Source organism: Chryseobacterium rhizosphaerae (assembly GCF_003385455.1).
GTDB lineage: Bacteria > Bacteroidota > Bacteroidia > Flavobacteriales > Weeksellaceae > Chryseobacterium > Chryseobacterium rhizosphaerae.
On the sequence record NZ_QNUF01000033.1, the window covers coordinates 1 to 54,322 of the forward strand.

Annotated in this window: 45 protein-coding genes and 1 tRNA gene; 31 read left to right on the plus strand and 15 right to left on the minus strand. The window is 35.7% G+C overall.

The window, feature by feature from the left end; translation table 11 throughout:
* The 3 genes from DRF57_RS20475 to fmt all read left to right on the plus strand — a co-directional run.
* On the plus strand, positions 1-745 hold a 745-nt coding region (locus tag DRF57_RS20475), incomplete at its 5' end, for an OmpA family protein (protein ID WP_133297558.1).
* Between the two features lie 77 nt (positions 746-822).
* On the plus strand, positions 823-2,730 hold the full coding sequence (locus tag DRF57_RS20480; protein WP_115920568.1) for a RecQ family ATP-dependent DNA helicase: 1,908 nt from the start codon (positions 823-825) through the stop codon (positions 2,728-2,730).
* A gap of 113 nt (positions 2,731-2,843) precedes the next feature.
* Positions 2,844-3,788 carry a methionyl-tRNA formyltransferase gene (fmt, locus tag DRF57_RS20485; protein ID WP_047490334.1) on the plus strand — a complete coding sequence of 315 codons (945 nt, stop codon included), beginning with the start codon at positions 2,844-2,846 and terminating at the stop codon, positions 3,786-3,788.
* An 80-nt stretch (positions 3,789-3,868) separates the two neighbouring features.
* Here fmt and DRF57_RS20490 read toward each other — a convergent pair whose 3' ends face one another.
* The 3 genes from DRF57_RS20490 to DRF57_RS20500 all read right to left on the minus strand — a co-directional run bounded on the left by DRF57_RS20490 (position 3,869) and on the right by DRF57_RS20500 (position 6,741).
* Positions 3,869-4,450 (minus strand): Crp/Fnr family transcriptional regulator, encoded by a 582-nt coding sequence (locus tag DRF57_RS20490; protein ID WP_052188648.1) that lies wholly within the window; start codon positions 4,448-4,450, stop codon positions 3,869-3,871.
* A gap of 97 nt (positions 4,451-4,547) precedes the next feature.
* A complete protein-coding gene (gene ribB, locus DRF57_RS20495; protein WP_047490331.1) occupies positions 4,548-5,669 on the minus strand; it encodes a 3,4-dihydroxy-2-butanone-4-phosphate synthase in 1,122 nt (373 codons plus the stop codon).
* A gap of 64 nt (positions 5,670-5,733) precedes the next feature.
* A complete protein-coding gene (locus tag DRF57_RS20500) occupies positions 5,734-6,741 on the minus strand; it encodes an LLM class flavin-dependent oxidoreductase (RefSeq protein ID WP_115920570.1) in 1,008 nt (335 codons plus the stop codon).
* A gap of 182 nt (positions 6,742-6,923) precedes the next feature.
* On the opposite strand from DRF57_RS20500, the gene DRF57_RS20505 reads away from it, so the two are divergent.
* Entirely contained in the window at positions 6,924-7,373 is a 450-nt protein-coding gene (locus DRF57_RS20505) for a hypothetical protein (RefSeq protein ID WP_206607210.1), read from the plus strand.
* Between the two features lie 239 nt (positions 7,374-7,612).
* Positions 7,613-8,461: a M12 family metallopeptidase gene (locus tag DRF57_RS20510; protein ID WP_084085431.1), complete on the plus strand. Its 849-nt coding sequence runs from the start codon at positions 7,613-7,615 to the stop codon at positions 8,459-8,461.
* Positions 8,462-8,502: 41 nt separating this feature from the next.
* Here the strand turns inward: DRF57_RS20510 and DRF57_RS20515 are convergent, their stop codons facing one another.
* Positions 8,503-10,629: a helix-turn-helix domain-containing protein gene (locus DRF57_RS20515; RefSeq protein WP_047490325.1), complete on the minus strand. Its 2,127-nt coding sequence runs from the start codon at positions 10,627-10,629 to the stop codon at positions 8,503-8,505.
* An 82-nt stretch (positions 10,630-10,711) separates the two neighbouring features.
* On the opposite strand from DRF57_RS20515, the gene DRF57_RS20520 reads away from it, so the two are divergent.
* Entirely contained in the window at positions 10,712-11,164 is a 453-nt protein-coding gene (locus DRF57_RS20520) for a peptidylprolyl isomerase PrsA family protein (RefSeq protein WP_047490323.1), read from the plus strand.
* Positions 11,165-11,349: 185 nt separating this feature from the next.
* Here DRF57_RS20520 and DRF57_RS20525 read toward each other — a convergent pair whose 3' ends face one another.
* A complete protein-coding gene (locus DRF57_RS20525; protein ID WP_047490320.1) occupies positions 11,350-11,886 on the minus strand; it encodes a gamma carbonic anhydrase family protein in 537 nt (178 codons plus the stop codon).
* Between the two features lie 166 nt (positions 11,887-12,052).
* On the opposite strand from DRF57_RS20525, the gene DRF57_RS20530 reads away from it, so the two are divergent.
* Genes DRF57_RS20530 through hemH form a run of 3 tightly spaced genes read left to right on the plus strand, consistent with a single transcriptional unit; the run spans position 12,053 to position 14,520 of the window.
* Positions 12,053-12,931: a NifU family protein gene (locus DRF57_RS20530; RefSeq protein WP_047490317.1), complete on the plus strand. Its 879-nt coding sequence runs from the start codon at positions 12,053-12,055 to the stop codon at positions 12,929-12,931.
* An 11-nt stretch (positions 12,932-12,942) separates the two neighbouring features.
* Positions 12,943-13,470: an NADPH-dependent FMN reductase gene (locus DRF57_RS20535; protein ID WP_115920572.1), complete on the plus strand. Its 528-nt coding sequence runs from the start codon at positions 12,943-12,945 to the stop codon at positions 13,468-13,470.
* Between the two features lie 15 nt (positions 13,471-13,485).
* The gene (gene hemH, locus DRF57_RS20540) at positions 13,486-14,520 is read left to right on the plus strand and encodes a ferrochelatase (protein WP_047490311.1); all 1,035 of its coding nucleotides are present in this window, start codon (positions 13,486-13,488) and stop codon (positions 14,518-14,520) included.
* An 81-nt stretch (positions 14,521-14,601) separates the two neighbouring features.
* On the opposite strand, the gene DRF57_RS20545 is transcribed toward hemH, so the two are convergent.
* Complete coding sequence (locus DRF57_RS20545) at positions 14,602-16,557, minus strand: M4 family metallopeptidase (protein ID WP_052188647.1); 1,956 nt, start codon at positions 16,555-16,557, stop codon at positions 14,602-14,604.
* 376 nt (positions 16,558-16,933) lie between these two features.
* A complete protein-coding gene (locus DRF57_RS20550; protein ID WP_115920574.1) occupies positions 16,934-18,160 on the minus strand; it encodes a type IX secretion system plug protein in 1,227 nt (408 codons plus the stop codon).
* 70 nt (positions 18,161-18,230) lie between these two features.
* Between DRF57_RS20550 and DRF57_RS20555 the strand changes: the two genes are divergently transcribed.
* Positions 18,231-18,869, plus strand: a complete 639-nt coding sequence (locus DRF57_RS20555; protein ID WP_115920576.1) for an MBL fold metallo-hydrolase — start codon at positions 18,231-18,233, stop codon at positions 18,867-18,869.
* 113 nt (positions 18,870-18,982) lie between these two features.
* Here DRF57_RS20555 and DRF57_RS20560 read toward each other — a convergent pair whose 3' ends face one another.
* From DRF57_RS20560 to DRF57_RS20570, 3 genes are read right to left on the minus strand one after another with little or no spacing between them, the layout of a single operon-like run.
* Positions 18,983-21,439 (minus strand): TonB-dependent receptor, encoded by a 2,457-nt coding sequence (locus DRF57_RS20560; RefSeq protein ID WP_115920578.1) that lies wholly within the window; start codon positions 21,437-21,439, stop codon positions 18,983-18,985.
* 24 nt (positions 21,440-21,463) lie between these two features.
* Positions 21,464-22,945 (minus strand): trehalase family glycosidase, encoded by a 1,482-nt coding sequence (locus DRF57_RS20565; RefSeq protein WP_115920580.1) that lies wholly within the window; start codon positions 22,943-22,945, stop codon positions 21,464-21,466.
* A 2-nt stretch (positions 22,946-22,947) separates the two neighbouring features.
* On the minus strand, positions 22,948-24,177 hold the full coding sequence (locus DRF57_RS20570) for an MFS transporter (RefSeq protein WP_047490465.1): 1,230 nt from the start codon (positions 24,175-24,177) through the stop codon (positions 22,948-22,950).
* Positions 24,178-24,300: 123 nt separating this feature from the next.
* On the opposite strand from DRF57_RS20570, the gene DRF57_RS20575 reads away from it, so the two are divergent.
* Entirely contained in the window at positions 24,301-25,206 is a 906-nt protein-coding gene (locus DRF57_RS20575; RefSeq protein ID WP_115920582.1) for an AraC family transcriptional regulator, read from the plus strand.
* 321 nt (positions 25,207-25,527) lie between these two features.
* Here DRF57_RS20575 and DRF57_RS20580 read toward each other — a convergent pair whose 3' ends face one another.
* Positions 25,528-26,082 carry a thioredoxin family protein gene (locus tag DRF57_RS20580; RefSeq protein ID WP_047490298.1) on the minus strand — a complete coding sequence of 185 codons (555 nt, stop codon included), beginning with the start codon at positions 26,080-26,082 and terminating at the stop codon, positions 25,528-25,530.
* 319 nt (positions 26,083-26,401) lie between these two features.
* Between DRF57_RS20580 and DRF57_RS20585 the strand changes: the two genes are divergently transcribed.
* The 4 genes from DRF57_RS20585 to DRF57_RS20600 all read left to right on the plus strand — a co-directional run bounded on the left by DRF57_RS20585 (position 26,402) and on the right by DRF57_RS20600 (position 33,356).
* A complete protein-coding gene (locus DRF57_RS20585; protein ID WP_047490295.1) occupies positions 26,402-26,998 on the plus strand; it encodes a TetR/AcrR family transcriptional regulator in 597 nt (198 codons plus the stop codon).
* A 365-nt stretch (positions 26,999-27,363) separates the two neighbouring features.
* Entirely contained in the window at positions 27,364-28,524 is a 1,161-nt protein-coding gene (locus DRF57_RS20590) for an efflux RND transporter periplasmic adaptor subunit (protein WP_047490292.1), read from the plus strand.
* Positions 28,525-28,563: 39 nt separating this feature from the next.
* A complete protein-coding gene (locus DRF57_RS20595) occupies positions 28,564-31,746 on the plus strand; it encodes an efflux RND transporter permease subunit (RefSeq protein WP_084085442.1) in 3,183 nt (1,060 codons plus the stop codon).
* Positions 31,747-31,943: 197 nt separating this feature from the next.
* On the plus strand, positions 31,944-33,356 hold the full coding sequence (locus DRF57_RS20600) for an efflux transporter outer membrane subunit (protein ID WP_115920584.1): 1,413 nt from the start codon (positions 31,944-31,946) through the stop codon (positions 33,354-33,356).
* A gap of 208 nt (positions 33,357-33,564) precedes the next feature.
* Here DRF57_RS20600 and miaA read toward each other — a convergent pair whose 3' ends face one another.
* Positions 33,565-34,482 (minus strand): tRNA (adenosine(37)-N6)-dimethylallyltransferase MiaA, encoded by a 918-nt coding sequence (miaA, locus tag DRF57_RS20605; RefSeq protein WP_047490282.1) that lies wholly within the window; start codon positions 34,480-34,482, stop codon positions 33,565-33,567.
* Between the two features lie 94 nt (positions 34,483-34,576).
* Between miaA and DRF57_RS20610 the strand changes: the two genes are divergently transcribed.
* The 3 genes from DRF57_RS20610 to nadA all read left to right on the plus strand — a co-directional run bounded on the left by DRF57_RS20610 (position 34,577) and on the right by nadA (position 37,205).
* Positions 34,577-35,434: a YicC family protein gene (locus DRF57_RS20610; RefSeq protein WP_047490278.1), complete on the plus strand. Its 858-nt coding sequence runs from the start codon at positions 34,577-34,579 to the stop codon at positions 35,432-35,434.
* Positions 35,435-35,507: 73 nt separating this feature from the next.
* A complete protein-coding gene (gmk, locus tag DRF57_RS20615) occupies positions 35,508-36,074 on the plus strand; it encodes a guanylate kinase (RefSeq protein ID WP_047490274.1) in 567 nt (188 codons plus the stop codon).
* A 111-nt stretch (positions 36,075-36,185) separates the two neighbouring features.
* Positions 36,186-37,205 carry a quinolinate synthase NadA gene (gene nadA, locus DRF57_RS20620; protein WP_047490272.1) on the plus strand — a complete coding sequence of 340 codons (1,020 nt, stop codon included), beginning with the start codon at positions 36,186-36,188 and terminating at the stop codon, positions 37,203-37,205.
* Positions 37,206-37,522: 317 nt separating this feature from the next.
* On the opposite strand, the gene DRF57_RS23740 is transcribed toward nadA, so the two are convergent.
* The 3 genes from DRF57_RS23740 to DRF57_RS20625 all read right to left on the minus strand — a co-directional run bounded on the left by DRF57_RS23740 (position 37,523) and on the right by DRF57_RS20625 (position 38,277).
* Positions 37,523-37,693, minus strand: coding sequence for a hypothetical protein (locus DRF57_RS23740; protein ID WP_157969924.1), 171 nt, complete (start codon positions 37,691-37,693; stop codon positions 37,523-37,525).
* Between the two features lie 63 nt (positions 37,694-37,756).
* Complete coding sequence (locus DRF57_RS23540) at positions 37,757-37,951, minus strand: bacteriocin-like protein (protein WP_123863365.1); 195 nt, start codon at positions 37,949-37,951, stop codon at positions 37,757-37,759.
* Between the two features lie 53 nt (positions 37,952-38,004).
* On the minus strand, positions 38,005-38,277 hold the full coding sequence (locus tag DRF57_RS20625) for a hypothetical protein (protein ID WP_123863366.1): 273 nt from the start codon (positions 38,275-38,277) through the stop codon (positions 38,005-38,007).
* Positions 38,278-38,294: 17 nt separating this feature from the next.
* Here DRF57_RS20625 and thrA point away from each other — a divergent pair, with 17 nt between their 5' ends.
* The 13 genes from thrA to DRF57_RS20690 all read left to right on the plus strand — a co-directional run bounded on the left by thrA (position 38,295) and on the right by DRF57_RS20690 (position 53,924).
* Entirely contained in the window at positions 38,295-40,745 is a 2,451-nt protein-coding gene (gene thrA, locus DRF57_RS20630; RefSeq protein ID WP_115920588.1) for a bifunctional aspartate kinase/homoserine dehydrogenase I, read from the plus strand.
* A 12-nt stretch (positions 40,746-40,757) separates the two neighbouring features.
* The gene (locus tag DRF57_RS20635; RefSeq protein WP_084085452.1) at positions 40,758-41,684 is read left to right on the plus strand and encodes a homoserine kinase; all 927 of its coding nucleotides are present in this window, start codon (positions 40,758-40,760) and stop codon (positions 41,682-41,684) included.
* 21 nt (positions 41,685-41,705) lie between these two features.
* The gene (gene thrC / locus DRF57_RS20640; protein ID WP_115920590.1) at positions 41,706-43,010 is read left to right on the plus strand and encodes a threonine synthase; all 1,305 of its coding nucleotides are present in this window, start codon (positions 41,706-41,708) and stop codon (positions 43,008-43,010) included.
* Between the two features lie 4 nt (positions 43,011-43,014).
* Positions 43,015-43,383 (plus strand): dihydroneopterin aldolase, encoded by a 369-nt coding sequence (folB, locus tag DRF57_RS20645; protein ID WP_115920592.1) that lies wholly within the window; start codon positions 43,015-43,017, stop codon positions 43,381-43,383.
* 35 nt (positions 43,384-43,418) lie between these two features.
* Positions 43,419-44,783 carry a DUF4403 family protein gene (locus DRF57_RS20650; protein ID WP_115920594.1) on the plus strand — a complete coding sequence of 455 codons (1,365 nt, stop codon included), beginning with the start codon at positions 43,419-43,421 and terminating at the stop codon, positions 44,781-44,783.
* Between the two features lie 25 nt (positions 44,784-44,808).
* Positions 44,809-45,318 (plus strand): RDD family protein, encoded by a 510-nt coding sequence (locus DRF57_RS20655; protein ID WP_084085456.1) that lies wholly within the window; start codon positions 44,809-44,811, stop codon positions 45,316-45,318.
* A 58-nt stretch (positions 45,319-45,376) separates the two neighbouring features.
* Positions 45,377-45,447: transfer RNA gene (locus tag DRF57_RS20660), tRNA-Cys, on the plus strand.
* A gap of 901 nt (positions 45,448-46,348) precedes the next feature.
* Positions 46,349-48,505 (plus strand): outer membrane beta-barrel family protein, encoded by a 2,157-nt coding sequence (locus DRF57_RS20665; RefSeq protein WP_115920596.1) that lies wholly within the window; start codon positions 46,349-46,351, stop codon positions 48,503-48,505.
* A gap of 128 nt (positions 48,506-48,633) precedes the next feature.
* Positions 48,634-48,852, plus strand: a complete 219-nt coding sequence (locus DRF57_RS20670; RefSeq protein WP_084085460.1) for a hypothetical protein — start codon at positions 48,634-48,636, stop codon at positions 48,850-48,852.
* A gap of 67 nt (positions 48,853-48,919) precedes the next feature.
* The gene (locus tag DRF57_RS20675) at positions 48,920-50,272 is read left to right on the plus strand and encodes a radical SAM/SPASM domain-containing protein (RefSeq protein WP_052188644.1); all 1,353 of its coding nucleotides are present in this window, start codon (positions 48,920-48,922) and stop codon (positions 50,270-50,272) included.
* A gap of 11 nt (positions 50,273-50,283) precedes the next feature.
* The gene (locus tag DRF57_RS20680; protein ID WP_115920598.1) at positions 50,284-51,015 is read left to right on the plus strand and encodes a hypothetical protein; all 732 of its coding nucleotides are present in this window, start codon (positions 50,284-50,286) and stop codon (positions 51,013-51,015) included.
* 62 nt (positions 51,016-51,077) lie between these two features.
* Positions 51,078-51,563 carry a GIN domain-containing protein gene (locus tag DRF57_RS20685; RefSeq protein WP_123863367.1) on the plus strand — a complete coding sequence of 162 codons (486 nt, stop codon included), beginning with the start codon at positions 51,078-51,080 and terminating at the stop codon, positions 51,561-51,563.
* Positions 51,564-51,752: 189 nt separating this feature from the next.
* A complete protein-coding gene (locus DRF57_RS20690) occupies positions 51,753-53,924 on the plus strand; it encodes a peptidase domain-containing ABC transporter (protein ID WP_241508041.1) in 2,172 nt (723 codons plus the stop codon).
* The last annotated feature ends 398 nt before the right edge of the window (positions 53,925-54,322 follow it).

Below are 54,322 nucleotides of genomic sequence, written 5' to 3' on the forward strand. Positions count from 1 at the left end.
TGGCGGAGATGCATACAGCGCTATCAACAAGCGTTCTGAGCAGGTTTCAGATAATTTCTTCAACGCTACTTTAGGACTTTCCATCAAGTTAGGAAAACACGAATCTCACTTAATGTGGCATGACCCACTTCAGGAAATCTATTACAAACTTGACGTTCTGGCTAACAAAAACCAGGATATTGAAGTATGTAAAAAAGGAGATGCTGATAATGACGGTGTATGCGACGACTGGGACAGACAACTTGACACTCCTGCAGGAGCAAGAGTAGATGGTGCAGGTGTTGCTCTTGACACGGATTTAGATGGCGTTATTGACCTTTACGATAAGTGTGTAACTGTTCCGGGACCTGTGGAAAACAACGGTTGCCCTACAAACACAGGACCAGTAATAGAAACAGAAACTAAATTAGAAGGTATTGAGTTTGACTTAAATTCTGACAGAATTTTACCATCAAATACTCCAATATTAAATAATGCTGTTAATTATATCAATTCTTCAAATGGTTCTTATAGTGTAATTGGTGCTACTGATACAAGAGGTACTGACGCTTATAACCAAAAATTATCTCAAAGAAGAGCTAATAATGTGAAGAACTATCTGATTAAAAACGGAGTTCAAAATGGTAAACTTAATGCAGTAGGGAAAGGTGAAAAAGACCTTAAATACCCTGAGTGTGAACCAGCTACAAAATGCCCTGAATGGAAAAACAGAGCAAACAGAAGAGTATACTTCGAAGCTAAATAATAAACTTATTAAGTATTATATAAAAGTCACGCATTGCGTGGCTTTTTTTGTTATAATACTTTCCTTATTTTTACCCTATGATTTCTCCGCAAGATTTTCAAAAGCTAAAATATGATACTCTTAAGTATTTCTGGGGTTACAATGACTTCAGAGATTCTCAGGAAGAAATCATCAATTCTGTTATTAACGAAAAAGATACACTGGTCTTACTGCCTACCGGTGCCGGAAAATCTTTATGCTATCAGCTACCGGCTTTGCTAAAGGAAGGAACCTGCCTGGTTATTTCCCCACTGTTGGCATTAATGAAAGACCAGGTAAATCAACTTAAATTCCGAAATATTGAAGCAGAGTACCTGTCTTCAGAATTGGATGAATATGATGCAGAAGCTATTTATGGCCGCTGTAAGGAAGGGCTTACAAAATTGTTGTACGTATCTCCGGAAAGACTTACCAATACCCAGTTTTTACAAAACATCCAGGATATTCAGCTCTCATTCATTGCTGTGGATGAAGCCCACTGTATTTCAGAATGGGGACAAGATTTTCGTCCCAGCTATCAAAATATAAAGGACTTCAGAAAAAACAATCCTGAAATCCCTTGCCTTGCATTAACAGCTACAGCAACTCCAAAGGTGCTGGAAGAAATTAAAAACAAACTTGAACTTAGGAAGCCTTCTGTATTTCAAAAAAGCTTCAAAAGAGACAATATTAAAATTTTCACTGAAGAAGTTGGAGATAAATTTCAGCGTGTTTTTGACATCCTTAAATACAATACAGATTCCGGAATCATCTATGTAAGGACCAGAAAGGAAGCAGAATTATTAGCAGAATTTCTGAAGAAAAACCAGTTGAAAAATGTAGATTATTTCCACGCAGGTTTAACAACAAAAGAGAAAAATACAAAACAAAATACCTGGAACAAAAGTGACAATCACGTTCTTATTTCTACCAATGCCTTTGGAATGGGTATTGACAAAGACAACGTACGTTTTGTCCTCCACTACTCTCCTGCTGCTTCTCTGGAGAACTATTACCAGGAAATAGGTAGATCCGGAAGAGACGGAAAAGACAGTTTCGCTTTTATGCTTTGGAATAAGCAGGAGCTGCTGAACTTCGATCAGATCTTAAAAAATCAGATTCCCAATAAAGCTGAGTTTTTAAAAATTATCAGTTACCTCTACTCTATTTTCCAGGTTGCTGAATTTGAGCAGCCGGAAAAAACCTTTCAGTTGAATATTGTCGGAATTCAGAATTTCACCAGACTCTCAAAGGCAAAAATTAATAATGTTCTTAATTTCCTTCACAATCAGGAAATCATTTACTATAATGACAACAAAAGTCTTTCTTCACTGGAGCTTTTTATGAAAGCAGATGAAATAGATCAGCTGCCACAGAAAGACGCCTATTTTATTGAACTTCTTTTCCGGACCATATCAGGTCTCACCACTCATAAAGTAATGTTCAGTGAACAGCAGGTAAGCAATAAGATTGAAGTAAGCATTCCTTTGATCAAAGAACGCCTGAAAGAGCTTCAGCAGAAAAACTATCTGGAATATATAGATGGTGCGCTTGCCAGCATCAAGTTTTTAAAACCCCGTGACGAAAGAATCATTACTCATAGCTATTGGAAACTTTTTGAGCATATTCAGAGAAACAAAATCCAGAAATGGGAAGAAATGAAGTTTTACGTGGAAAATAAAGACTACTGTAAAATGAAACTGATCCTCTCCTATTTTGGTGAAAAAAACTCAAAAAACTGTGGTCAGTGTTCTGTATGTGAAAAGAATAAGCAATCTATTTTCGGAAAAAATATTTCTCAGCAAATTATCAATTTACTGGCTAAAAGATCAGCTACTATTGAAGAACTTTCGGTGCAGCTAAGTTATCATTCTAAAGAAAACATTTTAGAAAACCTGATTTATCTGATGGATTCCGGAAAAGTAAAAATGCTTAATTTCAGAACATATGCACTGAATCATGAATAGGCAGATATAAGACTGGAGACTTAGATATGGGGATAAAGATATATTTTTGATAGACTGATACCTTCTATCCCATTCAAACCTGCAACTTTCCGCGAAAAACTTATCTTTGTATTATGAAATCATTGAAAGTTGTTTTTTTAGGAACTCCGGAATTCGCAAAGACTTCTCTGGAGGCTATTCATCAATCTCATCATCAGGTTGTAGGTGTTGTAACCGTTGCAGATAAAGCAAGCGGACGTGGGCAGAAAATTCACCAGTCACCTGTAAAAATATATGCTTCGGAAAATAATATTCCTGTTTTCCAACCTGAGAAACTGAGAAACCCTGAATTTTTAGAAGAGCTTAGAAATCTTGAAGCTGATGTTTTTGTGGTAGTTGCTTTTAGAATGATGCCTAAAGTTCTTTTTGAAATGCCGGCCATGGGAACATTTAATCTTCATGCCTCTTTATTACCTGATTACAGAGGAGCAGCTCCTATCAATTATGCCGTAATTAACGGAGAAGAAAAAACAGGAGCCACTACTTTCTTTATCAACGAAAAAATAGATGAAGGGAATATTCTCCTACAGGAAGAACTTAACGTTTTACCTGACGAGAATGCAGGAGCTCTTCATGACAGGCTGATGGAAATGGGTTCAAAACTGGTGGTTAAAACACTGGATGGATTGGCTGAAAACACCATCAAAGAAAGACCTCAGCCACAAGTAGAACATCCAAAAAACGCATATAAAATCTTTAAAGAAGATACCAAAATCAATTGGGATGCTCCTTCTAAAACCGTTCATCAGTTTATCCTTGGAATGTCTCCTTATCCTGCAGCTTTCACCACTCTAAAAATTGGAGAAGATGAAAAAGGGTTGAAAATATTCAGTGGGAAATTTGAAATTTCAGACCATGGAAAATCTTCCGGAACTCTAGATATCTCAAAAAATGAATTTAAGATTTATACCCAGGATGGGGTTTATTTTCCACAGGAACTTCAGTTGGAAGGAAAGAAAAGAATGACCGTAAAAGACTTTCTGAACGGCTTCAGAAATTTTGACGAAATAACATTATAAGCCTGGCTATATATTAAAACTTCAATCACAAAAGGCTTCATCTTATTTCAAACAAAAGATAAAGCCTTTTGTGGTTAATACTAAGTCTTACTTACAATTTTCCTGCGTATTCTGCTTATAAACTCCGGAGTTACCCCCAAATAGGCTCCAATTTGTATATTGGTAAGACGGTGCGCTATTTCAGGATATTCCTTCAGAAAATCAAGATAGCGTTCATCTGACGATTTGCTTAGATTATCAATAATTCTACGTTGTAATGCAATAATTGACCGTTGAAACTTCAGTCTCATCAATCTTTCAATCTCAGGAATTTCCAGATAAAACCTTTCTTTATCTTGCTTTGAAATAAGAAGAATTTCACTGTCTTCAATAGCCTGAATATTAAGCTTTGATGGAATACCGGTAATGAAGCTGTCTATATCTGAAAGCCACCAGTTCTCAATCCCAAAGTACAGTATCTGCTCTGCACCATTGTGGTCGGTATGGGAAACTTTAAAACACCCATTCACAACAAATCCTTCAAATCCACAAACATCTCCTTCTCTTAAAAGAAAATCTTTTTTCTTTATTTTCTGAAGATGAAAAGCATTGCAATATTGCTCCAGTTTTTCATCTGGAATATCTACGTAACCTTTGATGTGTGTCTTTAAAGCCTTAGTCATGGTTTAAAAATAAAAAAAGGTTTAGAAAAATCCTAAACCTTTTTTCATTCATCAATATATTCGCAGCAAAGCCGGTCCTCTATTGATCATTTATTTGTTATAACTGAACCAGCTCAGTAACTTCTACATCATATCCTCCAACCTGAGGTTTGATATTAGGGTTTTGAGTGATTACTTTAAACTTATTAATTCCTAAATTCTTTAAGATCTGTGTTCCAATACCATAATCTCTGTAGTTGTATGCTAAAGTAGGATGCTGCTCCTGCCCGTCCTGATAATTCAGGAACTGCTGAAGTTTTCTCAATGTATTTTCAGAGTTTGAAACGTTATTGATGAAAATAATTGCTCCCTTTCCTGCTTCGTTTACCATACCGGTTACTTTTTCCAATAAAGGTTTTTCTCCGTTATTTAATCTTGTCAGCACATCAAAATAGGAATCTGAAGACTGTACTCTTACTAAAACAGGCTCATCCACAGTCCATGCTCCTTTTGTCAAAGCAAAGTGGATCTGGTCATTTGAAGTCTCTCTGAATGCGTAGAAATCGAAATCACCATAATGCGTTTTTACTTTTTTCTCTTCAAGTCTTTCAACCAGATTTCCTTTTTTAAGCTGATAATGAATTAAATCTTCAATAGAAACAATTTTCATATCGTGCTTCTGGGCGAATGCGTGAAGTTCCGGTAAACGAGACATCGTACCATCTTCATTCATAATCTCACAGATTACTCCACCTTCTTTCAAACCTGAAAGATGGGTAAGGTCAATAGCAGCTTCAGTATGTCCTGCTCTTTTTAAAACCCCTCCTTTTCTTGCACGAAGCGGGAAAATATGTCCGGGTCTCATAAAATCTGTAGGCTTAGATTTCTCATCCATTAAAGCCAGAATTGTTTTAGCTCTGTCACCAGCAGAAATACCGGTAGAAGTCCCATTACCCAAAAGGTCAACAGATACTGTAAAAGCAGTTTCTTTAGGATCGCTGCTTCTGCTTACCATAACCTCTAATCCAAGCTCATCACATCTTTTTTCAGGAAGAGGCATACAGATCAATCCTCTACCGTGAAGGGCCATAAAGTTGATAATTTCCGGAGTTGTCAGTTCAGCAGCACAAAGAAAGTCACCTTCATTTTCTCTATCTTCATCATCTACTACTATGATTATTTTACCATTTTTAAGGTCTTCAATAGCCTCTGGAATAGTATTTAATTTAATATCGGACATTTTTACTTTTTATTTTTGCAAAGATACTTATAAAAATAAGCATCTGCCAATTAATATCAATGGTTTATTGTGCTTGAGATAAAGAGTTGACCGCTTCTCTTATGATTTCGTAAGATCTCAGTCTTTTCTGATGATCATAAATATGAGAATTGATGATCAGCTCATCTACGTTGAATTTGTTTTGGAAATCTTTAATTTTTTCCTGAATTTCAGTTTGATCTCCTATAAAAGTATATCTCAGCTTCTGTAAAACCATCGATTTCTCCATAGGTGACCAGACGTCATCCATATCATCTACCGGCGGTGCAAAAGGCTTTCTGTCATTCCTTACAATATTGATAAATGCCTGGAATAATGTGGTAGAAAGCTTATGAGCTTCTTCAGTAGTTTCTGCTGCTACTCCATTCACACAAGCCATTACATAAGGCTGATCTAAGTATTGAGAAGGTTGAAAATGTTCTCTGTATATTTTAAAGGCCATTTCCATTTGCTCAGGAGCAAAATGTCCGGCAAATGCATAAGGCAGTCCAAGCTCTGCTGCTAGCCATGCACTGTCTGTGCTTGATCCTAGTATATAAATAGGAACATCAAGACCTTCTCCCGGAATAGCCCGTACCATTGCATCAGCATTTTCTTTGGAAAAATACCGCTGAAGCTCTAAAATCTGTCTTGGAAACTGTTCATTAATAATCGCTGGATTTCTTCCCAATGCCTGAGCCGTTAATCCATCTGTCCCTGGAGCTCTTCCCACCCCGAGATCAATCCTTCCGGGAAAAAGAGATTCCAAAGTTCCGAATTGCTCTGCAATAATCAGAGAACTGTGATTAGGAAGCATAATACCCCCTGAACCTACTCTTATTTTTTTTGTTCCATTGGCAATAAAACCAATTAAAACTGAGGTAGCAGAACTCGCAATACTTTCCATATTGTGATGCTCGGCAAGCCAGAATCTTGTATAGTTTAAGTTTTCAGTATGACGAGCTAAAGATAAGCTATCCTGAAACGTATCATGAATGCTTTTTCCCTGCTTTACCGGAGCAAGGTCTAAAACAGAAATTTCAAAATTTTTCATAATTATAAATTGGGGCTTAAAAAACCAAACAAATTTAAAACATAAAAATTGCATTAGTTACTTTTTGTAATTGATAAGTCTGATCGCCTAGTTCAGGCAAAAACTATTGAAATTGAAACGCTGTTTGATTCCTTTTGCTTACAGCTATAAATTAAGTAAATTGCTCAAGAAAACTTACAATCATGAAAACAAAAATAATGTATATCGAAAACAAGTCCTTTGGCCACTATGGACCGGCTTGGATTGGTTTTGTAGAATTTTCAAAATCCGGACAAACCCTTTATTTTAATGATAAGGCATTAAAGAAACTCAAAAGACCTGAATATGTTGCTAATTATTTTGACATAGAAACCGGAGAAGAATACTGGGTTTCTGGTGTTAAAAAAAATGGACAAAATAGGCATCAGTTCGGTGGAGGAAAAATCATGCTGGATAAAAATTCGGTTGATGAATATCTGAAATTAGTAGATTTTAATAGTATTGATGTTAATCACTTTGAGATCGTTGAGTTCATCACCATGGATAAAAGAAGATTCAACACAATAGAAAACTCAAAAACCGAATACCGGGATAACAGTTATCATGCTACTTTTTATGATAACAACCGTAGAAAATTAATTTTAGATATCTGAATTTTAAAGAAGCTGTTTCAAGTAATAAATATAAAGAAAGGTTTTGGCTGCAGTCAAAGCCTTTTTCTTTGATATAACGTTTAGATTTTCTCTTTTTTAATGTCTATAATTAAAAATAACTAATTATCACAATAATCAATATTTTAATAAAAATAATTCATTTATAAGAGAAATAAATTATTATATTAGTACTTTAAAAAGAAAATAAATACATTTTAACACCACTTAAAAATATTCTTATGAACAAAAAATTGAATGACTTACTGTATCGGAAGCTGTTGACAAAAAGAACGGTCTTTATGAGCTTCATTATCGCTGCTACTTTAGCATCCTGTAGTAAAAATAACGATGAAATGGCTACAGAGACCCAGACCAATGCTTTACAGCTCGAAAATGTTAAAAACGGACGACTGGGAGGGCAAGATATTACGTATGAAAGAAAGAATGGAATGAATTTTTTCCAGGGAGACATTGTACTTTCCGACCAACAGTTGGCAGGAGATAATGCTCTTCATAAAGGAGGTGCCAGTTTCTCAAGATGGCCGGGAGCTAAAATTTATTATACTGTTGCGGGTAATATGGGTTCTATCAATGCCAATAAAATAACTACAGCGGTTAATGAATATAATTCCAAAACCAATACCCAATGGATTCCGCGTACCAACCAGACCAATTATGTAGAATTTATTTTCGGAAGTTCATCCGGATCAGATGGGTGGGCTCATATCGGATATCAGGGAGGAAAACAAACTATATCTTTGGATCAATATATTTCTGTGGGATCTGTGATCCATGAAATGGGGCATACTGTAGGGCTTTATCATGAACATGCCCGTAAAGACAGGGATCAGTATGTGAGTATCCAGTGGAACAATATTCAGGATGGGCAGGCTTATAATTTCAATATGTACAATTCCGGAACAGACATAGGCCCTTTCAATATTAATTCAGTGATGATGTATTGGCCTAATTCCTATTCTAAAAATGGACAGCCTACGATTAAGAGGGCTAACAATACTACGTTTACCTACAACAGAACAGGTTTTACAACCGGCGATATTAATACAATCAATGCGATGTATCCTTAGTTTTTGTAACCAAGATATCAATTAAAAAAGGAAAAGAATTCTTATGAATTCTTTTCCTTTTTATAATTATAGTGATTGATCAGAATCCTGATCTCATTAAATTCAAAATTACTTGGCAGTACATTCTTCCATTCTGTCAAAGTTTCCTGAGGGTTTTTATAAAACTCTGTTTCAAAAGCTTTGATTTTATCGGAAGTAATGACTCTTGAAATATCCAGCAATCCCTGTTCTGCAAATTTAGCAAGGTGACCGATTACGGTTTCTTTTACCAAGCCTCTTTCCAAAGCAATTTCTCCAATGGTTTTTCCTTGTTCGAATAACTGGAAAGTTAAAACCTGTGAAGGCACTTTAGCGATTTTCAGATTGATTTCTTTATCATTCTTTTCATCTAAAAGCTTCGTTTCAAGAAGGTGAATATCTTTCAGGCTGTTCAAATATTCCTCAATATCTTCCAACCAGTTTCTGAATTCATCATTATACTGTTTTAGGCCTTTGGCTCCTTTGATCTCAGCATAAAATTCTTTTAAAGGATTAAAAATTTTATCTCTGGTTTCCACAAAGAAAAAATTAACCGCCCCTTTTGTTTTGCTTTCAATTTCAGCCCATTCTTCTTTTTTCTCAATAAAATTATTAACCTTCTGGAAAATAACTCTTTCTAATTTCTCAAAGATCTTTCCAAGATTTACGCTTTCATGTTTCAGCTGAAGGTACAGCTGATTGGTTTTAACATGGTCTAAATTTTTGGTAACTACAGACAGCTTATTCCAGTCTTCCACCTCTTTTAAAAACCATAAACAATCTACTGTACGAAGTACTTTTCTGATACTGTAATCATATTTTTCCTGATTCAGGATAGATTCAATATGATCATTAGCCACTGTATCTGTATGGAAATGAAGAATCCTGTTGTCTTTAAAAATAACTTCAGGAGTAATTTTTGATTTTAAAACAATTCCTTCCAATGTTCTGCAACGGGACAACGCTACATATACCTGACCGGCAGTAAAACTTTTTCCTGCATCAATGATTATCTTATCAAAGGTTAGTCCCTGGCTTTTGTGGATGGTAACTGCCCAGGCCAATTTTATCGGAAACTGCTCAAAACTCCCTAATACCTCTTCCTGAATGGTTTTATCGGTATCCAGGAAATATTTTTTCTGTTCCCAGGTCTCTCTTTTCACCGTGATTTCAAGCTCACTTTCATCCAGAACAACCCGGATTTCATTTTTGTCCAACCCGATAATTTCCCCCAATTTCCCGTTGAAATACCTCTTTTCCCCGGAAATATCATTCCTGATGAACATAATCTGTGCTCCAATTTTCAATTCTAAAAATTGTTCATTAGGGAACTGATTTTCTTTAAAATCTCCTACAAGTTTAGCCTCATAGGTTTGAGCATCTACTTTTATTTCTGCTAATTTCTCCTGATTGATCTCATCAGCCATTTTGTTGTGAGAACAAAGGTAAACGTATGATTCTTTCCCAATATTGAAATCAGGATCATATCTTTTATTCAGGTAATCAAAATCTATATTCGCCACATCACCATCACGGATAGCATTCAGGATTTCCAAAAATTCTTCATCAGACTGTCTGTACACTTTCGTCAGCTCAATGGTAACCAAAGGAATATCTTTAATAGCATGGCTATCAAAAAAGAATGGTGAATTGTAATACATTTTTAGGATATGTTCATCCCTCACTACCGGCGGAAGCTGATAAAGATCTCCGATAAACAGCATTTGTACTCCTCCAAACCTTTGATTATTCCTTCTGATAAACCGTAAAGAGAAATCCATCATATCCAAAACATCTGCTCTCAACATAGAAACCTCGTCTATAATAATGATTTCAACTTCTCTTAAAAGCTTAAGTTTATCCTTCCGGTATTTAAAATGGGGCATCAGGTCAGCTATATTATTAGCCAAACTGGTATCTATCCTTTCCGTAGTGGGCAGAAAAGTTCTCAATGGTAATCCAAACATCGAATGGATGGTAACACCACCTGCATTGATTGCGGCAATACCCGTAGGTGCTACCACAACATGTTTTTTCTTTGTCCGCTTTACAAAGTCATTAAGAAATGTAGTCTTTCCTGTCCCGGCTTTTCCAGTCAGAAAGACACTTCGGTTCGTGTGCTCTAATAAGTCAAAAAAATGATTGTTCATCGTTGTCAAAAATACGGAAATGAATTTGATTTTCTTACCTTGGCACAAGTTTTGAAAATTCTTACTAAGAACAATGTTTATAATGAAAAAAAAATTTATCCTTATTCCTGCGTTAGTATTATGTACTACATTCAGTCTTATTTCATGTAATACCTCAAAGAATGCAAATACCAATCTTCCGAAAGATATTTCTGAAAGACCTGCTGATCAGGACAGTCAAAAATACGACCAGGCATTATTGGATAAATTAAAAGCCTCTATTGAATCTGAAGTTTCCGGTGAAAAATGTACTGACGCCAATGAATGGGCATTTGCTCCAATGGGATTAAAATCATGCGGCGGACCTCAGCAGTATATTGCTTATCCAAAAAAAATAGAAGCCTCTATCATATCAAGAATTAAAGACTATACGGATAAGGTCAGAATTTTTAATGAAAAATATAATATTGTGTCTGATTGTGTGGTGATCACTCCTCCTACCTCTCTTAAATGTGTTAACGGAAAGATAAGACTCATCACCCCGGATATCAATTAAAAATAAAGCAAAGGTTCTATAATCAAATCATTACAAATTCTTTTAAGGAATTTTTATACTAGGATGATATACAAAGCTCCATCAAAAGATGGAGCTTTGTTGTATATTGATGTAACGATAAATGAAGTTTTGGTTTCAGAAGAGAAAATTCTTTCCATCCCGAAACCCGCAACAGATATCCCCGATTATAATTCGTAGTCTTTTACATTTTCCTTATACCACGAAGAGTATTTCACATAATTATCAGCAATTCTGTTCACTTCTCCTTCCAGCAATTGGGCATTAATATCCTTAATTTTCTTGGCAGGAACTCCTCCCCAAACTTCTCCGGATTTAATGTGAGTTCCCTGAGTCACTACAGATCCCGCCCCTACGATAGAATTTTCTTCCACCAGGCAGTCATCCATTACAATAGCTCCCATTCCGATCAGTACATTATCTTTGATTGTACATCCATGCACAATAGCATTGTGGCCAATGGAAACATTGTTCCCAATATTCAAAGGATGTTTCTGATAAGTACAGTGCAGCATTGCATTATCCTGAACATTTACTTTATCTCCCATTTTAATATAATGTACATCACCTCTGATCACTGCATTATACCAAACACTGCAGTCTCTTCCCATGGTAACATCTCCAATAATGGTTGCTGTTTCTGCTAAAAAAGTATTCTCTCCGATCTGTGGTATTTTCCCTAAAAGTTCTTTTATAAGTGCCATAGTTTTAATTTGAAATTTAAAAAATAAGCTTACTTGAAAATTATAATTTACCTACTTCTATTCAGTGTATCTAACTTCTAAATTAAAGCGATAGCAAAAATCTAACTCTCAACTTTCAGCTTCTAACTTCTAATGCGTATTTTTGTATCTCAAATTTAACGAAAAAATGCGTACCGTACTTATAGAACCAACTGAAAATCCAAAAGTGATGAAGTTTGTAGCAGATTACAATCTTATCCCGGGATCTTTAGAATTGGACAGAAACTCAGATATTTCAGAAATTCCTTTAGCACAAGAGCTTTTCAATTATCCTTTTGTAGAAAGAATTTTTATTACAGCTAATTTTGTAGCTATTGCAAAACAGGATACCATAGAATGGGAACATGTAGCTGAAAGTCTGAAAAATGTGATTGAGGATGAGCTATTGGCAAACCCAAGAATTTATCTTCAGAAGAAAAAGGAGATGTATCAGATTTATTCTGAGATGACTCCTAACCCCAACGTGATGAAATTTGTGTCAAGCAAATTACTGATGGATGGTTTCGTGGAAGTAAAATCAAGAGATGCAGCCGCTGAAGTTCCTTTAGCTGAAGCGATCTTCAAAGAATTTGATTTTGCTACTGAAGTTTTTATTTCTGACAATTTCGTGGCTGTTACTAAAGATCATTCTGTAGAATGGCATCAGGTAATGATGACTGTTCGTGCCCAGATTGCAGAATATCTTCAAAACGGAGGGGAAATATCAAAAGCTGAACCTCAGAAACATGAAAATCCTGTTGAAAAAATCATCAACAGAGAGTATACGGATGATGAGCAGAAGATTTCTGATATTCTGAATGAATATGTTGCTCCCGCAGTAGAAAATGATGGTGGAAAAATTTCTTTAATGGAATATGATGAAGCGAGTAAAACAGCAAAAATGCTTCTACAGGGTGCTTGTTCAGGATGTCCAAGCTCTACCGCTACTTTGAAAAACGGAATTGAGAACATTTTAAAACAATTTGTTCCTGATTTGGTAGAAAGAGTGGAGGCTGTGAACGGATAACAGAAATAAAAATGCCTCCCGGAAATAAAATCATAGTAGTTATTGGAAGTGCTTCAAAAAACTCCAGTAATCAGAAACTGATAGAACAGGTGCTGGAACAACATCCATATGTTGATTTCAAAATGATTGAAGATCTTTCTGTTCTTCCTCATTTTGATACTGCATTAACAGATCATCATACGCCGGAAGAAATACTCGGCGTAAGAGAAGACATCAAAAACTCAAAGGGCGTTTTATTTTGCACACCGGAATATATTTTCAGTATTCCGGGCAGACTAAAAAATCTATTGGAATGGTGTGTTTCTACGACTGTTTTTTCTGACAAACCTGCAGCAGTCATTACTGCTTCGGCAAATGGAGAAAAAGGTCACGAAGAACTATTAATGATTTTAAAAACTCTCGGAGCAACAATAGCAGCAGATCATCAGCTGCTGATAAAAGGAATAAAGGGGAAATTAAATAGCGATGGCTTAGTTGAAAATAATACATTTGCCAAAGTCTCAGAATTAGTAACAGATTTCAACAAGTCTGTTTCATAATTAAAATAAAAAATATTGGATAAAAAAGGAATTTTACTGGTAAATCTTGGATCGCCAAAGTCTACAGCGGTAAACGACGTAAAGGAATATCTTGATGAATTTTTGATGGATGAAAGGGTAATTGATTACCGTTGGATCTTTAGAGCACTTCTTGTCCGTGGAATTATTTTAAACACAAGACCTGCAAAATCTGCCGAAGCTTATAAAACAGTTTGGACAGACGAAGGATCTCCACTTATCGTTATTACTGAAAAAATTAAGAAGAAACTTCAGAAAGTTGTAGATGTTCCGGTAGAAATCGGAATGCGGTATGCCCAGCCAAGTATTGAAACCGGTATTCAGAAATTGGTGGATCAGGGCATTTCAGAGATCGTACTTTTCCCACTGTACCCCCAATATGCGATGAGTACAACGGAAACAGTGATTGAAATGGCAGAAGAGGTAAGAAAGAAGAAATTCCCGAAAGTAAAGATCAATTATATCCAACCTTTCTATAACAGGGATATTTATATTAACTGTCTTGCGGAGAGTATTAAAGAAAAACTTCCGGAAAACTTTGATGCACTGCAGTTTTCTTATCACGGTGTTCCAGAAAGGCATATTTATAAAACAGATCCGTCCAAAACCTGTAAAATTGATGATGCAAACTGTATCAACAGTCAGGTGGACACCCACAACGCGTATTGCTATAGACATCAATGTTATAAAACCACTGAAGCAGTCATTGCTAAAATGGGTCTTCCAAAAGAAAAAACAATTGTTTCTTTCCAGTCAAGACTGGGAAAAGACAAATGGATTGAGCCTTATACAGATGAAACCTTGGAGACTATTCCTAAAAAAGGAGTAAAAAACCTTGCTGTAGTTTGTCCTGCTTTCGTTTCGGATTGTCTTGAAACCTTAGAAGAAATTTCTGTGGAAGGAAAAGAACAATTCCTGCATGGCGGAGGCGAAAACTTCCATTATATTCCATGTCTGAATGATGAAGACCGATGGATTGAAGTAGTAAAAACGCTTTGCGAAGAAAAGCTGAATGATTTCTATTTGGTGTAATCTCACTTCACTAAAAACATACAAAAGGCCACAAGTACTTTACTTGTGGCCTTTTTAATTGACTATATTATAACTAAAGGATTATTTTTTAATCAAGTTTCCTGCCTTCTGACCATTCACGGTTACAACGTATACACCAGGAAGGATATTAGAAGGAAGCTGTATATTGATTCTGTTTCCTCCGTCAGTAAGGTTCACTTTTTCAGAAAGTTCTCTCTTACCTGTTAAACTTACCAATTCTACGATTCCATTTCCGGCTTTCGCTTCAAATTCTACCGTAAACCTGTCTGTAGCAGGATTCGGGCTGATGGTATATGGAGAAACTTTTGATGCAGAAGCAATAAGTCCCGCAGCAGAAGTACCTCCTCCAACACCTACAGCATTCCAGGCATTTGTAACCTGTGTTACTTCATTGCTTCCTGCTCCATACAAATCTGTGGCTGCCTGAAGAGAATAGGTTCTCGCATTGGCATAAGTAGAAGCAGAAGTAAGATAAGTAGTCAAAGTTCTGTAAGCAATTGCTCCTGCCTTATCCAATCCTACTCCTGAAACATTATAAGCAAATCCATTATCATTAGCTCCCGTGCCCCCTGTTACTAATAAATAATACCAGAAATTAAGGACTCCTGAATTGGTATGAACTCCACAGTAGTCATTCAGATCCCGATTTGGTACTGCACATCCTGTAGTGCTTACATCCTTCCAATAAGTGCCTTTATACGTATCCGGTTGCTTAAAAGCATTGGGATTTGCCATATCTCTGATGACATAGTTGAAATCTTCACCTATTGTCCAGCTCGCCTGGCTAGGCCTTGCCCAACGTTCTATGGTATTTCCAAAAATATCAGAGAAACCTTCATTGAGCGCTCCCGGTTCTCTTTCGTATACAAGATTGGCAGTTTTAGAGGTCATTCCATGGGTAATCTCATGCCCACAGACATCAATAGCTGTTAATGGTTTATTTCCGTTATTGGCATTTCCATCCCCATAAGTCATTCTGGAACCATCCCAGGAAGCATTGAAATAATTGGTTGAATAATGAACGTAGGATTTGATCGCAAAATTATTATTATCAATACTTTTTCTTCCAAATTTCGTAAAATAATAATCTAATGTCATTTCTGCTCCCCAATGGGCATCTGTAGCATACTGATCTTTATTGATATTCACATTATTCCATACGTTATCGGTATCTGTAAAATCTACAGCAGAAGAATAATTGGTCCCTTTTTTCAAATTATAGGTTTCTACAGCTGTTCCCCCATTTCTTCCGGTTTCTCTTAACCTATAGCTTCCATTGTAAGAGTCAGCTACGATATTCCGGTTTCCGCTATAAGCGGTAGTAGCCGTTCCCGGAGTATTTACCTCATGGATGATTGCATTTGTACCCAAAACCTTACCGTTTTTGGCATCTACAAAAACATATTGTCTGCTTAACGGTTTTTCTGCATAGATATCAAATTTATAAGCCAATACTAAGTCGGTCAGCTTATCATCAGAAGGATCTGAGTAATACACCAATTCGCCTTTCGGAACAAAACTTGCATCCGCATTGCCAGATTCTCTTTTAATAAAATCTTCCTCTTCCTTATTTTCCCATTTATATGAGTCTGCACCTACAAATGACAGTGCATTTTGCAATGCTATACTTTCAGAGATGTTAGCCTTTTTTTCAGCCTTTTCCGGAACTTTAAGAATCCAATTTCCGGACTGCCCTACAATTTTGCCTCCTTTCGTCTGTACAGCCATCATTCCGTATTCTACAGGAATATTATTTACGGTCTGTTGAAATCGATGGGTTTCAAAACCCAGTGCATCTTTTTCAAGTCCCAATTTACGGGCCTGTCCTGGTGCAAGTCTTTGAGAAGTTTCATCAAATAAAACCGGGCTTCCTTGAAAAGTGGGTGCATTTTTATCGAATCTCATGAATTCTGCATGCAATCCGTCTTTACCCGGAATTAATTTTGATGGAGTGTTTTGTCCAAAAACAAAAGAGCAGGCAGCAACGCTTGCCACTAAAATAAACTTTGTCTTCATAATAATTTTTGTTAGTGTGAAAAACGAATTTATAAATTTTTCACAATAAAATGATTAATTCAGTGAATAAAATTTAATAGATATTATAAATAAATAAACAAAACACAATTATGATTTTATAAAAAAAATGATTAATTAAAGATAATTTTATTATTAAAAAATATATTAATTGATAATATTAATACAAATCAAAATTTTGTGAATTAAAATTTTAACTATGCTTGACATTGTATTTTACACTTGAAATAAATCGCTCATTTTATTAAAAACCAGTATTCATAAGGCTTCACAAAAACAAAGGCTGTCTCAGATAAGACAGCCTTTGTTTTACATATACTAAATAATATTTGTTAACCTTTAAAAAGTAAAGAATTCGTTAGCGTTTATTGCCAATTGGTGTTCTAAATTCTCCGTATCCCATCAGGCCATCGTAATTTCTTCCGAAGGGAGCATAATATAAAAATGCCTGATATAAGTTTTCTGTCTGCCAAAAATTCCCGTTGACTTCACCAAAATTTAATGATCCATCACTTTCTTTAGTTGCCAAAACATAATTATAAAACCCTTGCTTAAGGAAAATTTTAGCCACATATTGTTTAGTGGCGGCATCATAGAGCATCTGATTTTCTTTGCTGGGTTTGAACCCATTAAACCCTCCCAGAATATATATATCTTTATCTACAGGATCCGAATCCAGATAAAAATATACCCATGAATAATCTGCTTCTCTTTCGGCATCTCTCTCTCTTCCTAAATCATTTCTTCTGTAGTACCATGCTCCGTTTACATCGGGTTGATACTGATAATTTAAAGGAAAAGCCCAAACCGGGTGCAAATACGTTTGGTTCACTCCATCTTTCACTTCTACGGTACGAACCATATCCGCTGGGGTATTCATATTTTTATTATCAAAATAATAAAATTCATTATCTCCCGGAAAACTAAGGTTCATCTGCTGAAAAAGTAGCTGGTTTCCTAAAACACTACTTGCCTTCAAATCCGAAATGGTCATATTCGGATTGTTATTCTGCATCACATTCAGGGTCATAGAATTAACATTGGAAGAAAGATCACCCCCATTCGGCACTGCTTTTACCTCTACCCTTTGATTGATATTAGGTTTCTTGGCATCCGCTATTCTTGTAATGTTAAGAGCTAATGAAGCAGCATCTTCTACCAGGTAAAATCTTCTTTTGAAAAGTGGTTTATCCGCAGAATCTTTATACACAATCAGCTCAAAATTTCCTGAAATTTTCGCTTGAATTTTATCATTGGGAAAAGTCAGTTTATAATGAGTATAAGCCTGTAATGTATTAAAAGAATATTGAAACTGATCAAGAAGTGCATTCATACTTCCCGTGGCAAACTCTGTAAAAAACAGATTGTCATCATTCCAGTTTCTGTCGTAATGTTTAATCGTATATCGATAAATTTCACTGGCATTAGTGAGATCATCAAAGGTGAGCACCAGTTTTTCATCTGAATTAAACCTAATGACAGGAGTTTCATCATTCGTTTGTGGGTTGAATAATTGGATACTCTGGATATTTTGTCCATACACCAATCCGCCCAAAGAGAGTAAAAGTATTCGCAAAGTTTTCATTATGACGAAGATAACGAAAAATAGCCATTTTCTTAATAATATCGTATTTTTGAAATAAAAATATTCAGATATGCTTCAGATTCAAGGTTTCGTTTTCAATTTTGCGAGCGAAAATACATATATCATCTACAACGAAAATAAAAATGCATGGCTTATTGATCCGGGTAATATGAGTGCACAGGAAACTCAGGCTATTGACAATTTCATCACGGAAAATGGATTACATATTCAGAAAATACTTCTGACACATGCTCATATTGATCATGTTTTAGGACTGCAGTGGGCTTTTGACAAATTTAAAGTACCTGTCCATATGCATCATGAAGACCAGGAGATACTGGATATGCTTCAGGCCAGCGGACTAAGATTCGGAATGACTATAGATCCTGTAAAAGTAGAGGTAAATTATATAAAAGAAGGTGACGAGCTGGATCTTGATGGAGAAAAGTTTAAGATCTATCATGTTCCAGGGCATTCTCCTGGAAGTGTAGTGTATCACAATGAAAATCAGAAGTTCATGATTTCAGGTGATGTACTTTTTGAAGGTAGCATTGGGAGAACAGATTTATATAAAGGAAATTATGAACAGCTGATTGAAGGTATCACCAAGAAACTTTTCGTACTGGACGGTGACACTCAGGTATTTTCAGGCCATGGAAATCCTACCTCAATCGGTTTTGAAAAACAGTATAATCCATTTTTTAAATAAACGGGATATAAGACCAAGTCAGCGAGTACAAACATCCGCCCATCTGTGAAAGCTTATAAAAATAGAAACCGCCAGGAAAATCCTGACGGTTTCTTGTTATAAAGAAATAGAGTTTAAAAATCTAAAGTAACGGATGCTCTGGCTGCTGCACCCATAATAGGTCGGGCCATTCTTATATTTGTACCTGTAACTGTTTGAGATCTTGGATCTCCTTCGGTAATTCCAATAGTGTTAAAAATATTGGTCCCATCTACAGCAAAACGAATTTTCCCTAGCTGGTAAGACATTCCTGCACCAAATTCTGTAAATGACGGTAAAATATTATCATCCGTATTTCCTTCATTCTGATAACGTTTACCATAATAATTCATACTAACATACGCTCTCCATTCTTTCGTAATATTGACTGCCGGAGAAATATTGAAATAGAACTTAGGAATTCTTCTTACCAAATTACCATCATAGTCAAAGGTAGATCCATCTTTATTTCTTCCAGTAAAATCTTTATATTTTGGATTTTGAATCGTTCCATTAAAGGCTACCTCAAGGATATTATTGAACAGTCTTGTATATCCTTCAATTTCTACCCCAAAATTGGTTGTATTAGCAAATTTATTTTCAGAAGTTCCGTCGGAGAATACATCTGTAAATGAAAGGTTTTTAAGAGTCGAATAAAAAGGAATCACAGCAATATCAAAGGTACGCGAATAGTATTTGTATCCCACTTCCAACTGATTGGTCTGTACGGGCTTAATTTGGCTTAAATCTGACATATTATTGTAATATGCTTCTTCATTTGGAGATCTGAAACCGTTAGAAAAACGGGCATACACAGCATTTTCTCTGTTGATCTTATAATTGGAAGCCAAAGTATAAGAAACCTTATTGACATCGTAGTACCAGTAGGTATATTTATTACCCAGCACTGCCATATTATCATCTGCCGTTGTAGTACTAAAACCATTTGTCCCATCTACCGTCAAACCGGAATTATTTAGATTCGCAGTGGTTGTATTTACCCCATATCCTTTATAAAAGTCGCGGCTATAACGCATGCCTCCATTGAAACTCCAAGCATCCGTAATATTATAATCCAGGTTCAGATAGAGATCATTCAAGCTTCCCTGAATTTGAGAATCTCTAATTAAGAAAGACATATCCATTACACCGTTATATGTTTTTGAATATCCTACATCTGAAGGATTAAGTGAAGGGTTTACCAAGTTCAACAATTGAGGTCTATCTGTAGCTGTAGTCAAAATATTACTCCAGTTCCAATACTGATGGGACTTCCAGCTCGACTTATAAAACCCTGCTGTTACATTTCCTTTATCAAATTTATAATTAAGCTGTAAGTCATTTACAAAATTATTCATCTGCTTGTCAATGGCCCAGAATCCTAATTTTTGAACATATTGGGGATTTACAGCAGTCCCATTACTTACAAGAGAATACTGATAATTACTCATTCCTAATCCACCATCTTTTGGATCGTCCTTAGCAAAATTAGAAGCCAATTTCGGAGCCCCAGCAGGGAAAATCCCTGTATAATTCATATTGATATTGGTATATCTGGTCTTATTTAAAACACTGAAATTATTTCCCAGATCATATTTGAATTCAGCCCCTACTACATCCACTTTCGGGTGAATTCCATCTTCCAGATTTCTATTAAAAAATCCTCCTCCGGCCTGAGGGATATTCAACTGACTGATCGCTCTATAGCTATACGTGCCGTAGTTAGGATCAAAGCCAGGGAATTCTTTTAAGTTATTTCCGTCCTGAATCAGAGGAATTGGAAGATAAAATGTATTTCTGTCGTCCAGTTTTTTATAATATACTTTCACATATCCTTTATCAAAGACATATTTCAGATTCATTCTGATCTGACCTCCATTATTGGCTTTGAAACCTGTTTTTCTGATTCCGTCATCCGTTCTGTAGAAACCTCCTATATTGAAGAACAACTGATCTTTTACCAATGCTCCTCCTACATTGAGGTCGGTACGCATTAATCCATAAGTACTGGTTTCAATTTTTGCCGTTCCCTTAAAGTCGTTAGTTCCTTCTTTAGTAATAAAATTGATTAATCCACCGGGAGAATTATTGGCATAAATAGAACCCGATCCTCCTCTTAAAGCCTCCAGGCGGCCTACTGTATTATCTACACGAAAAAAATTATCTGCATTGGCAAACTGGAGCGCTCCATCTTCAAAAACCGGAAGACCATCCTCCTGTACCTGTACAAATTCGTAAGCTCCTGCAGAAGGAATTCCTCTTGCAAAAAGGTTGTTACCTACCTCCCCTCCGGAAGTTTCTACCGCAAACCCGGGAACTCTTTGCAGCAAAGCAGCAGCACTGATAGGATTTTGTTTTTGAATTTCCTTAGCACTGAAAGTAGAAATCGCAGTACTGGATTCTATTTTTTTCTTTGGATTAGAATTTCCCGTAATAACGATCTGATCGATAGAAGAAACTTTCGCAGAATCTTGCGGTGTTTCCTGAGCATACACATTATTGAAATACAATGTAGCTGTGGCGGCAATTAAAAAGATTGATTTATTTTTCATAGCCCTATTTTTTTGTTGTTAGTTTCAGTTTTGTTGTAATTTTAAATACACTCCATTGGTCCAACCGAATCCATCCTGATTGGGGTATTCCCCTCCGCCTGCAATTGTTTCTGTATCTAATGCATTGTATTTTTCCATAAGTTTTCCGGTATTGTTGTAGACTCTTTCTACATTCAAACACCAGTTATTTTTTATTTTTTCTGCCAGCTCATTAAACCCATAATTTTTCATAGATTTAAAACCCAGCCACTGATAAGGAGCCCATGCATTGGGTAAATCCCATTGCTGCCCTGATTTTTTTGTTGTGGTAACCAATCCTCCCTGGTACAGGAACTTTTCAGCAATAATTCCGGCTACTCCTTCAGCCTGTTCCTGATCTGCCAATCCCAGAAATAAAGGGTAAAGAGCAGCAATATGCTCAGACGGTGTTTTTGTGTTTTTTTTAGTATGATAATCCTTATACGTCTTCGCTTTTTCATCCCAGAAGTATTTATTGATCATCTGTCTTCGCTTTGCTGCTCTTTCAGTAAAATAATTTTCCTTTTCCTTTAGATTCTGAAGTGCTGAAGATGTTGCCAGTGTGGTCTCCAAATGCCATAACAGGCAATTCAGATCTACTTGCGCAAGGTTCAGCGTTTCTATGGTCTGTATATGTTCTCCGTCGGCAAACCATCTGCTGGAAAAATCCCAGCCGGATTCACAGGCGCTTCTTATATTTCTGTAAAATTCATCCTCAGGAGCATTTTCATGATCCTCAATATCTATCAGGTAACTTTCAGGACGTGGTATATTTTCGGCATCATAATAACGGTTTAAAATATCACCATCTTTGGTTTTCACCACTCTTTTTATGCATGAACCATTCTCAAGCCCTTCTTCACCATTCATCCAGAAAGCATATTCCCTTTCTAAAGTCGTATGATATTGTATATAGATTTCATTATTCCCGGTAGTTTCAAAAAGGAGATCCAGCATCAGCGAAAAATACGGAGGCTGTGAACGGCTTAAAAAATGAGTTCTGCTGGCATTCGGAACAAAACCGACATGCTGGATCAGATAAGCACAGTTTTCCACAATATTCTCCATCATTTCCAGTCTTCCGGAAACCTGTAATCCAAGCATGATAAAATAGCTGTCCCAATAGAAAAACTCATTAAAACGTCCTCCGGGAACAATATAAGGTTTCGGTAATTTCAAAAGGGTTCCTTTTTCTTCATAAGCCGTACGGGTCAGTTCGTCCCATAATTTTTCGATATGCTCCTCAATAGGAAGGTGATGGTCTCTCTGAACCAAGATTTTTGCCCCTAAAAAATCAAAATGGGTCATCACAAAATCTTTCAGCACAAAACCTTCTGTTTTTTTGGCTTCTTCATACTTTTTATTGATTTCAGTGATCGGGGATAATGGAACCGCATCGGTCATCATTTTTTGATCTTCAAAAATCTCAGATTTCTGTACATCATCAAAAAGAGTCTGAATTTCGTTGATATAAAGTTGATTACTCATTTTTATTTTTTAGGATTTATTTTTAATTTATTCATGAAAATAGCGGAAGTGATCAGGAGTGAAAGTGGAATTAATGAAAGATAAAATGCCTGCTGTCCACTAAATTCCTGAAATACAAAACCGGTAATAATTGAGCCTATAGTTCCTCCAATTGCTGAAAACACAACAATAAGTCCGGACATGGCACTGTGTAAGTATTTGGGTATTGAAGCCAAAATCACAGAATTAATACTGGGATAAATAGGAGCCAGCAATCCACCCATTAAAGGGAACAGGTAGACAACAAGTGGTGCATTCAACCAATTGGTATCCGTACCAATATGAATATGATGAGTTAATGGTAATACCAAAAGTAAACTTACCGCAAAACCTATCACGCAAAATGAAACAACATAAATCCAGCTGAACTTTTTTGAGAAGAAACCTGATAAAAACCTTCCCAAAGCAAAAGCCCCGGCCAAAACAGCTCCCGCCTGAATGCTCATTGAAGTAGGCACCTTTAAGATCTCTTTATAAAAAGTAGGTGTCCATGTTTGAAAACTCTGCTCCACCAGTACAAAAAGGAAAGCACACAGTAAAAAGAACAGTACTTTTTTATAACTGAATAAACTTGCACTGTTTTTTAGATCACCTAGCAGATCTGTTTTCTCACTTTTCACCTCCTTTTCGTTCAGTTTTGAAAAGAATAAAAACAAAAAGGAAAGCGTAGAAAGTGCTCCCAATACCCAATACACATTGAGCCAATGGGTAGATTGGGGATTATGATCATCGATATATAAACTGAACAGAAGATTCCCTGCCAGTACTCCAATCATAAAAAAACCTTCCAGGAATCCCATAAAACTGGAATGCTCCTTATCTGTTTCTGTAACCAGCCCAATAGATGTAAAAACTGATATTTTGATGAGGGCAAAAGAAACCCCTACAATAGCAAACAATAATTTAAAAATCCAAAAACCACTGGCAAAAGGCATGACAAAACACATACAGCTCACCATAAATAAAGCAGCCAGCATTGAATTTTTGATCCCGATCTTCGGAAGAAACGAAGCCAGAATGAACGAACAAATGGCAATCGGAAGATCTTTAAATCCTTCCAAAATACTGGCAGACGATTTTGAAATCCCAAAATTCTGCTGAACCTGCAGAATAACTGTTCCCACAGAATTCAAAAGAATTGCGAAAACAAAATAATTTAAAAATAATACCGCCTTTATATTGAAATTTTTCATCCAGATCATTTCTTGTCGGCTAAGATAGAAGCATTTGTGTTAACAATAATTTAACACAGTAAACCAATATTTGAACAATATTAATATAATTAGTATTTTTAATGATTAAATATGATTAATTAAATGAAAGTTACTTTTGAAAGAGTTATTCCCAATGAGAAAAGCTCATTCCGGACCATTCACAATAACTCCCCTATTTCGGAATTCAAATGGGAATACCATTATCATCCCGAAATTGAACTGGTCTGTGTCATTTCCGGGAATGGAACCCGCCATGTAGGCTATCATAAAAGTAATTATACCCATGGAGATCTCGTCCTTATAGGATCCAATATTCCTCATTCCGGATTTGGCTTAAATTCCATTGATCCTCATGAAGAAATTGTACTTCAGTTCAAAGAGGAAATTCTCCAATTTCCCCAACAGGAAGTAGAAGCCAGATCTATTAAAAACTTACTGGAGCTTTCAAAATATGGCATTCATTTTCATCATAAAGTAAAAAAAGCAATGCTTCCAAAACTTAAACTCATGCTTGAATCCGAAGGTTACAAAAGATATTTAATCCTGCTTGATATTCTTTTTGAACTTTCTAAATGTAAAGACTATGAGCTTTTAAATAAGGAAATTATGCCCTACACCATCATTTCTAAGAATAAAACCCGACTGGAAAATATTTTCACCTATGTAGAGCATCATTATGATAAAGAAATTAATATTGAAGAAGTAGCCAAACTCGCGAATCTTACCTTACCGGCTTTCTGTAATTTCTTTAAAAAAGCAACTCAGATTACTTTTACAGAGTTTGTAAACCGGTACAGGATCAATAAAGCCTGTCTTTTGATGGCTCAGGACAAAACCATTTCGGAATGCAGCTATAGCTGTGGATTTAATAATGTGACGTATTTCAACAGGATGTTTAAAAAATATACAGGAAAAACTCCTTCAGAGTTTATTAAAAACTATTCTCATAATAATGTGAATGTGGACCTGAAGGTTGAGAATCAGGTTAAAAGTAAAGTCAGTTTTTAAAAATATTGCTATTAAAGTAATTTTCAGTTTATGGAAAATCATAAGGATAAATATTGCGCTTAGTTTACACACATACTTTATCATTCCGTAGGAATCCAAAGATAAAAACTCTCGCAAATTGAGCTGATTTAGCAGATGCCTGTGTTATAGAGTGATACAATTTACGATACTATCATTGTGCTCCTACTACATCTGTGAGTAAAATAATAGCAGCACAATACCCCTGAGAAATCTGAGAGAAAATAAAAAAGCTGTCCTTAAAAAGAACAGCCTTTATATCATGATACATAAGAACCGGCATTTAAAAAACCAGTAACTTATTTATTTCCATTTAATATTACATCCCATGCTTGGTCTCTGAATTTCTTCCTGTGCTTCACCAGCCAAAAGATTTTCAAAAGCAATAATTAAATCTTCTCCGGTTACATCTTTATTGTTTCCAGGTCTTGAATCATCCATCTGACCTCTGTAGATAAGATCCAATTTATCATCAAAGAAATAAAAATCCGGTGTACAAGCCGCTTCATAAGCTTTCGCTACTGCCTGGCTTTCATCAAACAAATAAGGAAAGTCAAAATTTCTTTCAATTTGGAATTCAATCATTTTTTCAGGAGAATCAGCCGGATATTTTTCGATATCATTCGCATTAATGGCAATGAATTCAATTCCTTTATCATTATAATCTTCATATAACTCATTGATCTTATCGATCACATGAAGAACAAATGGACAGTGGTTACACATGAAGATCACCAATGTACCTTTTTCGCCTTTCAGATCTTCTAAAGACTGTATTTCATTCGTTTTTGATGGGTTTGGAAGCTCAAAAAAAGGAGCTTTGGTTCCTAATGCCAACATATTTGAGGGAGTATTCATACCTTATTTCTTTGTTCACAAAGATAAAAATTTCTTTTATTAATAAACTGAGTTCCGAATAAGACATTTTTATTTTTATTTAATAGAGGACGGAAGTCATATACCTCTTAAAAACTCTTGATCATCAATTGTATTGATTTTCACTTCATCCATTTTTTATAAGATTTTTAAATTACATTCAAAAAGTGGTCTCTAGCTCTCATTCTTACAGCTTTGAGCTGCTTCTATCAACATCCCTTAAATGTTAAAATCAAAATAAGATTTGGAAGTTATGTCTAAAAGTTTGTAGTTTTGCTAACACTGTTAGTAAATAAATATCATGGGCCTACATGAACGCCGCCAAAGAGAAAAAGAATCCATCCGTGCAAATATTTTGCAGGCTGCTTTCACATTGGCGAAAACCGAAGGCTGGGCTTCACTATCCATGCGTAAAATAGCAGACGCTATTGAATATAGTGCACCGGTAGTATATGATTATTTTGAAAATAAAGAGGCTATCTTATTTGAAATTTCTTTAGATGGCTTCCACAATTTACATATAGAATTATTAAAAGCTCAGAAGAAACACGATAGTCCGGAAGACCAACTTGTGGCTATTGTAGATGCTTACTGGAATTTTGCTTTTAAAAATAAAGAATATTACCAGCTTATGTTTGGTTTAGGAATGCAGTGCTGTGGAAAAGGCCAGATGAAAAAAGAATTTTCATCATTCCAGGAGATGATCTATGAGTGTACCTATGAAATTATCAAGAAAAACGGATCCAATCCGGATAATGCATGTCATATGTCTCATGCTCTGTTTTCAGCAGTTCATGGAATGATTTCCATTATGATGATGCGTACAGCAGATATTCCATCTACTATGAATAAATCATCTTTAGACGAAACAGTTTCGTCTTTTATTAAATCTTTATAGATTTTTTTTGAACCAAAAATTAACACCGTTAGGAAATTTAACACTGAGTTAAATTAATTAATTCATTTAAACCTGATTAAAAACTAAAATTATTATGTAAAATTTGATACCATTCGATGAGTAAAAATAATGATTTTTTCTTTAAACATTAACACTGTTAGCAAAATTAACATAATTACACCTCACATCTTTATATATTTATATACATTAAAACATTCAATTATGGGAACACTCGACTTTATCGGACATTAAAAATTCTGTAATTTTTTTTGAACAAATCATTAACACTGTTAGGAAAAAAAACAGCATTTATTACAAGGAATATTACTTAAATCTAACACTTCATTAAAAAAATTAAACCCAAAATGAAAATACCTGGAAAAACAAAGTTTATTGTACTTATCTCAAGTATAATTCTTTTACAGAGTTGCACCAAGGCTGCCGAAGGATCTAATGCCGCACCGCCAGCACCTGAACTTCCGGTTTATACCGTTATCACCTCCCCTGCTACCACATATCAGGAACTACCTACCGCTTTAGAAGGAAAAAACAACGTAGAGATCAGATCTCAGGTAGATGGATATCTTGATAGAATTTATGTAGAAGAGGGATCTTATGTAAGAGCCGGACAGCCTTTATTTAAAATAGACTCCAGAAGCTATGGTGAACAGATGAATATGGCACAAGCCAACCTCCAAGTGGCTCATGCTAATATACAGAAAGCAAAAGTAGAAGTCGACAGACTTCAGCCATTGGTTGCTGCAAAAGTAGTTTCCGATGTACAGCTTAAAACAGCAAAAGCCAACTACGAAGCCGCGGTTGCTGCTGCATCACAGGCTAAAGCTTCAGTAGGAAGCGCAAGAATCAATGTAGGATTTACAACCATTACCGCACCGGTAAGCGGTTATATTGGAAGGATTCCATATAAAAAAGGAAGTCTGATCTCCAGAACAGATCCTAATCCATTGACTTTATTGTCAGATATCAGCGAAATATATGCTTACTTCTCTTTAAGCGAACTGGATTTTATTGCTTTTCAAAATAAATATCCCGGTGCCACTTTAGAAGAGAAACTGAAAAATATGCCTCTGGTAGAACTGGTAATTGCAGATAACAGTATCTATCCTCAAAAAGGAAAATTAAGTATTGTAGACGGACAGTTTGATAAAACAACCGGAGCGATCAGCGTACGTGCCGTTTTCCCTAATGCTAACGGAGCTTTAAGAACAGGAAACACCGGAAGAGTACGTATGCCGCAGTTTATCTCCAATGCCGTAGTCATTCCACAGGAATCTACTTTCGAAATTCAGGATAAAACCTATGTATATGTGATGGGAAAAGACCAGAAAGTGACCGGAAGACCTATCAAAATCTCCGGAAAAACAGAGGGGTATTATTTTATTTCTGAAGGGCTTTCTCCCGGAGAAAAAATTGTCTTCACCGGAATCGGCAGCCTGAAAGATGGAGCCTCCATCAAACCAAAAGCTATTTCTTCTGACAGTTTATTAAAAGCAAAACCTTTATAAATATCCTGAATACAGAAGACTTAAAAAAATAAACTTCTTATGTTAAAACAATTTATAGAAAGACCGGTACTTTCAACGGTCATCTCCATAATACTTCTATTATTGGGAGCCTTGTCTCTCTTTAATTTACCGATTGCCCTCTTTCCGGATATTGCACCTCCAAGTGTACAGGTAACGGCTTTTTATCCGGGAGCGAATGCTGAAGTAGTGGCCCGTTCTGTAGCAACCCCAATTGAGGAAGCGGTGAACGGAGTTGAGAACATGACCTATATGACCTCCAATTCCAGTAACGACGGAACCATGACACTGAGCGTTTTCTTCAAACAGGGAGCTGATGCTGATAATGCAGCAGTAAACGTACAGAACCGTGTATCAAAAGCAATGAGTCAGCTTCCTCAGGAAGTAGTACAGGCCGGAATTTCAACACAGAAAGTTCAAAACAGTATGATTATGTTTATGGGACTTACCAGTGATGATCCGAAACAATACGACGAGCTTTTCTTACAAAATTACCTGAAGATCAACGTCATTCCCCAAATACAACGTATTCCGGGAGTAGCACAGGCACAGGTATTCGGAACAAGAGATTATTCCATGAGAATCTGGCTGAAACCAGATAGACTGGCAGCCAACAATCTTTCTCCACAGGAAGTTCTTGCAGCAATCAAAGATCACAACCTTGAAGCTGCTCCAGGTCGTCTTGGGCAAGGAAGTAAGGAAACGTATGAGTATATCCTTAAATATAAAGGAAAGCTGAACAAAAATGAAGATTACGAAGGTATTGCCATTAAAGCGAATAATGACGGATCATTCCTGAGATTAAAAGATGTTGCAAGAGTAGAATTTGGTTCTTATACCTATACCGCAACAAACAGAGTAGACGGAAAACCGGTTGCTGGGTTTGCTATTTTACAAACTGCAGGTTCTAATGCCAATGAGATCCTGACAGAAATTGAAAAACAGGTTGATGTATTGAGTACTACCCTGCCAAAAGGGGTAAAACCAATTATCATGTATAATTCCAAGGACTTTTTGGATGCTTCTATTCATCAGGTTGTTGAGACGTTAGTGATCGCTTTCATTCTGGTATTTATTGTGGTGTATATTTTCCTTCAGGATTTCAGATCTACACTTATACCAGCTATTGCAGTACCGGTTGCGATTATCGGAACCTTTTTCTTCCTGCAATTGTTCGGTTTCAGTATCAATATGCTTACATTATTTGCGTTGGTATTAGCCATCGGTATTGTAGTGGATGACGCCATTGTAGTAGTGGAAGCCGTCCATTCCAAAATGGAACAGACAGGAATGCCCGTGGAGCAAGCTACCATGAATTCCATGAGTGAAATTTCCGGCGCTATTATTTCCATTACACTGGTAATGTGTGCCGTGTTTATTCCGGTAGGATTCATGCAGGGACCGGCAGGGGTGTTTTACAGACAGTTTGCCTTCACTCTGGCAATTGCCATCCTGATTTCTGCAGTCAATGCATTAACATTAAGCCCCGCTTTATGTGCCATGTTCTTAAATGATCCTCAGGGTGAACATGGTGAGCATGGTCATAAAAAAGGCTTTGGAGCAAGATTCTTCAATGCATTTAACGTGAGCTTTAACAATATGACCAGAAAATATATTTACAGCCTTAAATTTTTAATTAAAAATAAATGGGTAGCAGTAGGAGGCCTTGTCCTTATTACAGCGGTAAGTATTTTCCTGATTAAAAAAGCACCTTCAGGATTTATTCCGACAGAAGACCAGGGATTCGTATTATATGCAGTAAATACTCCTCCGGGAAGTTCACTGGAAAGAACTCACAACGCTACAACACAGATCGATAAAATCATTAACGGTGAAAAGGCAACCAATCACCTTTGGGTAGCAGACGGAATGAACTTCATCAGTAATGCCAATGCCTCTCCATATTCTGCAGGTTTCATTAAACTTAAAGATTATGACAAACGTGGTGATATGAAAGATCCAGATCAGATTGCTGCAGCACTGACAGGAAAGGTGAGCCAGGTAAAAGATGCCAATGCATTCTTCTTCAACTTCCCTACTGTACAAGGTTTTGGTAACGTTTCCGGTTTTGAATTCATGCTTCAGGATAAGACAAACAGTTCTTTTGAACAGTTGGGAACCACCACACAGGCATTCATCGGAGAATTGATGAAACGTCCGGAAATTGCATTTGCATTTACTACATATGCTGCCGGAAACCCACAATATACTATTGATGTAGATGCAGATAAAGCCAATCAGCTTGGAGTGTCTATCACCGAATTGATGCAGACTATGCAGATTTATTACGGAAGTAGCTTTGTTTCAGACTTTAACAGGTTTGGTAAATACTACAGAGTAATGGCACAGGCAGATATTCCTTACCGTACGGACATTAATTCTTTAGAAGGAATTTATGTAAAGAATAAATCCGGAGAAATGGTTCCTGCTAAGACATTGGTTACTTTAAAAAGAACTTTTGGACCTGAAACGGTAACAAGAAATAACCTTTTCAATGCAGTAACGATTAACGGAACACCAAAACCGGGATACAGTACCGGTGATGCCATTAAAGCGGTAGAAGAGGTTGCTCAGAAATCCCTTCCTAGAGGCTATGGCTATGAATGGACAGGAATTACCCGTGAAGAGATTAAAACAGGCGGACAAACAGTATTTATCTTCCTTTTAAGTATTCTCTTTGTATACTTCCTGTTGGCAGCACAATATGAAAGTTATATTCTTCCGTTTGCCATTATCCTTACCATTCCTACGGGAGTATTTGGAGTATTTGCCTTCACAGGATTAGCTGGAATTGATAATAATATTTATGTACAGGTAGGACTCATCATGCTTGTAGGGCTTTTGGCTAAAAATGCCATCCTGATCGTAGAATTTGCTGTTCAGAGAAGAAATGCAGGAAAATCACTGATTGAATCAGCTCTTCAGGCTTCAAGATTACGTTTAAGACCCATCTTGATGACCTCTTTTGCCTTTATCGTGGGTATGCTTCCATTAGTGTGGACACAGGGTGCTTCTGCAAAAGGAAATCACTCTATTGGTTACAGTACTGTAGGAGGAATGCTTACAGGAGTTATTTTCGGAATTTTCATTATCCCGGTAATGTATGTGATTTTCCAATATCTGCATGAAAAAATGCCAAGCAGAAAAAAGAAAAGGCTTCAGAAAAAGCTACAGCAAGAGCAGGCTTTAACAGCTGCTCATTAAAAATTATTTACAAATCTTAAGGGGTATAGAAGTCACAAGAGGTTTTACACTTGGTGATTTTAGATTATAAACTTTACACATGTAAGTTTTGAAGTCAAATATTTTCTACATGAAAAACAGTCATCTGAGTAAGCTGTGGAAAATAGACCTATACCTCTTACCATTTGGTACCCATTAAAAGCCTATTAAACAAAACAATGAAAAGAGTAAAAAATATTATATTAACATTTGCGCTGGCTTTAGGCTCTGTTTCGTGCGTGTCAAAACTGGCATACACGGAGCCGGACCTTCCGCTTCCGGAAAAATTCCAGTATACAGCAACAGCTGATACGGCAAGTATTGCCAACCTGGAATGGAAAGAATTTTTCAGTGATCCTATCTTACAAGGCTTAATTGAAAAAGGAATTAAAAATAATTATGATCTTCAAATTGCATTAAAACAGGTTGCTGCTTCACAGGAAAAATTGAAACAGGCAAAATATATGCAATATCCTGATGTAGGTTTTGGAGTGACCGGTCAGATTTCTAAACCATCCAAAAACAGTATGAACGGGCAAAGCTTAAATGTATTTTTAGGACAGAGCCATATTGAGGATTACAATGCAGCATTCAACCTTTCCTGGGAAGCTGATATTTGGGGGAAAATCAAAAACCAGCAGGAAGTTTCAAGAATGCAGTATCTGCAAACTTATGAAGGTTCAAAAGCTATCCAGACCCAGGTTGTAGCAGCTATTGCCCAGGGATATTATAATCTCTTAATGCTTGATAAACAACTGGCCATTGCAAAATCCAATCTGGAATTAAGCAGCAATACATTACTGATTACACAGAAAATGTGGGAAAGTGGTGATACAACTTCTTTAGGAGTACAACAGTCTGCTGCTCAGAAGCAGGCAACGGAACTTCTTATTTCTCAATTGGAACAGAATATTGCTATTCAGGAAAATGCATTAAGTATTCTGGTAGGAGAAATTCCTAATAAAGTAAACAGAACGATTGAAATGGTTGATACCTCTTTACCACAGGATATTACAACAGGACTTCCGGCCGCTATGGTAAGCCGCAGACCGGATGTTCGTCAGCAGGAACTTGTTCTACTGGAGTCCAATGCTTTTGTAGGAATTGCACAAGCCAATATGTATCCTGCATTAAAGATTACAGCAAACGGAGGGGTCAATTCATTCAAATTTGATAATTGGTTTCAGATTCCGGCATCATTATTCGGATCTGTTTTAGGAGGAATTACACAACCTATTTTCCAGAAAAGACAGCTGAAAACAGATCTGGAAGTAGCCAAAATTCAAAGAGAGAAAAATGTTCTGGCTTTCCGTCAATCGGTATTGAATGCTGTGGGTGAAGTTTCTGATGCTTTGGTTTCTAATGAAAATTTAAAAATTCAGGAACAAAAAGCAACGGAACAGTCTACGACATTAAAAGACGGAATTAAAAGTGCACAGCTTCTTTATAGAGGAGGTTCAGCCAATTATCTTGAAGTGATCACTGCTCAGGGCAACTCACTTCAGGCAGAGCTGAATCTGGCTTCCATTAAAAGACAGAGATTAAGCAGCATTGTAGATTTATACAGAGCGCTAGGTGGTGGTTGGAAGTAGTAAATTAAATTATATTGTTAAGTGCGGTTCTTATGGGGCCGCATTTTTTTTGCTGATGAATAAATAAACATTGGTAAGAAGTGAAATTTAAAACTAATTACACTCAAATATTAATTTTGATTCCTTCGGAATGACACACTGGATTCGTAATTTAAACATACCCTATGTTATTCCGTAGAAATCTGTATTTTGAAAGCTTATAGTAAAATTATTTATTTCTGAAACTGTCATTAATCCATTGAAGGAGATTTTCAAAGTCCTGGTGAGAATAGCCTAATTGTACATAATGGATATCATCCGCTTTTCTATACCAGGTTAATTGACGTTTAGCATACCTGCGGCTGTTCTTTTTAATCTCAGAAACAGCAAAATCAAGATCCCATTCCCCGTCAAAGTATTTAAATAATTCGGCATAGCCTACCGTATTTAAAGCCGTCAGACCTTTGAACTTTTCCAAACCTTTCACCTCATCCAGCAGACCTTTCTCCATCATTATATCTACCCTGCGGTTGATTCTGTCATATAATTCTTCTCTTGGAGCTTCTATTCCAATACGAATCACATTAAAATCTCTGGAGTCCTGGGAAACAGCTATATGTTCAGAATATTTTTTCCCGGTTTGCCAGATCACATCAATAGCACGAAGAAGCCTTCGGTGATTGTGAATATCTACCACCTCAAAATATTCCGGATCCAGCTCTTTTAAAATGGCCTGAAGTTTTTCTATGCCTTCCTGATCCATTATAGCCTGAAGTTTTTCCTGATTTTCATTATCAGCTTCCGGTAAATCGTTCAAGCCTTCAATCACGGCTTTTTCATACATCATACTACCGCCAACTAAAATTACGGTGTCATGATCTTTAAAAAGTTCAGTGAGTTTTTGCAAAGCGTCTTCTTCATATTGCCCGATAGAATAGTATTCTTCCACGGAAAGATTCCCTATAAAATGATGAGGAGCTTCAGCCAGTTCCTCTTCAGAAGGAGAAGCTGTCCCTATTTTCATTTCTTTAAAAAACTGTCTGGAATCACAGGAAATAATCTCTGTATTGAAATATTGAGCCAGGTCAATAGCCAATCTCGTTTTACCAATTCCGGTGGGTCCTACTACAGAAATCAAATTTTTCATCAGTTCACATTCATTATTTTATCAGTCAGATGTAATCTTTACAGATTTCACAGTGCTAATTTAAATGTTTATCTTTGTAGAACAATAAAAAACTATGATTTTATCAATGACTGGCTTCGGTAGAGCCGAAGGTGTTTTTGAAGGAAAAAAAATAACAATAGATATTAAATCATTGAACAGCAAGAGCTTTGATTTAAATATCAAGATTCCTTTACGTTATAAAGAAAAAGAATTTGAAATCAGAAAAATTCTTAACGATAGAATTATCCGTGGAAAGGTAGACTGCTACGTTAATCTGGAGAATCTGGAAGAGTCCAATGATGTAAAAATCAATAAAAATTTAATTGATTCATACATCAATGAGCTTAAGACCATTGCATCAGACGGACCTGACTATGAATACCTTAAAATGGCAGTACGACTTCCTGATGCCATCACCTCAAGGCCTGATGAACTTACAGAAGGGGAATGGGAAGCTTTGGCGAAAATTGTCAGTGCAGCCATAGACCGTTTTGAAGAATTCAGAAAAACTGAAGGAAGCATTTTACATGAAGAATTAAACAGAAATATCCAGAATATTGATAAATATCTTGGGGAAGTGATTCCATTTGAAGAAGAAAGAATTGTTAGCGTGAAAGAACGTTATCAGAAATCTTTGAAAGAATTTGAAAATGTAGATGAAACACGTTTCTATCAGGAAATGGCATACTTCACAGAGAAACTTGATATTTCAGAAGAAAAAGTAAGACTTACCCAACACTTGAAATATTATAAAGAAGTAATGGACAACGAATCTTTCAATGGAAAAAAACTGGGCTTTATTTCTCAGGAAATCGGAAGAGAGATCAATACATTAGGTTCAAAAGCCAATCATGCCCAAATTCAGAAGCTTGTGGTTATGATGAAAGATGACTTGGAAAAAATTAAAGAACAGACGTTAAACGTATTATAGACGATAGACCTATAGACATGAGATAAGAGATTTTGGTCTCGTGTCTCTCATCTAAAAATCTCTAAAAATCTAAATGGATAAAGTAATTATATTTTCAGCACCATCAGGGAGCGGAAAAACTACATTGGTAAAGCATTCTTTGGAAACATTTCCGGAGCTGAAGTTTTCAATTTCCTGTACAACAAGACAACCGAGAGGAAGTGAAGTTCATGCAGTAGATTATCATTTTTTAACTCCTGATCAGTTCAGACAGAAAATAGCAGAAGAAGCTTTTGTAGAATATGAAGAAGTATATACTGATAAATATTACGGTACTTTAAAATCTGAAGTAGAAAAAATCTGGAATCAGGGAAAAGTTGTTATTTTTGATGTAGATGTAAAAGGAGGAATTTCTTTAAAAAAATATTTTGGCGAGAAAGCATTATCCATTTTTATAGAACCCCCTTCCATTGAAGAATTGGAACGAAGATTGATTTCAAGAAATACAGATGATGCTGAAACCATCAAAACCCGTGTAGAAAAGGCAGAAGAAGAAATGTCTTATGCAAAGGATTTTGACAAAATCGTCATCAACAGTGATCTTGACCAAGCTAAAATAGAAATAGAAAGTTTAATAAAAAGTTTTATAGAAAGTAACTAGAAGTTAGACATTAGAAGTTAGTTTAAACATGTGAATATCTTTTAACAGACTAAAAATCTAACCTCTAATTTCTAGCCTCTACCTTCTATAAAGAAAAAAATTGAGGTTGATATGAGTACCGAAACATTAGAAAAAGCTAAATCTGCAATTCCTGTAAGAGGATTTCTGGATATAAAAGATATAGCAATTCCTCAGGGTGAAGAATTGGTAAAAGCCATTCTTAAACTCAAAGAAGAAAAGAATGCTGTTATTCTTGCCCATTACTACCAACCGGGAGAAATTCAGGATATTGCTGATTTCCTTGGAGATTCTTTACAGCTGGCAAGACAGGCAAAAGATACGAATGCTGATATGATTGTATTCTGTGGGGTACACTTCATGGCAGAAGCAGCTAAGATCCTGAACCCAACTAAAAAAGTAGTTCTTCCTGACACTATGGCGGGATGCTCTTTAGCAGACGGATGTTCCGGAGAAGGATTGAGAAAAATGCGTGAGCAGCATCCCAATGCTTTAATTGCAACTTACATCAACTGTAATGCAGAGACAAAAGCTGAAAGTGATATCATTGTAACGAGTTCAAATGCAGAAACCGTTATTGAAGCATTACCTACAGACAGACCTATTATTTTTGCTCCGGATAAAAACTTAGGAAGATATTTATCTAAGAAAACCGGCAGAGATATGATCCTTTGGGATGGAAGCTGTGTAGTGCACGAAGCATTCTCAATGGAGAGAATTGCCCAGCAATTAGCAGATAATCCTGATGCCAAATTAATAGCACACCCGGAAAGTGAAGAAGCCGTATTAAAACTGGCTCACTTTATTGGTTCTACTTCTGCCTTATTGAATTATGTAGAAAAAGATGACTGTCAGAAGTTCATTATTGCTACAGAAGAAGGAATTCTGCATGAAATGAGAAAACGTGCACCTCACAAAGAATTAATTCCGGCACTAGTTTTCGATGAAAGCTGTAACTGTTCAGAATGTTTCTATATGAAGCGCAATACAATGGAAAAACTATATTTGTGTATGAAATATGAACTTCCGGAAATTCTTATCGACGAAGAATTAAGGTTAAGAGCACTGAAGCCTATTGAGGCGATGCTTGATCTTTCAAAAAGCATAAAATAAACAAAAAGCACTGTTTTCACAGTGCTTTTTTTATATTCGTTAGTCCATCTGGAGATCATAATTAAAATCAGTTCTCAGTTACCAATCTCCAAAACAATAAATGCTTACTCTCACACAATTCCTCTCTTTGCAATATTCTGGTAAGGCAAAATAATTATCACAAGTTTGATTGTATTCAGGTCCCGGACCATACTTATTTTGAGTGGGACACCCAGCACAAATAGATGAATCGGCACCTTTAATATTCTTCAGTGTATTCCTTGATAACTTTTTCATATGATATTCGTTTAATAGATTAAGCTTTCCATATTTTTTTATTACAACATAGGAGCATAACATTTTCCTCCGGGTTTTAACCAGCATCCCCATCTACCTCCTCCCATGAAACATACAAACTGCTCACCACCACATGCTTCAATCTGGATTTGTGTTGCGCCACCATTAATCATTTTTTTCTCGTCTCTGGATAATTTTTTAATTGTTTTCATATTGTTTTAATTTAATGATTGTAAAAAAGATATATAAAAATAAAGCACTATTCTTATGTTGCCTTAACGGGGATCAAAGCATTCATAGCTTACCAGAACTCTCTTTTTGCAGCATTCAGGCAAACCGTGATAATCACCACAGGATTTTGGCTGGTCAGGTCCGTACGGTCCATCTGGGCAGAATTCATTACAAGGACCTATACCTCCACCATTCACAGACTTTAAGTTTTGTCTGTTGATTTTTTTTAAGTTTCTCATGTTTATTTTATTATGGTTAATACGCTAAAAGTAAGATTTTTAATCAGTTAAATCTAATTTTTTAACAAATATTTCTCTATAAAAGGAATTAATAAGATATTATTTAAAATAATTTGCCATTTCAAAATAATTTGTACATTTGTCTGGTAAATGAACTTTTTAAGAAACATATCTGATATTTCTGCTCTGAAATTACCTATTTCAGGCATATCTTCTGTTTCTACATTTACAACTACAACAACTACCCCATAACGGGGTAAATTTTCACATATTATTTCCGGTACCTGTACTCTTTTTTTAAAGAGTAAACATTTCGTTTTATCCAACCTTAAATAATTAATTGATGAAAATTTTAAAATTTGGCGGAACATCCGTCGCCAACTCCCAAAATATCTTGCTGGTAGAAAATATTGTAAAAAAAGAATCTTTACAAGGTAGAACTGTTGTGGTAGTATCTGCTCTTCACGGTGTAACGGATCATCTGATTAAAGCAGCCGAATATGCCTCTCAAAAAAATGAAAATTACCTACAGCTTATCAAAAACATTGAAGAGAAACATTTAATCCTGGTCAAAGAGCTTATCCCGGTTTTAGACCAAAGTTCGTGGTTAAGTTTTGTTAAAAAACATTTTAATGATCTGGAAGATCTCTATAACAGTATTTTTGTATTAGGTGAATTCACCCTGAGAATCAAAGATAAAATAGCTTCATATGGAGAGTTTTTATCTTCAAATATTATTGCTGCAAGATTTCAGACTCAAGGATTAGACTGTCTGTGGATGAATTCTGCAGAACTGATCAGAACAGACAGCAGTTTTACAAATGCAAAAGTATATTTCGACAGTACAGAAAACAATCTAAAAAAATACTTCAACGAAAATCAAAATCAAATCATTATCTGTCCTGGCTTTATTGCCCGTGATGAAAAAAATAATATGACAACATTGGGACGCGGTGGTTCCGATTACACGGCATCTATTATAGCTGCAGCCCTTCAGGCAGAAGAACTTCAGATATGGACAGATGTAAGTGGAATGATGACTGCTGATCCCCGTTTGGCATCCCATGCAAAACCTATTGCTGAAATCTCCTATCATGAAGCCATGGAACTCTCCCATTTCGGGGCTAAAGTGTTATACCCACCTTCCATACAGCCTGTCATGATAAAAAATATTGATCTTAAAATCAAAAATACTTTTGACCCTGATGCCCGGGGAACATTGGTTTCCCATCATCTGGCAGCTTCGGAGAATGATGAAAAACCCATTGCGGTAGGAATATCAAACATGAGCGCTATTGCCTTACTTACTTTAGAAGGAAGCGGAATGGTAGGTATTCCGGGGATTTCCGCAAAGCTATTCCAATGTTTGAGCCATGAAAAGATTAATATCATTCTTATTACCCAGGGTTCTTCGGAACATTCTATCACTATAGCCATTAATGAAAAGGATATTTTTTATGCAGAAAATGCCATTAATTCTTCTTTTGCAGATGATATTAATCTAAAAAGGGTTACTCCGGTAAAGATAGAGTCCGGGCTTTCTATTATTGCCCTGGTAGGAGAAAATATGAAAAGTAGAAGTGGTGTAAGTGCTAAAATGTTCGGATGCCTCGGAAATAATGGCATCAATATCAGAGCTATTGCACAGGGATCTTCAGAAAGAAACATCAGTATTGTCATCTCAGAAACTGATGCAAAGAAAACAGTCAATATCCTTCATGAAGAATTCTTTGAATCCGAAATAAAACAAATTCACCTGTATATCTGTGGAACAGGTAATGTAGGCTCCAAACTGATACAGCAGATTTATAATCAAAATCAATATCTGAGAGAACATTTCCTGATCAATTTAAGAATTGCCGGACTGTCCAATAGCCGTCATATGATATTTTCAGATCATGGAATCAACCAGGAGGAATATTCGGAATGGAAAGAGCAGGGTGAAGAAGCTTCGGCTCAAAAGTTCGCAGAGGAAATTATATCCCGTAATCTTCGGAATTCTGTTTTCGTAGATGTTACAGCCAGCTCTAAAATCCCGGAAGTCTATGAAAGCCTGCTAAAAAGGAGCATTACTATTGTTGCCTGCAATAAAATAGCAGCTTCATCAGATTTTGAGACTTATAAAACATTAAAGAATACAGCAAGAAACCACCGCTGTAATTTCTACTTTGAAACGAATGTGGGAGCCGGGCTTCCGGTTATCGGAACCATCAGTGATCTGATCAAGAGTGGAGACAAAATCACCTCAATTCAAGCTGTACTCAGCGGAACATTAAATTTTGTATTTAATAATTACGATGGAAGCAGAACTTTCTCTGAAGTGGTTGCACAGGCTCAGAAAGAAGGATACACAGAACCTGATCCCCGATTGGACCTTTCAGGAACTGATGTAGCCCGCAAGATTTTAATCCTCGCCAGAGAAGCCGGATATCCGCTTCAATTTGAAGAAATTGAAAACACCGGTTTTCTTCCTGAAGAATGCATGCAGGGAAGTGTAGAAGATTTTTATAAAAAACTTACTGAATATGAAGACCATTTTAAAAACTTGTTTAATGAGTCCCGCAAAGCCGGCAAAATTTTAAAATATACTGCCGAGTTTAAAAATGGAAAAGCAAATGTAGGTTTACAGCATGTTGCTCCGGAAAGCGATTTATTCCATCTTTATGGAAAAGATAATATAGTCATTTTTAAAACGCTACGATATTCCGAACAGCCATTGGTGGTAAAAGGAGCCGGGGCTGGGGCTGAAGTAACAGCAAGCGGTGTTTTTGCAGATATTATGCGCTCAATTTAAAAAACAGAAATTATGAAAAAAATACGATTAAGAATACCCGCTACAGTAGCCAATCTGGTTTGTGGATTTGATATTTTAGGAATGGCCGTCCATGCCCCCTATGACGAAATGGAACTGAGAATATGGGATTCTCCCGAAATTATGATACACCATGAAGACCTTTTCGGACTTCCTGAAGAACCTTCAAAAAATGTAGCAGGTATTGTATTGCTTAAAATTCAGGAACATTTTAACCTTTCTCATGGCTTTGAAGTCATTATCCGTAAACATATAAAACCGGGAAGCGGCCTCGGCTCCAGTGCGGCAAGTGCCGCCGGAGCCGCCTTTGGAGCCAATGCATTACTGGGAAATATATTATCTGCGGATGAGATGATTCATTTTGCCATGTTTGGAGAAGAACTTGCTTCGGGAGTACGTCACGCAGACAATATTGCCCCTTGCATTTACGGTGGGATCACGTTGGTAAAATCCACCCATCCTCTCGACATCATCCCGTTGAATACTCCTGAGCTTTTTGTAGCCGCTGTACATCCTCAGGTTGAAGTAAAAACATCGGACTCGCGACAAATCTTAAAGAAAAATATCTCTTTAAAAAGTGCTGTTGAGCAATGGGGAAACATCGCCGGGTTAATAGCCGGGATTCAGAAGAATGATTTTTCTCTTATTGGCAGAAGTCTTAATGATGTTATTATAGAACCTGTCAGGAGTATTTTAATTCCAAAGTTTGATGAAATTAAAATGAAAAGTATAGAAATAGGTGCCTTAGGAGGTGGAATTTCAGGATCCGGACCTTCTATTTTTATGCTGGTAGAGAAAAAAGAAACTGCAGAGGAAATTGCCGGGATGATGAAGTCTGTCTATGATGACACGAAGATTGAAAGTTTGGTGTATGTATCCAAAATAAACCCATCGGGTATTGAAATAATTGAAGAAGCATAATTAATAGAGAAGATCATACAGATGAATTATTATAATTTAAAAGACAGTCTGGAAGAAGTTGATTTCAGAACAGCGACTATCAAAGGTCAGGGAAAAGAAAAAGGATTATTTTTCCCGGAAAGTATTCCTCAGTTTGAGGAGAATTTTATTCAGAACCTTCATCAATATACCCCTGAAGAAATTGCCTACAGATGCATGAGAGATTTCGTGGGCGATGAAATTCCATCAGAAATATTGTGGGAAATTGTTTCGGAAACGGTAAGTTTTGATATCCCTTTGAAAAAAATCAATGATAAAATATCCATTTTAGAACTATTTCATGGGCCTACTTTAGCATTCAAAGATATTGGAGCCCGGTTTATGAGCCGTTGTCTTTCCTATTTCTTAAAAGACCAGGAAAAAAAAGTAACCGTACTTGTTGCTACTTCAGGAGATACCGGAGGTGCTGTTGCCCATGGTTTCTATAAACTTCCGGAAATTAATGTCGTTATTCTTTATCCCAAAAACAGAGTGAGTCCGGTTCAGGAAAAGCAACTCACAGCCCTTGGGGAAAATATTTCTGCATTGGAAATCAACGGAAGCTTTGATGATTGTCAGAGCTTGGTGAAACAGGCATTTTCAGATCAGGAAATTAATGATCATTTATTTTTGACATCCGCCAATTCTATCAATGTGGCAAGGTGGCTTCCTCAACAGATTTATTACCTGCTAGCCTTAAAACAGTGGAGCCAATATGAAACTGAAAAACCTGTAATCTGTGTTCCCAGTGGAAATTTCGGAAATATTTGTGCCGGACTTCTGGCTTATTTCCGCGGGCTTCCGGCTGAACATTTCATTGCGGCATGTAATGAAAATGACACTGTTCCGGGTTATCTGAAAACCCAAAACTTTATCCCCAAAAAAGCTGTGCCTACTCTATCCAATGCAATGGATGTGGGAGATCCCAGTAATTTTGTAAGGATTTTAGAACTTTTCGATCATCAATTTGACAAATTAAAAAATAAGATCTCCGGATATTCCGTGGATGATCAGCAGACCTTAAAGACTATTGCGGAGGTTTATAAAAAACACAATTATCTTCTTGAACCTCACAGCGCTGTTGCGTTCGTTTCCCTGCAAAAGTTTCTGGAAGAAAATCCTGATAAGAAAGGATTTATTCTGGGAACTGCCCATCCTGTAAAATTTCCTGAAGCTGTAGAAAAAGCTACTGCTATAAAAGTTGAAATTCCCGAAGCACTGGCTGACCTTATGACAAAGGAGAAAAAAACTGTAGAAATAAGTTCAGATTTTGAAGAATTAAAGCGATTTTTGCTTAGTAAAATTTGAAACAATGAGTAAAATATATCTTGAAGATGTAAAAATATATGCCTACCACGGTGTACTCCCGGAAGAGAATATTATCGGAACTAATTATATTCTCAACCTGGAGCTTCGCACTGATCTTTGGAAAGCTGCGGAATCCGATGATCTGAATGACACCATAAGTTATGCAGATATCAATGATATTATTCATGCCGAGATGAAAATCAAATCAAAACTGTTGGAACATGTTGCAGGAAGAATAATTTCCAGCATCCACAACAATTTTCCACAAGTTACCTACATCAAGCTTAAAGTGACCAAAACAGCTCCTCCAATGCAGGGAGAAATGAAAGGCGCCAGTGTTGAGCTTAAAAAAAGCTTCAAATCTGGAAATTAAAATCCTTATTTTCGTTTCATAAAAAAGATAAACCGTTGAGATTCATTAAAATATTATTTTTAGTAGTATGTATCAATGCTTTTGGCCAGGCCAGCGTTGATAACCAATTAGCCAGTTACAATTTTCCAAAGATCAAATCCAGTATTACCATGCCGGTAACGATTCCTCTTTCGGAACTTAGTAATATGATCAATGCTTCGGTAAAGGATCTTGTGTATCAGGATGACTCTTATACCGACAATAATAATGACCAGTTTAAAGTAAAGGTGTGGAAGACCAGGCCGATTCGTCTGGTAGGAGGAACCAGCCAAAACTTATTAATCGAAGTTCCATTAAAAATCTGGGCAGAAAAAGGCATCGGAACATTGGGAGTTTATACGTATCAAAATACAACCTTTGAAACGGTGATGTCTTTTAATACAACGGTAAGCTTAAAAAATAACTGGACCATTACCACCAATACTCAGCCCAATGGCTTCAGATGGGTTACAAAACCAGTCCTGGATTATGGAAGGATACAAATTCCTATCACACCTATTGTTGAAAAAAGCCTCAGGGAGCAGCAGGAAAAGTTCTGTAAAACCATTGATCAGCAAATGGCTACTCAGCTGAACTTTCAACAGTATGCGTTAATGGCCTGGAATACTTTTCTACAGCCTTTCAATATTTCTGAAGAATATAATACATGGCTGAAGATAAGCCCGGTTGGAGTTAATATCACACCTTTAAAATTCTATGGAAATCAAATCAATGCCACTCTTGGAATTGATATTTATTCTGAAACGTTTACAGGAAATAAGCCAATGGCCTCTCAGCCTGTAACCGCAGTAACGAATTTCAACTTCTCTCCTACTGTTGCAGATAAATTTCTTTTACAGACTACTGCTAATATCCCTTTTACAGAAGCCAGCAGTATGGCCAGAAAAACTTTCTTAAATAAAGAGTTTGACATCAGGGATTCCAAAGTAAAAGTAACTGACATCAGAGTTTACGGTGTTGACAACAGGATTATCCTCGAAGCTCAAACCGACGGTTACATCAAAGGAACGGCTATCATTTCAGGAATTCCTGTGTATGATGAGATCAAAAGAAAAATTGTTTTATCTGATTCTAAATTTAAACTGAAAACAACCAATATCCTTCAAAAAACCGCTTCGGTATTATTTCAGGGGAAAATTGTCAAAATGATTGAGGAAGAATATGGGATTCCAACTCAGGAATTGGAAGAGGCATCCAGAAAAAGTATTGAAGATGCTTTTAACAAAGAGTATTATAAAGGTTTAAAAATGAACGGAAAAGTTTTTAATCTTAAGCCCAGTAAAATCCTTCTGAATAGTACCGGAATTACCGCTGTCATTGATACAAACGCAGCATTAAAACTCCTTGTCAACGGATTTTAAAACTTCAAATAAAACTAAACCAACCATGAGAAAATATTTAGTAATTGTAGATAGAAACAGATCCCAAAAGTGGACAAGATTTGCTAATTTTATTATTGACAGGCTTGTAATCACTATAGCATTTCTTGCTCTGGGATTTATTTCATCCTTACTATATCAACTTGCAAACATTGACTTTTTCGTCAATATTATTTATAAGATGTCACAAGTGAATAGATTTGTCGATATTCTGATCACCTCTGTCATCTATTTTATGTACTCCTTCCTTATCGAATACTTTACCAAAGGAAGATCCATCGGTAAATATATTACAGGGAGTAAAGTTATTTGCATTGATGGTACCGAACCTACTTTCAATGATTATCTTATTCGGAATATTTCCAGAATTGTTCCTTTTGATGCCCTTTCCTTTTTAGGTGAAAATGGCTGGCATGATAAATGGAGCGAAACAAGAGTTATTAACATCAAAAATTATCAGGCTGAAATTCAAGCAAAAAGCGAAATTGACCATCTTGGAAAGAAAGAAATTGCCTGAAAACTTTTGTTCATAAAGAAATTTTACTATATTTGCACACCTCAAAAATGGTAAAAATGGTACTTTGGCCGAGCGGCTAGGCAGTGGTCTGCAACACCATCTACAGCGGTTCGAATCCGCTAGGTACCTCTTCAAAAACCTCTAAATTTTATTTAGAGGTTTTTTTATATATTTTCCTCAATACTTTCCCGATAATATATAAACCTCACATCTTTTACGATCTCAAAGAAATTGCATCAGGCAAAACTTATTCTATCACATCCATAAAATTCTTCTCTTACAATCCATCATAAAAAATCCCCGGAAGATCCGGGGAAATAAAAGGTGTCAAAACCAATATAATGTATATGGTCAATATGGTGTTATCTTTTTAAGTTCAAGCCATATGCCAAATACATCACTTATCTAGGAAATGTTAGTTTTTGTGGTACTTATTTTTTTATAGATGAAAATACACTGCAGATATCAACCCGAAAATAAAACATGAATTTTCTAAAATATATTCAACACTATTCTGCAAGTTTTCAAAAAAAGCTATAGAAAAACAGAAATAACAGAATTATTAAAATCATACATATTTAATAATTCCATCATACAAATCCATAAAAAAATAACGAAGCAAAAATCCATTTCACAGAGGTATTGTCATTTAACAATAAAAAACACATCAGTCTATCTCCATCCTTTTCGGAGGAAACCGGCACCGGTTTTCGTACTTCTAATGTAAAATTTACAGTCATATTGGAGCTTAATTTTTGTAAATCAGGCGCTAAATTTTAAAAAAAACATATAAATCCGCCTTGATATTTTTTTCAAAAACAGAAATTCAAAAACATGATAAAAATCATGTAAAACATTCATTTACAAAGAATTAAAATCATTGAATTTATCAAAAAGCAGGGATAAATTCATGAATTTATAAAGCATTCGCTTGTATAATCATTCAAGCTTACAGCATATTTGTCTAAAGCAAGAATACAGTGAGATTTTTTTATTAACCTCATATCAGCTGCAGAAATAACTAATATCAATGAAAAAAATAATCTCCACTCTTAGTATTATATTTTCGGTTTTTATGTTTTCTCAACAGAAGAAAAATGACTCTGTGAACAAAATAGTCGAAAAGCAAATACAGGAAGTTGAGATCAACATGAAAAAGAAACTGATAGAAAGAAAAGTTGACAGACTCGTTTTTAATGTTGAAAATTCAATAACAGCTTCCGGCTCTGATGCCGTAGAAGTTTTAAAGAAAACACCCGGTGTAGCGATTCAGGGAAATACCATTGGGATTATTGGCAAAAGCTCTGTTTCGGTGATGATCGATGAAAAAATGGTTCAGTTATCAGGAGAAGCCCTGATGAACTATTTAAGAGCTACCTCATCTGAAAATATAAAAAGTATAGAGGTAATTACAACACCTCCGTCAAAATATGATGCTGAAGGAAACAGTGGTATTATCAATATTCAGTTGAAAAAAGCAAAACAGAATTCCTGGAGTAACAGTACAAGGACTACCTATACACAAACCAGTTACCCTGCCCTATCTCTGGGAAATACATTTAACTACAATAAAGACCGGTATTCATTTTCAATCATGCTGGATGCTAAGAAAGGGAATGAAAATGTAACCGAAAGATCAAATATTGAGTATCCATCTTATTTGTGGATGAGCAAAGTGAAAAGAAAGGACAGTAAAGATGTTCAGAGTGTAAAGGTATCAGCGGATTATCAGATTTCAAAAAAATCAAGTATTGGGGCTATTTTTCAATTTTATAATTCCACACCGGACATTCAGGAAACTAATGTTGTAAACCTGCTTAGCAGACAAGGTCAGGGAAATAAAATTTTATCTACGAATGCTGAAACAGATGCGAAAAATTGGAATAATTCATTAAACCTTCATTTCACCCATGATCTTGATTCTTTGGGAAAAAAATTCTCGGTTGATTTTGATTATTTCAAATTTAAGGAAGATAAAAACAGGCTTTTTGATACCCAGGAAAATAATGTGTTACAATTATCAGCACAGAATTTAGGGCAGCAGGACATCAATAACTTATCAGCTAAGATTGATTTTATACACCCGGCAAAATTTGCAAACTATACTTATGGAGTGAAGATAACCTCAACAAAAAATGACAGTTCCATCAAATTTATAGATCAGACGACAGGAACTCCTGTAGTAGATCCGTTACAGACTGATGCTTATCAATATAGAGAAAATATACAGGCTGCCTATTTTGATCTTGCCAAAAGCTTTGGAGAAAAATGGCAGATAAAATTAGGAGCAAGAGCGGAATATACCCAGACTACGTCCAAATCTGTCACCAACAGTACGGAATATAAAAATGATTATTTTAAAATTTTTCCAACGTTCTATGTGCTTCGGGTTCTTAATGAGAGCAACACCATCAACCTGAGCTATAGTAAAAGAATAAACAGACCCTCGTTTTGGGAATTAAATCCTTTTAAATGGTATTTCAATGCGAATTCTTATGCAGAAGGTAATCCTTTTTTACAACCGGCGATCAGTCATAATTTTGAACTGACCCATACATATAAAGAAAAATTGTTTACCTCATTTTTCACTCAGCTAAAAAGCAACGGGTTTAGCCAGGTTCCTTATGTGAAAGATGATTTAACTCAGGTTTTTACAAGATTAAATTATTATAAAAGCTATGCTTATGGAATTTCACAAAATTATGTTTTTAATAAATGGAGCTGGTTAGAAAGTAATGCTCAATACAATATTTATTATATAAAAACCAAGATTGATGATCAGTATAAAGATGCTGTACCTTCTCAAAGCGGATTTGGCTTTGCCTTCTCATTAAACAACAGTTTTGTACTCAATAAAAGTAAAACAATATCAGGAGAGCTTAATTACAATTACAATGCACCCAATAAAGGGTTGATATACAAACAAAGCGGATCAATGAGGTTAGATCTCGGATTAAGATTTTTATTCCTTAATAAAAACCTGCAATGCTCCATTAGTGTAGACGATATTTTAAAAACAAGTAATCCTGATAATACCACATACACCAATGGCATTACCCAAACCTATAATGTGTATGCTGACACCAGAAGACTGAGATTGTCCTTACGATACAACTTTGGAAACAAAAACATCAAGGGTAAAAACAGAGAAATAGGAAACAGTGATGAGAAAAACAGATTAAAATAATATGATTTCCGGTTTTGTATGTGCACAATACAGGACTATGAATAAATATAACCGTTTGCAAACAAGTACCAAAAAAGGTTAATGTATCAAAACTTTACCAAAAACTTTAATTTAAAATTTTAATTAACATGAAAAATTCAAAACTTAAGAACATTTACGGTGCTGTACAATTAGACGCTGTAAATAGAGGTGAAATCATTAGTGTAAATGAGCAATTAGCTATCAGAGGTGGACAAGCTGCAGGTTGGCAACCACTGTGTACAGTAAACGTAAACTCTGGTTGTAATATTGGTTGTACTCCAACTACCCCAACTACTCCAACTAAAGAAATCTCTTCAATAGAGTAAATTAATTATCCTCCATAACTCTTTCTCAATAGTTATGGAGGTTTTTAACCCTTTTAAAAACTATCATATGTTCAAGAACTCTTATTACAAAATAAAATCAGAAGTAGGAAATGATACCGTGCTTTTTTATTCTACAAGGAGTGGCGAAACAATGGCCTTAGAGAGCCATACTGCCCTGCTGTATGAAAATGAAAATTATGATGATCTTCCTGAGAATGTTTTTTCTAAGCTTCTGGCATCAGACCTCATCGTACCAAAAGAAGAAAATGAGCTGGATGAAGTGATACTGGAAAATAAAACAAGTATTGCCGAAAGCAGAACATTGTATCAGGTTATACAACCTACAGCCAACTGCCAGTTGGGATGTGGATATTGTGGGCAAAACCATACCAAAGCCCTATTGAATAATGAGCAAATGGATGCTATTGTTGAAAGGGTAAAATTTAAACTTGAAAGAGAAAATAATTTTGACGCTCTGGAAATAGGTTGGTTTGGAGCAGAACCGCTAATGGCCTTAAGTAATATTAAAGCATTAACTCCAAGACTGAAAGCATTAGCCGACAAGCACAATTTAAGATACTCTTCAAAAATGGTTACCAATGGATTGTCTTTAAAATTGAATGTTTTCCTGGATCTTGTTAAAAACTATCATCTCAGCTTTTTTGAGATTACATTGGACGGTACAGAAGAATACCATGACAAAAGAAGATTCCTGAAGTCAGGAGAAAAAAGCTACAGAATTATTCTCGATAACCTTATTGACATATTCAACTATGAAGGTTTTTCTGAATTAAATACTACGGTGAACATCCGTTGTAATGTAGATCAAACCAATCATGACAGTGTTACTCTTTTAATTGATGAACTGAATTCTCTGGGGATTCATAAAAAACTGTCCAATTTCTATGTTGCCCCTATACATTCATGGGGAAATGACGCGCATCTGATGTCTCTGGAAATTGCCAACTTTGCAGACAAAGAGATCGACTGGGTGATGTACAGCCTTAAAAAGGAATTCAATACCCCTGTGGTACCTAGCAGAAAAAAGCAGACTTGTATGGCTATAGACCCTAAAGCTGAACTGATAGATGCCTATGGAAACATTTATAACTGCACAGAAATTTCATATGTTCCGGCTTATGATGAATCCGGTTATATCTTAGGAAATTTAAATAGAACGGACCCTAGTAATTTACTTCAGGAAAGACCGTTTGTCGACTGGAATGATCTGATTAGAGAGAACAAATCAAACTCTCCCTGCCATACCTGTAAAATACTTCCTATTTGTGGAGGAGCATGCCCTAAAACATGGAAAGAAGGAATTTTTTCTTGTCCGTCATTTAAATTCAATATGGAAGACAGAATCGCTCTATCCTATATCATTGCTCAGAAAGGATCAGAAGTTTTAAGTGCCTTTTAAAAATTAATACCATGAAAAAATTTGATAATCTTTATAGTAAACTAGATCAGCTGGAAAAGCTAAACAAGCAAAAATACAAAGAGCAGCTGAAATTTGATGAGCATGTGAATGAGATGATCAACTCCGTATGCTTAAATAAAAAAGTGTTCCTATTTTACTATGAAAATTATCAGAAAGCTCTGGAGCACTCCAGACATGGAAATATCATGACCGCTGAAAACCTCGTATCAAGAGCAGGAAAATACATAGACAAATCTTTACTGAGTGAAGATGAAAAAAAACTATATGACTTGATTTGTGTACCTATTGATGCCTATCTGCACTACAGGAAAGGAGATTTTTCCGCTGCTTTCACAGGTACAAAAAAAACAATGGAGCTGGATTCCTATTTTGAAAAAAAATTTCCTATAGTTTTTTTTCATAAAATCCAGCAGATCCACAACCTGGCAAGGATCAGTTTCAGATCAATGGAAGTTGACCGTGCCCTTATCATCTTAAAAGATATATTCAGACTATTGATAGACAAAACTCAAATAACTTTTGAGGATGTTGTTTATGATCCCATATACCTGGAGTACAATAGTGACGACCTTAGAAAGTCTATGATTTTTGACATTCTTACCGATGTTATAACAACGGCAGAAAAACATAAGGAAAATGAAAAAATCAGTATCTTAGATTTTTGTGATGAAATAATCACCCATTCCTCATTTAATAAACTAGAAACCCAAGCAATCTTATGAAAGTATTCAATTTATTTATAATAATGACTCTTTTCTTTTCATTTGAAAAAGCTTATTCTCAAATGATTAAAAGTGAATTAAATACCGAAAAAGCTGATTTCAAAGAAATAAGGATTGAAGATATTGCTCAGGTATTCTTTACCAAAGGTTCCGAAAATTCAATTATTGTGGAAAGGAGCTCCGACAAAGACAAAGAGATTAAATTCAGCATAACTGATGGCGTCGCCTCTGTAAAGGCAATCCATTCCACTGAAGAAAGCAAAAAAAATAACTACAACCTCTACATTACGTCAAAAAGCGATGACATTTTTATCAATGCCTACAACGTGGGAATATTACGAACCACAGATAAAGCTCAGTTTGGAACAACCAAACTTAAGGTTATCAATGCAGGGAAAATAGACCTGGCTGTTGATACCCAAACCTTAGTTCTAAATATAGAAAATGTAGCTTCACTTAAAATCAGTGGAAAAACAGATCAGCTGACTTTAGATAAAAAAAATGTAATACTTTCTAATTTGAAAAAACTGAAAGTAAAAAAAGATTAAAATAACAGTCCAATGGGGAAACAATATTTCATAATTGTATTCCTATCCTGTTTCCGGAGCAGAAATCAGAATGTTCAAAATTGAAACAGGCTTTTCATCAAAGCACAAGCATTCATTGTTGCTCAGTATCCTTATACCAATCAAAGATAAATAATTAAGATAGTGCGTTTTATTGCTCAATATGATCAAATGGATTGCGGCCCTGCTTGTATAAGCATGGTGGCCAATTCTTATGGAAAAGAATACCCGTTGGAGTACCTTAGAGAAAACTCTTATATCACAAAGGAAGGGGTTTCTCTTTTAGGCATAGGAGAAGCATCAAAAAAAATAGGATTTGATTATCATGCGGTAAAAGAAGAATCTGATCATTTAATTTCCAATATCGAAAATACCAAGAAACCTGTTATTTTACACTGGGATCAAAATCATTTTGTGGTACTCAATAAAGTCAGTAATTCTTTATTTTCCAAAAAAAAAATATTTGAAATTTACGATCCTGCTCATGGTATCATCAAAATATCTCAGGAAAAATTTGAAGAATCCTGGATTTCAGATCGTAGCAAAGGAGTTTCCGTCTATTTAACTCCCACAGATACATTTTATCAAAATGAGCCCCCTCAGCAGAAGCTGTTAACCGTTAAGCAGACTGTTGAGTATCTGCAACCTTACAAAAGGAAAATAGCCTTGATGTTCTGTCTGCTTCTTGCAGGAAGTGGCATCACACTTATCTTTCCATTTCTTACCCAGTCTCTGATAGATGACGGGGTAAGTTCAAAGAATTTAAATTTTATTTTTATTATCCTGCTGGCACAGCTGTCATTATTTTTAGGCAGTATCGTTATCAATATTTTCAGAAACTGGCTGACACTCTATATCGGTACACATCTGAGTATTAAAATTATTTCAGACTTTCTAAAAAAAATAATAGAACTTCCCATTCGGTTTTTCGACACCAAACTACTGGGAGATTTCCAGCAAAGAATTCAGGATAACAATAGGATTGAAGAATTCTTAACCTCCCAAAGCTTACTTACATTTTTTTCCATAGTCACCTTCTCCGTCTTCTTTGGCGTTCTGGCGTACTATGATGTCAAAATACTGTTAGTATATTCCATTTTGACCCTGATCTCTATTGCCTGGTCATTTTACTGGCTTAGAAAAAGAAAAATAATGGATTATTTCCGGTTTAAACTTCGCAGTGAAAATCAGGACTCCATCTATGAGATGTTGAACGGAGTTACCGAAATGAAATTAAATCAATTTGAAGATTTTAAAATTTCAGAATGGGAAAAAATCCAAAAAAGGCTGTTTCAGCTTAATATCAGAATTTTAAAAATTGATCAGTATCAACTCTCCGGATTTGAATTTTTGAATCAGCTTAAAAATATAATTGTTACTTTTTTGGCTGCCACTTATGTGGTAAAAGGAAGTATGTCTCTTGGGGTGCTTTTGTCAGTATCTTACATAATAGGACAGATGAATTCCCCTGTAAGTCAAATGATAAATTTCTTCCGTTCTTTTCAAGATGCAAAATTGAGCATGGAAAGACTTAATGAAGTTCAGTTTAAATCCAAAGAGGAAAAAGAAGACGACAAACCTATAGAATCCAATGAAGAAACAGCAGGCGATATCCTGTTTGAAAACGTATCATTTCAGTATGAAGGACCTCAGTCTCCCTATGTATTGAAAGATATCTCGCTTACTATCCCTCAGGGAAAGGTTACTGCGATTGTAGGAGCCAGTGGAAGCGGAAAAACGACCCTTATGAAACTTTTACTGAGATTTTATAATCCGGTATCAGGAAAAATCAGTTTTGGGAAAACGGATATTTTACATATTTCTCCTAAAAGCATTAGAAAAAGTTCAGGAGTTGTTCTGCAGGATGGATTTATATTTTCTGATACCATCGCCAGAAACATCATTACCCATGATGAAAACAGTGATGACGAAAAATTACTAAAAGCAGTCACAACATCCAATATCAGCGAATTTGTAAACTCTCTTCCCTTAAGATATAATACCAAGATTGGAGCTTCAGGGAACGGAATTTCCGGAGGCCAGAAACAAAGAATATTAATTGCAAGAGCTGTATACAAAAACCCTCAATACTTATTTTTTGATGAGGCGACATCAGCCCTGGATGCTGAAAATGAAAAAATAATCCATGATAACCTTCAGGAATTTTTTAAAGGAAAAACCGTTGTCATCATTGCCCATCGTTTATCTACCGTAAAGAATGCTGACAATATCATCGTCTTACATGGAGGAAAAATTGTAGAAGAAGGCAATCATCAGGAATTAGTCAGTAAAAACGGTGAATATTACAAACTGGTGAAGAATCAACTGGAATTAGGCAGTTAATATCTGAGCGCTTAAATAAACAAGCTCCCCTTTTCAAAGAGAAGCTTAATAAATAATGCAAAAAGTGATGATATGTAGAAATTTATTCATCTAAAGATCATCAACTAATCGATGTTCTTTTTATGAGTAGAATCATATTCAAAAAAAAATCCTCGGAAATTCCGAGGATAAAAACTAATAACCATGAAAACTCAAATTAAACATGAGTTACATATCTACATTGAAAAATCGTGCCAAAATTTAAATTTTGATAAAAATATTCCAATATATATTTTCGAGAGATTAAATATCATATTTTAATATTTTCACCTCTTTTTTTTCGTATTATTAAAAATCACATCATGTTAATTACAGCTATTCAAAATAGGAAGTATTAAAAAAACAATATGATTAAAGAG

Bases quoted from the DNA above. Each gene is read 5' to 3' on its own strand.
- DRF57_RS20480 (WP_115920568.1), top strand. From the start codon at position 823: ATGATTTCTCCGCAAGATTTTCAAAAGCTAAAATATGATACTCTTAAG.
- fmt (WP_047490334.1), top strand. From the start codon at position 2,844: ATGAAATCATTGAAAGTTGTTTTTTTAGGAACTCCGGAATTCGCAAAG.
- DRF57_RS20490 (WP_052188648.1), bottom strand. From the start codon at position 4,450: ATGACTAAGGCTTTAAAGACACACATCAAAGGTTACGTAGATATTCCA.
- ribB (WP_047490331.1), bottom strand. From the start codon at position 5,669: ATGTCCGATATTAAATTAAATACTATTCCAGAGGCTATTGAAGACCTT.
- DRF57_RS20500 (WP_115920570.1), bottom strand. From the start codon at position 6,741: ATGAAAAATTTTGAAATTTCTGTTTTAGACCTTGCTCCGGTAAAGCAG.
- DRF57_RS20505 (WP_206607210.1), top strand. From the start codon at position 6,924: ATGAAAACAAAAATAATGTATATCGAAAACAAGTCCTTTGGCCACTAT.
- DRF57_RS20510 (WP_084085431.1), top strand. From the start codon at position 7,613: ATGAACAAAAAATTGAATGACTTACTGTATCGGAAGCTGTTGACAAAA.
- DRF57_RS20515 (WP_047490325.1), bottom strand. From the start codon at position 10,629: ATGAACAATCATTTTTTTGACTTATTAGAGCACACGAACCGAAGTGTC.
- DRF57_RS20520 (WP_047490323.1), top strand. From the start codon at position 10,712: ATGAAAAAAAAATTTATCCTTATTCCTGCGTTAGTATTATGTACTACA.
- DRF57_RS20525 (WP_047490320.1), bottom strand. From the start codon at position 11,886: ATGGCACTTATAAAAGAACTTTTAGGGAAAATACCACAGATCGGAGAG.
- DRF57_RS20530 (WP_047490317.1), top strand. From the start codon at position 12,053: ATGCGTACCGTACTTATAGAACCAACTGAAAATCCAAAAGTGATGAAG.
- DRF57_RS20535 (WP_115920572.1), top strand. From the start codon at position 12,943: ATGCCTCCCGGAAATAAAATCATAGTAGTTATTGGAAGTGCTTCAAAA.
- DRF57_RS20545 (WP_052188647.1), bottom strand. From the start codon at position 16,557: ATGAAGACAAAGTTTATTTTAGTGGCAAGCGTTGCTGCCTGCTCTTTT.
- DRF57_RS20550 (WP_115920574.1), bottom strand. From the start codon at position 18,160: ATGAAAACTTTGCGAATACTTTTACTCTCTTTGGGCGGATTGGTGTAT.
- DRF57_RS20555 (WP_115920576.1), top strand. From the start codon at position 18,231: ATGCTTCAGATTCAAGGTTTCGTTTTCAATTTTGCGAGCGAAAATACA.
- DRF57_RS20560 (WP_115920578.1), bottom strand. From the start codon at position 21,439: ATGAAAAATAAATCAATCTTTTTAATTGCCGCCACAGCTACATTGTAT.
- DRF57_RS20565 (WP_115920580.1), bottom strand. From the start codon at position 22,945: ATGAGTAATCAACTTTATATCAACGAAATTCAGACTCTTTTTGATGAT.
- DRF57_RS20570 (WP_047490465.1), bottom strand. From the start codon at position 24,177: ATGAAAAATTTCAATATAAAGGCGGTATTATTTTTAAATTATTTTGTT.
- DRF57_RS20575 (WP_115920582.1), top strand. From the start codon at position 24,301: ATGAAAGTTACTTTTGAAAGAGTTATTCCCAATGAGAAAAGCTCATTC.
- DRF57_RS20580 (WP_047490298.1), bottom strand. From the start codon at position 26,082: ATGAATACTCCCTCAAATATGTTGGCATTAGGAACCAAAGCTCCTTTT.
- DRF57_RS20585 (WP_047490295.1), top strand. From the start codon at position 26,402: ATGGGCCTACATGAACGCCGCCAAAGAGAAAAAGAATCCATCCGTGCA.
- DRF57_RS20590 (WP_047490292.1), top strand. From the start codon at position 27,364: ATGAAAATACCTGGAAAAACAAAGTTTATTGTACTTATCTCAAGTATA.
- DRF57_RS20595 (WP_084085442.1), top strand. From the start codon at position 28,564: ATGTTAAAACAATTTATAGAAAGACCGGTACTTTCAACGGTCATCTCC.
- DRF57_RS20600 (WP_115920584.1), top strand. From the start codon at position 31,944: ATGAAAAGAGTAAAAAATATTATATTAACATTTGCGCTGGCTTTAGGC.
- miaA (WP_047490282.1), bottom strand. From the start codon at position 34,482: ATGAAAAATTTGATTTCTGTAGTAGGACCCACCGGAATTGGTAAAACG.
- DRF57_RS20610 (WP_047490278.1), top strand. From the start codon at position 34,577: ATGATTTTATCAATGACTGGCTTCGGTAGAGCCGAAGGTGTTTTTGAA.
- gmk (WP_047490274.1), top strand. From the start codon at position 35,508: ATGGATAAAGTAATTATATTTTCAGCACCATCAGGGAGCGGAAAAACT.
- nadA (WP_047490272.1), top strand. From the start codon at position 36,186: ATGAGTACCGAAACATTAGAAAAAGCTAAATCTGCAATTCCTGTAAGA.
- DRF57_RS23740 (WP_157969924.1), bottom strand. From the start codon at position 37,693: ATGAAAACAATTAAAAAATTATCCAGAGACGAGAAAAAAATGATTAAT.
- DRF57_RS23540 (WP_123863365.1), bottom strand. From the start codon at position 37,951: ATGAGAAACTTAAAAAAAATCAACAGACAAAACTTAAAGTCTGTGAAT.
- thrA (WP_115920588.1), top strand. From the start codon at position 38,295: ATGAAAATTTTAAAATTTGGCGGAACATCCGTCGCCAACTCCCAAAAT.
- DRF57_RS20635 (WP_084085452.1), top strand. From the start codon at position 40,758: ATGAAAAAAATACGATTAAGAATACCCGCTACAGTAGCCAATCTGGTT.
- thrC (WP_115920590.1), top strand. From the start codon at position 41,706: ATGAATTATTATAATTTAAAAGACAGTCTGGAAGAAGTTGATTTCAGA.
- folB (WP_115920592.1), top strand. From the start codon at position 43,015: ATGAGTAAAATATATCTTGAAGATGTAAAAATATATGCCTACCACGGT.
- DRF57_RS20655 (WP_084085456.1), top strand. From the start codon at position 44,809: ATGAGAAAATATTTAGTAATTGTAGATAGAAACAGATCCCAAAAGTGG.
- DRF57_RS20665 (WP_115920596.1), top strand. From the start codon at position 46,349: ATGAAAAAAATAATCTCCACTCTTAGTATTATATTTTCGGTTTTTATG.
- DRF57_RS20670 (WP_084085460.1), top strand. From the start codon at position 48,634: ATGAAAAATTCAAAACTTAAGAACATTTACGGTGCTGTACAATTAGAC.
- DRF57_RS20675 (WP_052188644.1), top strand. From the start codon at position 48,920: ATGTTCAAGAACTCTTATTACAAAATAAAATCAGAAGTAGGAAATGAT.
- DRF57_RS20680 (WP_115920598.1), top strand. From the start codon at position 50,284: ATGAAAAAATTTGATAATCTTTATAGTAAACTAGATCAGCTGGAAAAG.
- DRF57_RS20685 (WP_123863367.1), top strand. From the start codon at position 51,078: ATGATTAAAAGTGAATTAAATACCGAAAAAGCTGATTTCAAAGAAATA.
- DRF57_RS20690 (WP_241508041.1), top strand. From the start codon at position 51,753: ATGGATTGCGGCCCTGCTTGTATAAGCATGGTGGCCAATTCTTATGGA.